Here is a 53,934-nt window from a genome sequence, read left to right on the forward strand (position 1 = left end):
AATTATTGGCAGATCCTTTTGGTGGTAACATAGAGATACCAGGTTCGGAGGCTGTAAAAGCAGAGAAAGAGCAAGTACGGCTTGTTGATGTTCTTCCTGAGGAAAACAAGGAAAAAGCAATTCAGCTTGCTGGACAGATTGATCATAAAAATATGCAAAGTATTGTCTTATACGGTTCACAAGCTCAATCTAAACTGCTGAACTTTTCTCATGATATGATTAATCATGTTCAAAAGAAGGATGTCGGGGAGATTGGCGAAATACTTGGAGAGCTGATGAAAAAGCTGGAGCAAGTAAATCCTGATGATCTCCAATCTAAGAAAAAGGGTTTTTTGGCACGCATGTTTGGAAGAGTATCAAGTTCTCTTCAAGAGGTGCTGTCTAAATACCAAAAGACCAGTGTGCAGATAGACAGAATCAGCTTGAAGCTGGAGCACTCTAAAAATGCTTTAATCAGTGACAACAAGCTGTTAGAGCAGTTATATGAAAAAAATAAAGAATATTTTGCCGCGCTGAATGTTTATATTGCTGCAGGAGAACTGAAGCTGGAGGAATTAAAAACAAAAACGATTCCTGAACTGAAGCAACAGGCTGAATCGAGTGATCATAACCAAATGGCCGTTCAAGAGGTGAATGATTTAATTCAATTTGCTGACCGGTTAGATAAAAGGGTGCATGATTTGCTGCTGAGCAGGCAAATTACAATCCAAAGTGCACCGCAAATCAGGCTGATTCAAAATACAAACCAAGCGTTAGCTGAAAAGATTCAGTCATCCATTGTGACAGCGATTCCTCTATGGAAAAATCAAGTTGCCATTGCACTGACGCTTTTAAGGCAGCGCAATGCAGTGGATGCACAACAGAAAGTATCTGATACAACCAATGAGCTTTTGTTGAAAAATGCGGAGCTTTTAAAAACCAATACAATTGAAACTGCACGGGCAAATGAACGGGGCCTGGTTGATATAGATACCTTGAAGAAGGTTCAGGAAAGCTTAATAAGCACGCTTGAAGAAACACTGACTATACAAGAAGAAGGACGAATCAAACGCCGTCAGGCAGAAGAAGAGCTTATGATGATGGAAGGCGACCTGAAGCAAAAGCTGCTTACAATAAAGGAAAGATAGTTACCAGTAAGTCTGGCTTTAAGTTCTCTCAGAGGCACGATATAATAAGGTGTAAGAAGACACATTCAAAGGATTGTTTTCATGAACACACCTTTATATAAAGCATTAATTCAACATGCGAGAAGAAATTCTCATTCATTTCATGTTCCGGGACATCACAATGGAGATGTCTTTTTTGATGACGCTAAGTCAATATTCGATCCGCTTCTCACCATTGATGTAACTGAACTGGCAGGATTGGATGATCTCCATCATCCTTCTGGGGTGATTAAGGAAGCTCAGGAGCTTGCCAGTCAATTATATGGATCGGCGGAAAGTTTTTTTCTGGTAAATGGTACGACTGTCGGAAACTTAGCGATGATTTTATCTGTTTGTGAACCTGGTGATACAATTCTGGTTCAAAGAAACTGTCATAAATCTGTATTTCATGCTGTTGATTTGGCCGGTGCTGAGCCGGTTTATCTTGCACCTGACGTTGATTCAGCGATGCATGTGCCTACGCATGTTCCGCTTGGAACAATTAAAGAGGCCCTGGCAGCACATCCAGATGCGAAAGGCTTGGTACTGACCAATCCGACATATTACGGACATAGTGCTGATTTGACTGAGATCATTACTGAAGCCCATCATTACGGGATTCCTGTTTTGGTCGATGAAGCGCATGGCGCACATTTTATTTTAGGTGAGCCTTTTCCGGTCTCAGCTTTAAAAATGGGGGCAGATATTGTTGTTCAGTCGGCCCACAAAACGTTGCCTGCCATGACGATGGGTTCTTATTTGCATCTCAACAGCAGCTGCAGGATTAACAGGGATCGGGTTGCAGAGTATTTAAACCGATTACAAAGCAGCAGCCCGTCTTATCCGATTATGGCTTCGTTAGATATTGCCCGCGCTTATGTACAGCATATTATAGAAGAACAAAAGCTTTCTGACATTCTGCAGCGGATACAAACACTTAAACAAACGTTTGATTCACTTACAAATGCAGAAGCTGTTAACCCTGCTAATCCACTGATCATCACGGATCCGCTAAAGCTCACAATTCGTTCAAAACGCGGGCATTCTGGCTATACGCTGCAAAGCATTTTAGAGCGTGCCAACATATTCACTGAGCTTGCTGATGAAAATCAAGTTCTGCTCGTTCTCCCATTGGGAGGAAAACGGAGAATAAACGCTGAAACCATTAGAAGCATCGATGAAGAGATTGAGAAAACGCCTCCGGATCAGACGTTTGTTTCTGCAGAATGGGGTGTGCAGCCTGTTACTGTCTTGCCTTATCCAAAAAAGGTCTTACATTCGTTTAAGAAAGAATATGTGGACTTTGAGGAAGCAGCTGGCCGGCTGAATGCAGAAGATATCATCCCTTATCCTCCGGGTATCCCGATGATTATGGCGGGAGAAAGAATAACAAAAGAAAGTGTGCAAAAGCTCAGCCGCTTGATCAGCATGAAAACGCATGTTCAAGGGAATATGAAAATCAAAGAGAAACAACTACTTGTTTATATAGAAGAGGAGAAATCATGAGCGGTTTATTTATTACATTCGAAGGTCCTGAAGGTGCAGGGAAAACGACTGTTCTGCAGGAGATCAAAAACATACTGACAGCAGAAGGCCTTCAGGTTATGGCAACTCGAGAGCCAGGCGGAATAGATATTGCAGAACAAATTCGAGAGGTTATTCTGAATGAGAACAATACATTAATGGACCCAAAAACAGAAGCTCTCTTATATGCGGCTGCAAGACGCCAGCATTTAGTTGAAAAAGTAAAACCTGCTTTAGAACAGGGGTTTATCGTTCTTTGCGACAGATTCATAGACAGTTCTCTTGCGTATCAAGGATATGCAAGAGGGCTTGGAATTGATGAGGTTCTGTCCATTAATGAATTTGCCATTGGAGATATGATGCCCCATGTAACGGTTTATTTTTCAATTGATCCGGAAGAAGGCCTGAAGCGTATTTACGCAAACGGCTCACGGGAGAAAAACAGGCTCGATTTAGAAAAACTGGACTTTCATACAAAAGTACAAGAAGGTTATCAAGAGCTGATGAAGCGATTTCCGGAAAGATTTCATTCAGTTGATGCCGGGCAATCCAAAGACCTCGTCGTTCAGGATGTTCTAAAGGTAATCGATGAAGCGTTGAAAAAAATTCAATTGTGACCTGTTTCCCAATAGTTGATATAATAATGTAAACGAGATCACGTTGTTTCCAATCTAAAGGAGGCCTTCACAGATGAAATTGATAGTGGCAGTTGTACAAGATCAGGACAGCAACAGACTTTTGAAAACCTTAACGGATCACAACTTCAGAGTCACAAAGCTTGCGACGACAGGAGGATTTCTTAAATCAGGCAATACAACGTTTATGATCGGTGTCGAGGATATACGCGTCAATAAAGCGTTGAGTCTCATTAAAGAAAACGGGCAGAAACGTGATCAGATGATTGCCCCTGTATCTCCAATGGGCGGAAATGCTGATTCTTATGTCCCTTATCCAGTCGAAGTTGAAGTTGGCGGAGCGACAGTATTTGTCCTTCCAGTCGATGAATTTCATCAATTTTAAGGATCTGAAACTGTGAAAATTAATAAAGATATACGTACATTTATAGATAATAAGCAGATTCCCTCTGTGAAAACATCAGAGATCACAGCATCGTTTAAAACATCAATGGAAAACCAAAGCAGCAAAATGAAGCTTGATCAGCTTACCAGGCTGTTATCTGATATAGAGGCATTCGGAAAAAGGCTAACGAAATCTCGGAATTTTAAAGACTTAGCGAGATTTAAAGGACTTGTGAAACGTTTTGTCAAAGAAGCTGTGGACAGCGGTCTTTCACATGAAACATCGAAAAGCTTTGACCTTTACGGGAACAGCAGAACGCTGGGACTTGTGAAAGAAATAGATGACAAATTGATACAGCTTACGGAAGAGATGATGGATCAGGAAAAACCGGCAATTGATTTGCTGGAGCGTATTGGCGAAATAAAAGGTTTATTAATTAACCTTTACACATAGAGAGTGATACAATGGCAATATCCTGGAAGGAAATGAACGAGCTTCAGCCCAGAGTGATGAAGCTTTTATATAATAGTATTGAGAAGGACAGACTATCACACGCTTATTTGTTTGAGGGGAAAAAAGGAACAGGCAAGCTTGATGCCGCGCTGCTTCTTGCAAAAAGCTTCTTTTGTCTGGAGGATGGCGCGGAGCCTTGTGAGAGCTGCCGAAACTGTAAACGGATAGAGTCAGGGAACCATCCTGATCTCCATCTTGTTCAGCCTGATGGCTTATCAATCAAAAAGGCGCAAATTCAAGCGCTCCAAGAAGAGTTTTCTAAGACAGGACTTGAATCGCATAAAAAGCTGTATATTATTTCGCACGCAGATCAAATGACAGCAAATGCGGCGAACAGCCTGCTGAAATTTTTAGAAGAACCGAACAAAGACACAATGGCCGTCCTCATCACTGAGCAGCCCCAAAGGTTATTGGATACCATCATTTCAAGATGCCAAACCCTTCCTTTTCAGCCTTTGCAGCCGAAAGCAATTGAAGACAGACTGATCGAACAGGACGTCTCGCCTCATATGGCAAGGCTTCTGGCCAACATGACTAATAATGTAGCAGAAGCAGTCGAATTAAGTCGAAATGATGAGTTTGCAGAGTCTAGAGCGAAAGTGATAAAATTGTATGAAGTCCTACACCAGCGGAAAGGACATGCTTTTTTCTTTATTCAAGATCAATGGATGCCCTTTTTCAAAGAAAAAACCCATCAAGAAATGGGTCTTGATATGCTCTTATTGATATATCGTGATGTGTTGTCCATCCAAATAGGAAATGAAGATAAATTGATTTATCAAGACTTATTCCAATCAATAAAACAGCATGCGCTACAATCAACACAACAAAGCGTTACGAATCAGATACTTGCTGTTTTAGAAGCAAAGAAACGGCTTCATTCCAATGTGAATGTACAAGGATTAATGGAGCACTTGGTGTTAATGTTGCAGGAGGGATAAGCTTGTACAATGTAATTGGTGTCCGCTTTAAGAAAGCGGGTAAAATATATTATTTTGATCCGAATGGATTTCATATAGAACATGACAGCTGCGTAATTGTAGAAACTGTCAGAGGAGTTGAGTACGGCCAGGTCGTAATTGCAAATAAACAGGTGGATGAGCATGATGTGGTGCTTCCCCTTCGAAAAGTGATACGTGTGGCTGACGAGCGCGATCTTCTCATTGTAGAAGAAAATAAACAGGAAGCACTATCAGCATTTGATATCTGCCAAAAGAAAGTGATTGAGCATGGCTTGGATATGAAGCTGGTCGATGTTGAATTCACGTTTGATCGCAATAAAGTCATTTTTTACTTCACTGCTGACGGCCGAGTCGACTTTAGAGAGCTTGTAAAGGATTTGGCTTCTATCTTTAAGACAAGAATTGAGCTGCGCCAAATCGGAGTAAGGGATGAGGCAAAAATGCTCGGAGGAATCGGTCCTTGCGGAAGAATGCTTTGCTGTTCAACGTTCCTTGGAGATTTTGAACCCGTTTCCATTAAAATGGCCAAGGATCAGAACTTGTCTTTAAATCCTACGAAGATTTCGGGTCTTTGCGGACGATTGATGTGCTGTCTAAAATATGAGAACGATGAGTATGAGACGGCAAAAGAACAGCTTCCGGATATAGGAGAAATGATTACGACAGCAAACGGTCCCGCGAAGGTCGTCGGACTAAATATTCTGGAACGGGTGCTTCAGGTGGAACTGATAAACCGTGAAAAAGTGATAGAATATACTTGGGAAGAGCTCTTGGAAGAGGGCGTCGTATCCGCACAAACCACAGATTAACGAGGTGTGGAACCTTGGATAAAAAAGAGTTATTTGATACAGTCATTAACTTAGAAGAACAAATTGGCTCACTGTACCGGCAGCTGGGGGATTTGAAGCAGCATATCGGTGAGATGATTGAGGAAAATCATCATTTACAGCTTGAAAACAAGCATTTGCGCAAACGGCTGGACGATACGACGCAGCAGATTGAAAAGTTCAAAGCTGATAAAAAAGAATCAAAAACACAGAAGACAGAGCAAACTGATATAGGGGAAGGATATGATAATCTGGCACGTCTGTATCAAGAAGGATTTCATATCTGCAATGTCCACTATGGAAGTGTTCGAAAAGAGGATTGTCTTTTCTGTCTGTCATTCTTAAATAAAAAATAGGGAAAAGGCTTCCGCATAAGACGGGAGCCTTTTTCAAAGGTACTGAAAGGATAAGAAGATGGTTTCATTACATGATGATGAAAGATTAGATTATTTGCTGGCAGAGGACATGAAAATCATACAAAGCCCAACAGTGTTTGCTTTTTCGTTGGACGCTGTGCTTCTGTCCAAATTTGCGTACGTTCCGATTCAAAAAGGGAAAATCGTTGATTTATGCACCGGCAATGGTATTGTGCCGCTGCTGCTCAGTACAAGATCAAAAGCAGACATTCTGGGAGTCGAAATTCAAGAAAGGCTGCATGATATGGCTGTTCGCAGCGTGGAGTATAATAAGCTGGACGATCAGATCCAGATCATACATGATGACCTGAAAAACATGCCGGAGAAACTTGGACATAATCGATATGATGTTGTCACCTGCAATCCGCCGTATTTTAAAACGCCGAAACAAACTGAACAAAACATGAACGAGCATCTCCGAATCGCAAGACATGAAATCCACTGCACGCTGGAGGATGTCATTTCAGTCAGCAGCAAACTGCTCAAGCAAGGGGGAAAAGCAGCTCTTGTTCACCGGCCGGGAAGGCTTCTGGAGATTTTTGAACTGATGAAGGCTTATCAAATCGAGCCGAAACGTGTACAATTTGTCTATCCGAAGCAAGGGAAAGAAGCCAATACCATTCTGGTTGAAGGTATCAAAGGCGGGCGTCCAGATTTGAAAATTCTTCCTCCCTTATTCGTTTATGATGAACAAAATGAATATACAAAAGAAATCAGGACCATTTTATATGGAGACAAATAACCATTTCTTCTACGTCGTGAAATGTAAGGACAATAGCTGGTATGCCGGATATACCAACGATCTGCATAAACGAGTGAAAACGCACAATGATGGAAAGGGCGCAAAGTACACAAAAGTAAGACGTCCGGTTGAATTAATTTTTGCCGAGAGCTTTTCAACAAAGCGGGAAGCTATGCAGGCGGAATATTATTTCAAAAAACTAACTCGGAAGAAAAAAGAGCTTTATATAGAAGAAAAGCGGAACAGCAAGGAGGCTGTATATGTTAAGGCGCCAAATGAGCTTTAATGGAAAGTCGGACATGGGGATTCTTTACTTGGTCCCAACCCCAATCGGAAATCTAGAGGATATGACATTCCGGGCGATCGACACGCTGAAATCAGTGGATGCGATTGCTGCGGAAGATACGAGGCAAACGAAAAAGCTTTGTCATGTATATGAAATTGAAACACCGCTCGTCAGCTATCACGAACACAATAAAGAAAGCAGTGGGCACAAAATTATTGAATGGCTGAAGTCGGGAAAAAACATTGCTCTTGTCAGTGATGCCGGTCTGCCGACGATTTCTGATCCCGGAGCGGAAATTGTAAAGGATTTTACGGATATAGGCGGTTATGTTGTTCCGTTGCCGGGAGCAAATGCCGCATTAACAGCTCTTATTGCTTCAGGTATTGTACCGCAGCCTTTTTTCTTTTACGGTTTTCTCAACAGACAGAAAAAAGAAAAGAAGAAGGAGCTTGAAGCCCTTAAAAAACGGCGGGAAACGATCATTTTTTATGAAGCGCCTCACAGATTGAAGGAAACCTTGTCAGCGATGGCAGAGATATTAGGAGATCGGGAAATTGCTGTAACGCGTGAACTCACTAAGAAATATGAAGAGTTTATCCGAGGAACCATATCTGAGGTCATTGGATGGGCAAACGAAGATCAGATACGCGGCGAGTTTTGTCTTGTCGTAGAAGGAAGTAATAATGAAGAGGTAGATGAGGAAGAACAATGGTGGGAAACCCTCACTGCGAAAGAACATGTCGAGCATTACATCTCGAAAGGCGCTACGTCTAAAGAAGCCATTAAAAAAGCAGCAGTCGATCGCAATGTACCAAAGCGTGAAGTGTACGATGCTTACCATATTAAGCAATAAAAAAAACGTTCTTGTGTCATAACAAGAACGTTTTTTGTACAAGAAATGATTATTTAAGGTTTTGAAGCTGGTTTTGGATTTCGCTGATGATTTGCTCAGCGCCTTCTTTACTAAGAACCAATTTACCGCCTGCAAGTTTAAGGTTATCATCAGAAACTTCACCAGTTACTTGGCAAGTCATGTTTGGTTTATATTTTTTAAGGATGATTTTTTCATCATCAACATAGATTTCAAGAGCATCTTTTTCTGCGATTCCAAGAGTACGACGCAGTTCGATAGGAATAACTACACGTCCTAATTCATCAACTTTACGTACAATACCAGTAGATTTCATAAACATTCTCCTCCCAAGAGATACTTATTTGTTTAAATTATATTTTTCTTCGTCATTATTCGACAAAATCCTTACCTTCATAGCATAACAAGGTTTCCAATAATCGTCAATCATTTTGTTTACTATTGATTGTAAGAATTAGTTCTTATAGTCAGTAATGTCTTAGAAACTACCGAAATAACAGCATTTTATAAATATTTAATAAAGCTATTATCCTACTAAAAATCCTTTTAAATCAAGACTTTCGAACCAAAGTTTTTTATTTCATTTGATTATATACGACAAAATTCGACACGAACAGACTTTTTTTATTTTCATTAAAGATTTTTAATTTTAATTATTCTTTTTCAGGGTGTATGTATATATTCTTGATCTTAAAGGCTAAGATGGTATCATAGATAAAGGATAAATATAAATAATATTCATATATGATTTGCACTTATCGCCGCTCTCGTCCTTTGGGCGGGAGCTTTTTGACATTCTGATTAGGAGGTTTCAAGATGCCGCAAGAAAACAATACATTTTACATTACAACACCGATTTATTATCCGAGCGGAAAATTACATATCGGCCATGCATATACGACAGTCGCAGGAGATGCAATGGCACGTTACAAAAGATTAAAAGGGTTCGATGTTCGCTATTTAACGGGAACGGACGAGCATGGACAAAAGATCCAGCAAAAAGCTGAACAGGAAAACATTACACCTCAGGAGTATGTGGATCGCGCAGCGGCAGATATTCAAAAACTGTGGAAGCAGCTTGAAATCTCAAACGACGACTTTATCCGCACGACAGAAAAACGGCATAAAGTTGTCATTGAAAAGGTGTTTCAAAAGCTTCTTGATAACGGGGACATCTATCTTGATGAGTATGAAGGCTGGTACAGCATCCCTGATGAAACGTTCTACACGGAAACTCAGCTCGTTGATATTGAGCGGAATGAAAAGGGAGAGGTCATCGGCGGAAAAAGCCCTGACAGCGGTCACCCAGTTGAATTGATCAAAGAGGAATCTTATTTCTTCCGCATGGGGAAATACGCGGATCGTCTTCTGAAATACTATGAAGAAAACCCGACATTCATTCAGCCAGAATCACGCAAAAACGAAATGATTAATAACTTTATCAAACCTGGACTTGAGGATTTGGCAGTATCACGTACCACTTTTGATTGGGGCGTGAAGGTGCCGGAAAATCCAAAGCATGTTGTATATGTTTGGATTGACGCACTATTTAACTATTTAACAGCACTCGGTTATGATACAGAAAATGATGAGCTTTATCAAAAATATTGGCCTGCCGATGTTCATTTAGTCGGTAAGGAGATTGTACGATTCCATACTATTTATTGGCCAATTATGCTGATGGCTCTGGATCTTCCGCTGCCAAAGCAAGTATTCGCGCATGGCTGGCTTTTGATGAAAGACGGAAAAATGTCGAAATCAAAAGGAAACGTTGTAGATCCGGTTACATTAATTGAACGCTATGGTTTAGACGAGCTTCGCTATTACCTGCTTCGTGAAGTGCCGTTCGGGTCTGACGGTGTTTTCACGCCGGAAGGATTTGTTGAGCGAATCAACTATGATTTAGCGAATGATTTAGGAAATCTATTGAATCGTACTGTTGCGATGATCAATAAGTATTTTGACGGACAAATTGGTTCTTACAAAGGTGCTGTTACGGAATTTGACCAAACGCTCACTTCGGTTGCTGAAGAAACAGTGAAAGCTTATGAGAAAGCAATGGAAAATATGGAGTTCTCGGTAGCACTTTCGACTTTATGGCAGCTCATCAGCCGCACAAACAAATACATTGATGAGACAGCTCCATGGGTGCTTGCGAAAGATCCGGCAAAAGAAGAAGAATTGCGATCAGTTATGTATCATCTCGCTGAATCATTGCGTATTTCAGCGGTACTGCTTCAGCCATTCTTAACAAAAACACCGGAAAAAATGTTCGAGCAGCTGGGCATTACCGATGAATCTCTAAAAGCTTGGGACAGCATTACAACTTTCGGCCAGCTGAAAGATACAAAAGTACAAAAAGGCGAGCCATTGTTCCCTCGTTTAGAGGCAGAAGAAGAAATTGCTTACATCAAAGGGAAAATGCAAGGTTCGGCACCAGCGAAAGAAGAAACAAAAGAAGAAGAGCCGCAAGAGGTCGATCGTTTACCTGAAATTACGATTGATCAATTTATGGATGTAGAGCTTCGCGTAGCTGAGGTCATTGAGGCAGAGCCAGTGAAAAAAGCAGACCGTTTATTGAAGCTGCAGCTCGATCTTGGTTTTGAAAAGCGCCAAGTGGTATCCGGCATTGCGAAGCATTATACGCCTGAAGAGCTTGTTGGAAAAAAACTCGTTTGTGTAACAAATCTAAAACCGGTTAAACTCAGAGGAGAGCTTTCTCAAGGTATGATCCTTGCAGGAGAAGCAGACGGCGTTTTAAAGGTCGTGTCTATCGATCAGTCGTTACCAAAAGGCACAAGAATTAAATAATGATAAAACAAAAGGTGTTTCACGTGTAACAATTCGTCGAACACCTTTTGTGTTTCGACAAGAAAGGAGTTTTTCACTTATGTTGTTTGACACACACGCGCATTTAAATGCAGAACAATATGATACTGATCTTGAAGAGGTTATTGAACGGGCAAAAGCTGAAAAAGTTGAACGAATTGTCGTAGTTGGTTTTGACCGTCCGACGATTACCCGTGCGATGGAAATGATTGAGGAATATGATTTTATTTATGCAGCCATTGGCTGGCACCCTGTTGACGCTATTGACATGACAGAGGAAGACTTAGCGTGGATTAAAGAGCTTTCTGCTCATGAGAAAGTGGTAGCGATAGGGGAAATGGGACTGGATTATCATTGGGATAAATCACCTAAAGATATTCAAAAAGAGGTGTTTAGAAAACAAATCGCCTTAGCGAAAGAGTTCAATTTGCCTATTATCATTCATAACCGTGATGCAACGGAGGATGTCGTGACCATTTTGAAAGAGGAAGGCGCAGAAGCTGTGGGCGGAATCATGCACTGCTTTACAGGAAGTGCGGAAGTGGCAAGAGAATGCATGAAAATGAATTTTTATTTATCATTTGGGGGACCGGTGACATTTAAAAATGCGAAGAAACCGAAGGAAGTAGTGAAGGAAATTCCCAATGACCGGCTGCTGATTGAAACGGACTGCCCGTTTCTCACACCGCACCCTTTCCGCGGGAAAAGAAATGAGCCAAGCTATGTGAAATATGTGGCAGAACAAATCGCCGAATTAAAAGAAATGACCTTTGAAGAGATTGCGTCAATCACGACTGAAAATGCGAAAAGACTTTTCCGTATAAACTGACAAAAAACGCTAGCGGGTTTTGTAAGAGCTTGTCCCTTACAGCGTTTTTCTATAAAAGTTCTACATGCTTTCTTCTCCTCATAGGATAGGTTTGTCGACAAGTCTTTCTTCCGTTTCTCAGTGTATTTCAGGATAATGAAGAAGACACTGAGCTTTTGGGAGAAAGAGAAGGGAGGGTTGACAGCCTTTTAGATACTCTATATAATCTCTCCGAGGAGAAGGAGGCGTTTTTCATCACACAAAAAATGAAAAAGCTGTTTTCCGTAAAGCTTAGCAAAAGCAAAGTCATTCTGGTTGCTGCTTGTTTGCTTTTGGCAGGAAGCGGGACTGCGTACGCGGCTCATGAGCTGACGAAACAATCAGTCTCAGTTTCTATCAATGGCAAAAAGAAACATATACGCACACATGCAAATACAGTCGGTGATCTTTTGGAGACGCTTGATATAAAGACAAGAGACGAAGACAAGATCACACCTGCTAAACAGACAAAGATAACAGCAGACATGGACGTTGTGTATGAGGCTGCAAAACCTGTGAAGCTTACAATAAACGGGGAAGAAAAGACATTATGGTCAACAGCAAAAACGGTCGGTGCATTACTGGACGAACAAGATGTTGATGTGAAAGAACAAGATCAAATTGATCCCGCAATAGATACAGATATTTCGAAAGACATGAAGATTAACATAGAGCCCGCATTTCAGGTTACTGTGAATGATGCAGGGAAACAAAAGAAGATCTGGACGACTTCGACTACGGTCGCTGACTTTTTAAAACAGCAAAAGATGAACATAAAAGACGAAGATAAAATCAAGCCTGCGTTAGATGCAAAGCTGACGAAAGGAAAGGCTGATATTACAATTACTCGTATCGAAAAGGTCACCGATGTAGTTGAAGAGAAGATTGCGTTCGATGTGAAAAAGCAAGAAGACGCTTCTCTTGAAAAAGGGAAAGAAAAGGTCGTCCAAAAAGGAAAAGAAGGCAAGCTAAAAAAACATTTCGAAGTCGTTAAAGAAAACGGTAAAGAAGTGTCCAGAGAGCTTGTAAAAGAAGAAACAGCTGAACAAAGCAAAGATAAAGTGATTGCTGTCGGCACAAAGCAAAGCAGTCCAAAAGTTGAAACGGTCAGTGCTTCAGGTGATTCAAAAACAGTTGTGTCCCGCAGCAATGAATCAACAGGCAAAGTCATGACTGTATCATCTACGGCTTATACGGCAAGCTGCAGCGGTTGTTCAGGACATACAGCGACAGGCGTCAATTTAAAAAATAATCCGAATGCCAAAGTCATCGCTGTGGATCCAAATGTCATTCCGCTAGGCTCCAAAGTCCACGTGGAAGGCTATGGATATGCTATTGCTGCAGATACCGGTTCAGCGATTAAAGGGAACAAGATAGACGTCTTTTTCCCAGAGAAATCATCGGCGTACCGATGGGGAAATAAAACAGTCAAAATTAAAATCTTAAATTAGTATATACTTATGTATTCAGAGGGTTTTGCGCCCTCTGTTTTTTTCGTTATAATAGACAAAGTGCATTTTCTGCTTATTAGACGCTCGACATAAGAAAAAGTTTCATGAATATACAAAAGTTTTTATTTTGTCTTGGAGGAAATAATGAAAATTAAAGAGATCATTGTGGTCGAGGGGCGTGATGATACGGCCCGCATCAAATTGGCTGTTGATGCAGACACAATTGAAACAAATGGTTCAGCCATCGATGATCATGTGATTGACCAAATCCGTTTGGCCCAGAAGACCAGAGGCGTCATTGTTTTAACGGATCCGGACTTTCCGGGAGAGAAGATTCGCAAAACCATCTCAGAGGCTGTGCCCGGCTGTAAGCATGCATTTTTGCCAAAACATCTTGCCAAACCTAAAAACAAGCGGGGAATTGGTGTGGAGCATGCATCGGTTGAAAGCATTAGGGCATGTTTAGAAAATGTGCATGAGGAGATGGAAGCGCAGCCGAGTGACATTTCAGCTGAGGATTTGATTCATGCCGGACTAATAGGCGGACCTGCGGCCAAACGCCGCCGGGAACGACTGGGTGATCTGTTGAAAATCGGCTATACAAATGGCAAACAGCTTCAAAAACGGCTGCAAATGTTTCAAATTAAAAAAAGTGATTTTATGAGTGCGCTCGATACCGTTATGCGGGAGGAACAGAATGAATAAAGATATTGCGACACCGATTAGAACGAAAGAGATACTGAAGAAATACGGTTTTTCTTTTAAAAAGAGCTTAGGACAGAATTTCTTAATTGATACGAACATTTTAAACAGAATTGTTGATCACGCGGAAGTGACTGAGAAAACAGGTGTCATTGAAATCGGCCCGGGAATCGGGGCTTTAACCGAACAGCTTGCCAAGCGGGCGAAAAAGGTCGTGGCATTTGAGATTGATCAGCGATTATTGCCGATTCTGAAGGATACACTGTCACCTTACGACAATGTCACTGTTATTCATCATGATGTGTTAAAGGCTGATGTCAAATCGGTCATTGAAGAACAATTTCAAGATTGTGATGAGGTCATGGTAGTTGCCAACCTTCCTTATTACGTAACAACACCGATTATCATGAAACTGCTTGAAGAACATCTTCCGCTGAAAGGGATTGTGGTTATGCTGCAAAAAGAAGTGGCTGAGCGCATGGCGGCTGATCCTTCATCTAAGGAATACGGCTCGCTTTCAATCGCGGTGCAGTTTTATACAGAAGCCAAAACGGTGATGATCGTTCCGAAAACCGTATTTGTTCCTCAGCCTAATGTCGATTCCGCAGTCATCCGTCTGATTCTCCGAGACGGCCCGGCAGTGGACGTGGAAAACGAATCTTTTTTCTTTCAGCTCATCAAGGCAAGCTTTGCACAGCGCCGTAAAACGCTGCTCAATAACTTAGTTAACAATCTGCCTGAAGGAAAGGCGCAAAAATCAACGATTGAGCAAGTGCTCAAAGAAACAAATATTGACGGTAAGCGCCGAGGTGAATCCCTGTCTATTGAGGAGTTCGCAGCGCTGTCTAACGGATTGTATAAAGCCCTTTTCTAAAAGGGCTTTTTGTTTTGCGCACCACATGGACTGCCGCTACATAGGCTAGAGAAGGACCTTTCATTCAATGATAAGAAAAACTTGGACTCAGCGAAAAAAGGCGCTTTCTCAAGGCTCTTTCTTTCATGATGAGGCTTAGTCTATGTGTGGAGTGAGGAACGTGCAATTTCAAATAGGGGATATGGTAGCCAGAAAATCCTATCAGATGGATGTTTTGTTTCGAATTATAGGAATAGAGCAAACAAGCAAAGGAAATTCAATTGCCATTTTGCATGGAGATGAAGTCAGGCTGATTGCTGATTCGGATTTTTCTGATCTGGTGGCAGTGAAAAAGGATGAGCAGATGATGCGGAAAAAGAAAGATGAGAGCAGAATGAATGAGTCGCTCGAATTACTCCGCCAAGATTATAAGCTGCTCAGAGAAAAGCAGGAGTACTATGCGACAAGCCAATATCAGCATCAGGAGCATTATTTCCATATGCCGGGCAAAGTGCTTCATCTGGATGGTGACGAAGCATATCTGAAAAAATGCCTGAATGTCTATAAAAAAATTGGAGTGCCGGTCTATGGCATCCATTGCCATGAAAAGAAAATGTCTGCTTCTATTGAAGAATTGCTCGACAAATATCGACCTGATATCCTGGTGATCACAGGGCATGATGCGTATTCGAAGCAAAAGGGCGGCATTGATGATTTGAATGCGTACAGACATTCTAAGCACTTTGTTGAAACTGTTCAAACAGCCCGAAAAAAGATCCCTCACTTAGATCAGCTTGTTATTTTTGCGGGGGCCTGCCAATCCCATTTTGAATCACTCATCAGAGCGGGTGCGAATTTTGCAAGTTCACCGTCAAGAGTCAATATTCATGCGCTTGATCCGGTATATATCGTCGCGAAGATCAGCTTTACGCCGTTTATGGAACGGATTAATGTATGGGAAGTGCTCCGTAATACGCTGACAAGAGAGAAAGGGCTTGGAGGTATTGAAACAAGAGGAGTTCTGAGAATTGGTATGCCTTATAAGTCCAATTAACAGTTGAAAACCTGCATAGGAGAGCTATGCGGGTTTTTTATTTTACATAATGATACATAATTTACCGAAACTTGCGGAACATAATTGAGGAATCATAGAATTTTGTCAAAATAATTTTATTGACAACGTCTTATTAACGTTGATATAATTTAAATTTTATTTGACAAAAATGGGCTCGTGTTGTACAATAAATGTAGTGAGGTGGATGCAATGGCGAAGACGTTGTCCGATATTAAAAGATCGCTTGATGGGAATTTAGGTAAAAGGCTGACGTTAAAAGCAAACGGTGGCCGCCGAAAAACGATTGAGCGTTCGGGCATTTTAGCTGAGACGTACCCTTCTGTTTTTGTGATACAACTAGATCAAGACGAGAACTCGTTTGAAAGAGTTTCATACAGTTATGCTGATATTTTGACTGAGACTGTTGAGCTGACATTTAATGATGACGCCGCAAGCTCAGTGGCATTTTAACGGGCAGTGAACCTTTTGTTTACTGCTTTTTGTTTTGCCCTTTTTTGGTTTCCAATAATTTTAACGAAAGTTCCATCTGATTTAACAAAAGATAAAACAGTCACATATTATCGTGACGTGCACGAATGGCTATCACTTCTAAAAAAGGGGTTGTTTCGTTTGGGCAGACGTCGTGGAGTTATGTCAGATGAGTTTAAATATGAGCTTGCTAAAGACCTTGGTTTTTATGACACAGTAAAAAATGGCGGCTGGGGCGAAATTCGGGCTCGCGATGCCGGTAACATGGTAAAGCGCGCTATAGAAATCGCCGAACAGCAAATGGCTCAGAATCAGAATAACCGATAAGGATGTGACCCGGGGGACGTGCTGTTCCCTGGTTTTTTTATTTTGGATATAAATACATAATGGGCTGAATATGGATATGTTCATCCTGTACTTCAAATGTGATACAATGTTCATACTTATGTTTAGATGGAGAAGTAGGTGAAAGCTATGCGTATTTTAGAAAAAGCGCCAGCTAAGATCAATCTGTCACTTGACGTCACCCGAAAACGCCCGGATGGCTATCATGAAGTCGAAATGATCATGACGACAATTGATTTAGCTGATCGAATTGAATTGACGGAGCTTGCAGAGGATGAGGTGAGGGTTTCCTCCCACAACCGATTTGTGCCTGATGACCAAAGAAACTTAGCTTATCAGGCTGCCAAGCTGATCAAGGACAGATACAACGTGAAAAAGGGAGTTTCCATCATGATTACGAAGGTAATTCCGGTGGCTGCCGGTCTTGCCGGCGGAAGCAGTGATGCGGCGGCGACACTCAGAGGGCTGAACAGACTGTGGAATTTAAATCTGTCCGCGGAAACGCTTGCTGAGCTTGGAGCGGAAATTGGCTCTGACGTTTCATTTTGTGTCTATGGCGGAACTGCATTAGCAACAGGGCGCGGCGAGAAAATTAAACATATCAGCACGCCTCCGCACTGCTGGGTCATTTTAGCGAAGCCGACAATCGGTGTTTCAACTGCTGAAGTGTACAGAGCGCTGAAACTGGATGGTATAGAGCATCCCGATGTACAAGGCATGATCGAGGCGATAGAAGAGAAGAGTTTTCAGAAGATGTGCAGCCGTTTAGGCAATGTGCTTGAATCTGTTACACTCGACATGCATCCTGAAGTTGCGATGATTAAAAACCAGATGAAACGCTTTGGTGCAGATGCCGTGTTAATGAGCGGGAGCGGCCCGACAGTATTTGGACTGGTTCAGTATGAGTCGAAGGTGCAGAGAATTTATAACGGGTTAAGAGGCTTCTGCGATCAAGTTTATGCGGTGAGAATGATCGGCGAACAGAACGCTCTTGATTAAATCCGTATGTTAAGTTATATTGATCTTAAAATATTCGGATTTTGGGGGTAAGTTCATGAAGTTTCGTCGCAGCGGCAGATTGGTGGACTTAACAAATTATTTGTTAACCCATCCGCACGAGTTAATACCGCTAACCTTTTTCTCTGAGCGGTATGAATCTGCAAAATCATCGATCAGTGAAGATTTAACAATTATTAAACAAACCTTTGAACAGCAGGGGATTGGTACTTTGCTTACTGTTCCCGGAGCTGCCGGAGGCGTTAAATATATTCCGAAAATGAAGCAGGCTGAAGCTGAAGAGTTTGTGCAGACACTTGGACAGTCGCTGGCAAATCCTGAGCGTATCCTTCCGGGCGGTTATGTATATTTAACGGATATCTTAGGAAAGCCATCTGTACTCTCCAAGGTAGGGAAGCTGTTTGCTTCCGTGTTTGCAGAACGCGAAATTGATGTTGTCATGACCGTTGCCACGAAAGGCATCCCTCTTGCGTATGCAGCTGCAAGCTATTTGAATGTGCCTGTTGTGATCGTTCGTAAAGACAATAAGGTAACAGAGGGCTCCACAGTCAGCATTAATTACGTTTCAGGCTCCTCAAACCGCATTCAAACAATGTCACTTGCGAAAAGAAGCATGAAAACGGGTTCAAACGTACTCATTATTGATGACTTTATGAAAGCAGGCGGCACCATTAATGGTATGATTAACCTGTTGGATGAGTTTAACGCAAATGTGGCGGGAATCGGCGTCTTAGTTGAAGCCGAAGGAGTAGATGAACGTCTTGTTGACGAATATATGTCACTTCTTACTCTTTCAACCATCAACATGAAAGAGAAGTCCATTGAAATTCAGAATGGCAATTTTCTGCGTTTTTTTAAAGACAATCTTTTAAAGAATGGAGAGACAGAATCATGACAAAAGCAGTCCACACAAAACATGCCCCAGCGGCAATCGGGCCTTATTCACAAGGGATTATCGTCAACAATATGTTTTACAGCTCAGGTCAAATCCCTTTGACTCCTTCAGGCGAAATGGTGAACGGCGATATTAAGGAGCAGACTCATCAAGTATTCAGCAATTTAAAGGCGGTTCTGGAAGAAGCGGGTGCTTCTTTTGAAACAGTTGTAAAAGCAACTGTATTTATCGCGGATATGGAACAGTTTGCGGAAGTAAACGAAGTGTACGGACAATACTTTGACACTCACAAACCGGCGAGATCTTGTGTTGAAGTCGCGAGACTCCCGAAGGATGCGTTAGTCGAGATTGAAGTTATTGCACTGGTGAAATAATAAGAAAAGTGATTCTGGGAGAGCCCGGGATCACTTTTTTATTTACCTTATGCCCGAAATGAAAGCTTTATGACCTAATTGTGTAACTATATCCTATTTTTTCAAAAAATATTTTAAAAACGAGCAGGATTTCAGAAAAAATCGTGGAATTGATACACTAATGCTTTTATATAGGGAAAAGGTGGTGAACTACTGTGGAAGTTACTGACGTAAGATTACGCCGCGTGAATACCGATGGTCGCATGAGAGCGATTGCATCCATCACGCTGGATCACGAATTTGTTGTACATGATATTCGTGTGATTGATGGAAACAATGGTCTTTTCGTTGCGATGCCGAGTAAACGCACCCCTGATGGAGAGTTCCGCGATATTGCTCATCCTATTAATTCAAGCACGCGAGGAAAGATTCAAGATGCCGTGTTAAATGAGTATCATCGTCTGGGTGACACTGAAGCATTAGAATTCGAAGAAGCTGGAGCTTCTTAAAAAATAACCAAAAAGCAAGGACTGCTGAAAGGGCTGACATAAGCCTTTTGCCGGCGGTCCTTTTTTAATTCTGATTTTTCAAACTTAGTTGCACTCAATAGAAAATTCTTGCACTTCATGAAGTCTCCTTGAAATCAGAAGATATTTAGGATATATTTTTCTATGGATAAAAGGGATATTGGAGGCCAATAAATGGATAAGCGGTTTGCAGTTGTTTTAGCGGCTGGACAAGGAACGAGAATGAAATCGAAGCTTTATAAAGTCCTTCATCCAGTTTGCGGTAAGCCTATGGTAGAGCACGTCGTGGACGAAGCCTTAAAATTATCTTTATCAAAGCTTGTCACGATTGTCGGACATGGTGCGGAAGAAGTGAAAAAGCAGCTTGGTGATAAAAGCGAGTACGCGCTTCAAGCAGAACAGCTTGGCACTGCTCATGCTGTAAAACAGGCACAGCCATTTCTTGCTGACGAAAAAGGCGTCACAATTGTCATTTGCGGAGATACGCCGCTTTTGACAGCAGAGACGATGGAACAGATGCTGAAAGAACATATACAAAGAGAAGCGAAAGCTACGATTTTAACTGCGGTTGCAGAAGATCCAACTGGATACGGCCGCATTATTCGCAGCGAAAACGGAGCGGTTCAAAAAATCGTTGAGCATAAGGACGCCTCTGAAGAAGAACGTCTTGTAACTGAGATCAACACCGGTACGTATTGTTTTGACAATGAAGCGCTATTTCGGGCTATTGATCAGGTGTCTAATGATAATGCCCAAGGCGAGTATTATTTGCCGGATGTCATAGAGATTCTTAAAAATGAAGGCGAAACTGTTGCCGCTTACCAGACTGGTAATTTCCAAGAAACGCTCGGAGTTAATGATAGAGTTGCTCTTTCTCAGGCAGAACAATTTATGAAAGAGCGCATTAATAAACGGCATATGCAAAATGGCGTGACGTTGATCGACCCGATGAATACGTATATTTCTCCTGACGCTGTTATCGGAAGCGACACTGTGATTTACCCTGGAACTGTGATTAAAGGTGAGGTGCAAATCGGAGAAGATACGATTATTGGCCCTCATACGGAGATTATGAATAGTGCCATTGGCAGCCGTACGGTTATTAAACAATCGGTAGTCAATCACAGTAAAGTGGGGAATGATGTAAACATAGGACCTTTTGCTCACATCAGACCTGATTCTGTCATCGGGAATGAAGTGAAGATCGGGAATTTTGTAGAAATTAAAAAGACTCAATTCGGAGACCGAAGCAAGGCATCTCATCTAAGCTATGTCGGCGATGCTGAGGTAGGCACTGATGTAAACCTGGGCTGCGGTTCAATTACTGTCAATTATGATGGAAAGAATAAGTATTTGACAAAAATTGAAGATGGCGCTTTTATCGGCTGCAATTCCAACTTGGTTGCCCCTGTCACAGTCGGAGAAGGCGCTTATGTGGCGGCAGGTTCAACTGTTACGGAAGATGTACCTGGAAAAGCACTTGCTATTGCCAGAGCGAGACAAGTAAATAAAGACGATTATGTGAAAAATATTCATAAAAAATAATCCTAAATTCGGAGGTTTATCCATGTCTAATCAATACGGAGATAAGAATTTAAAGATTTTTTCTTTGAATTCGAATCCAGAGCTTGCAAAAGAAATCGCAGATATAGTTGGAGTTCAATTAGGGAAATGTTCTGTCACAAGATTTAGTGACGGGGAAGTCCAAATTAATATCGAAGAAAGTATTCGCGGATGTGATTGTTACATCATCCAGTCTACAAGTGACCCCGTTAACGAGCATATTATGGAACTGCTGATTATGGTAGATGCGTTAAAACGCGCTTCTGCAAAAACGATTAACATTGTTATTCCTTATTACGGTTATGCGCGTCAAGACAGAAAAGCAAGATCCCGTGAGCCAATCACAGCTAAACTTTTCGCTAACCTGCTTGAAACAGCCGGTGCGACTCGTGTGATTGCACTTGACCTGCATGCGCCGCAAATTCAAGGATTCTTTGATATACCGATTGACCACTTAATGGGTGTTCCGATTTTAGGAGAATATTTTGAAGGCAAAAATCTTGAAGATATCGTCATTGTTTCACCAGACCATGGCGGTGTGACACGTGCCCGCAAACTGGCTGACCGACTAAAAGCGCCAATTGCGATTATCGATAAACGCCGTCCGCGTCCAAACGTGGCGGAAGTCATGAATATTGTAGGTAACATCGAAGGGAAGACTGCTATCCTCATCGATGACATTATTGATACTGCAGGTACGATTACACTTGCTGCTAATGCGCTCGTTGAAAACGGAGCGAAAGAAGTATATGCATGCTGTACACACCCTGTACTATCAGGCCCTGCGGTAGAACGGATTAATAATTCAACAATTAAAGAGCTTGTTGTGACAAACAGCATCAAGCTTCCTGAAGAAAAGAAAATTGAACGCTTTAAGCAGCTTTCAGTCGGACCGCTTCTGGCCGAAGCGATTATTCGCGTTCATGAGCAGCAATCAGTCAGCTATCTGTTCAGCTAAACCATTTTTCGAGGTTTAAATCCTTATCGTTATGGGTATTGTTTGTAATAGGACAACTAAAACGACAATAGGATGGTGCTGAATATGGCAACTTTAACGGCAAAAGAAAGAACGGACTTTACTCGTTCGTCTCTTCGGAATATCCGTACTTCAGGACATGTTCCAGGTATCATATATGGGAAGGATACGGGTAACAAACCTGTGTCATTAGACAGTGTGGAGCTCATCAAAACGCTGAGGGACGAAGGCAAAAATGCAGTCATTACGCTTGAGGTCAGCGGAGAAAAACACTCAGTCATGGTAACAGACCTGCAGACGGACCCGTTGAAAAATGAAATCACTCATGCTGATTTTCAAGTAGTTAATATGAGTGAGGACATTGAAGTGGAAGTTCCGATTCATCTGACCGGAGAAGCCATTGGAGTGAAAAACGGAGGCGTACTGCAGCAGCCGTTATATGCACTTACTGTAAAGGCCAAGCCAAAAGCCATTCCGCAAACGATTGAGGCTGATATTTCAAGCCTCGATGTAAATGAAGTACTGACGATTGCGGATTTGCCTGCTGGCGGTGACTACTCCTTTAATCATGAATCAGATGAGGTTGTGGCTTCAATCCTTCCTCCGCAGCAGCAGGAAGCAGCTGAGGTCGATGAAGAGGAATCTGCCGATGCTCAGCCAGAAGGTGAAAACGAACAATAATAGCTTAAGGCGTAACCCTCCCGCGGTTACGTCTTTTGTGCTAGAATGAGAAGAATTATAGCCCGATTATGAAGACGGGAGTTATGTGACTAAGGGAGGATTCGCCATGCTTGTGATTGCCGGTCTCGGAAACCCGGGGAAGAACTATGAAAATACACGGCATAATGTCGGATTTATGGTGATAGATCAGCTTGCAAAGGAATGGAATATAGAGCTGAATCAAAATAAATTTAACGGATTATACGGAACCGGATTTGTTTCCGGCAAAAAGGTTCTACTTGTTAAACCGCTTACATATATGAATTTATCAGGAGAATGTTTGCGGCCTTTAATGGACTACTATGATGTCGATAACGAAGATTTGACAGTCATTTACGACGACCTTGACCTTCCGACTGGCAAGATCCGTTTAAGAACGAAAGGAAGCGCCGGAGGGCACAATGGCATCAAATCACTGATCCAGCATCTTGGAACATCCGAGTTTGACCGTATCCGCATCGGAATCGGCCGGCCTGTAAACGGCATGAAGGTCGTTGATTATGTGTTAGGCTCCTTTACCAAGGAGGAGGCACCTGAGATCGAAGAAGCGGTTGATAAATCTGTGAAGGCTTGTGAGGCTTCTTTGAGTAAACCGTTTTTAGAAGTCATGAACGAATTTAACGCAAAGGTATAAAATGTAACAACAAAGTCCATACTACACCAAAATGACTTTTTCATCAGGAGGTCCCTTGTATGGCTTTGCATTATTATTGTCGTCATTGCGGAGTGAAAGTAGGCAGTCTCGAATCTTCAATGGTATCGACAGACTCACTTGGATTTCAGCACTTAACAAATGAGGAAAGAAACGATATGATTTCTTATAAAGAAAATGGAGATGTCCATGTTTTGACGATATGTGAAGATTGCCAAGAGGCGCTTGACCGAAATCCGCATTACCACGAATATCACACATTTATTCAATAAAAAGCTTTGGTGTAGACACTAGACCAAAGCGTTTTTCTGTTCTCGCAGGAAACAGAGAGGAGGGGCCATATGGACAACATTCAAACCTTTATAAAAGAAAGCGATGACTTTAAATCCATCATCAACGGTTTACACGAGGGCCTGAAGGAACAGCTGCTCGCGGGTCTGTCGGGTTCCGCGCGTTCTGTTTTTACTTCTGCTCTGGCTAATGAAACGAATAAGCCTATCTTTCTCATCACCCATAACTTATATCAAGCCCAGAAAGTAACAGATGATCTGACTTCACTTCTAGAGGATCGGTCTGTCCTTTTGTACCCCGTCAATGAACTCATTTCATCAGAAATCGCAGTTGCAAGCCCTGAATTGCGGGCGCAGCGATTAGATGTCATTAATAGACTAACGAATGGAGAAGCGCCAATTGTCGTTGCTCCGGTAGCGGCAATCAGAAGAATGCTGCCGCCTGTTGAGGTGTGGAAAAGCAGCCAGATGCTCATTCAAGTAGGCCATGATATCGAACCTGACCAGCTTGCCTCACGGCTGATAGAGGTAGGGTATGAGCGGTCTGATATGGTTTCTGCGCCCGGGGAATTCAGTATTCGCGGGGGAATCATTGACATTTATCCGTTGACTTCAGAGAATCCGGTGAGAATTGAACTTTTTGACACCGAGGTGGATTCAATCCGCAGCTTTAATTCAGATGATCAGCGGTCAATTGAGACCCTTACCTCGATCAATATCGGTCCCGCGAAGGAATTAATTATCAGACCGGAAGAAAAAGCGCGGGCGATGGAGAAAATCGATAGTGGTCTTGCCGCGAGCTTGAAAAAATTAAAGGCTGACAAACAAAAAGAAATACTTCATGCGAATATTTCTCACGATAAAGAACGCTTGTCTGAAGGCCAGACAGATCAGGAGCTCGTGAAGTATCTCTCATATTTCTATGAAAAGCCTGCTAGTTTACTAGATTATACACCTGATAATACACTTCTGATTTTGGATGAAGTCAGTCGGATTCATGAGATGGAAGAGCAGCTTCAAAAAGAAGAAGCGGAGTTTATAACAAATCTTCTTGAGGAAGGGAAGATTTTGCATGACATTCGTTTGTCATTCAGCTTCCAAAAAATAGTGGCTGAGCAAAAACGGCCTCTGCTGTACTACTCTTTATTTTTGCGGCATGTACACCATACGAGCCCGCAGAATATCGTCAATGTGTCAGGCCGGCAAATGCAGAGTTTCCATGGCCAAATGAACGTGCTTGCGGGCGAAATGGAGCGTTTTAAAAAATCAAATTTCACTGTTGTGTTCTTAGGAGCAAACAAGGAACGTACACAGAAATTGTCATCTGTTTTGGCTGATTATGATATCGAGGCCGCCGTGACAGACAGCAAAAAAGCGCTTGTTCAGGGACAGGTCTATATCATGGAAGGCGAGCTCCAATCGGGATTTGAGCTGCCGTTAATGAAGCTTGCCGTTATCACGGAAGAAGAACTGTTCAAAAACCGTGTAAAGAAGAAGCCGCGAAAACAGAAGCTTACCAATGCAGAGCGCATCAAAAGCTATTCTGAGCTTCAAATTGGAGATTATGTCGTTCATATTAATCACGGGATCGGAAAGTACCTGGGGATTGAAACTCTTGAAATCAACGGCATTCATAAAGACTATTTAAATATACATTATCAGGGCAGTGACAAGCTTTACGTCCCTGTAGAACAAATTGATCAGGTCCAAAAATATGTCGGCTCCGAAGGAAAAGAGCCAAAGCTGTATAAATTAGGCGGAAGTGAATGGAAGCGGGTCAAGAAAAAAGTAGAGACATCCGTTCAAGATATTGCTGACGACTTAATTAAGCTGTATGCCGAAAGAGAAGCGAGCAAGGGCTATGCGTTTTCTCCTGACCATGAGATGCAGCGTGAATTCGAATCGGCTTTCCCTTATCAAGAGACTGATGATCAGCTCCGTTCGATTCACGAAATCAAAAAAGACATGGAAAGAGAACGTCCGATGGACCGCTTGCTATGCGGAGATGTTGGCTACGGTAAAACAGAGGTTGCCATACGTGCAGCGTTTAAGGCGATCGGTGACGGAAAGCAGGTAGCTCTGCTCGTTCCGACAACAATTTTGGCGCAGCAGCACTATGAAACCATAAAAGAGCGCTTCCAGGACTATCCGATTAATATCGGACTTCTCAGCAGGTTCAGAACGAGAAAAGAAGCAAACGAAACAATTAAAGGGCTGAAAAACGGAACAGTTGATATAGTCATCGGGACGCATCGGCTGCTATCAAAGGATGTCGTGTATAAAGATTTAGGGCTCCTCATCATTGATGAAGAGCAGCGTTTCGGTGTAACCCATAAAGAAAAGATCAAGCAAATAAAAGCCAATGTTGATGTATTAACGTTAACAGCAACGCCGATTCCGCGTACGCTGCATATGTCTATGCTTGGCGTAAGGGACCTTTCAGTCATCGAGACTCCGCCGGAAAATCGCTTCCCTGTACAGACGTATGTTGTGGAATATAACGGCGCTCTTGTCAGAGAGGCGATTGAACGAGAGCTTGCACGCGGAGGCCAGGTCTATTTCTTGTACAACCGGGTAGAGGACATTGAGCGGAAAGCGGATGAAATTTCAATGCTAGTCCCTGACGCGAAGGTAGCATATGCGCATGGGAAAATGACAGAAAATGAATTAGAAACCGTTATGCTAAGTTTCCTTGAAGGAGAATCAGACGTTCTGGTCAGCACAACCATTATCGAAACTGGCGTGGACATCCCGAACGTCAATACGCTGATCGTATTTGACGCTGACAAGATGGGGCTTTCTCAGCTTTACCAGCTGCGGGGGCGTGTCGGCCGGTCTAACCGTGTGGCGTATGCGTACTTCACGTATCGCCGGGATAAAGTGCTGACAGAAGTGGCTGAAAAAAGGCTGCAGGCTATTAAAGAATTCACAGAGCTAGGTTCCGGTTTTAAAATCGCAATGCGTGACTTAACGATTCGCGGAGCTGGGAATCTTCTTGGTGCCCAGCAGCATGGCTTCATCGATTCGGTCGGATTTGACCTCTATTCACAAATGCTGAAGGAGGCCATTGAGGAGCGTAAAGGAGACACAGCGAAGACAGAGCAGTTTGAAACAGAAATTGATGTCGAGCTTGATGCGTATATTCCGGAAACTTATATTCAAGACGGCAAACAGAAAATTGATATGTATAAACGCTTCAGGTCTGTGGCGACAATCGAAGAGAAGAATGAGCTTCAAGATGAAATGATCGACCGCTTTGGAAACTATCCAAAAGAAGTCGAATACTTGTTTACTGTTGCAGAAATGAAAGTCTACGCGAGACAGGAACGTGTCGAGCTGATTAAGCAGGATAAAGATGCTGTCAGATTGACGATTTCTGAAGAAGCAAGTGCTGAAATTGACGGGCAGAAGCTGTTTGAGCTTGGCAATCAATATGGCAGACAAATCGGACTGGGAATGGAAGGGAAAAAACTCAAAATCTCCATACAGACGAAAGGCCGTAGTGCTGATGAATGGCTCGACACCGTGCTGGGCATGCTGAAGGGCTTAAAAGATGTGAAAAAGCAAACCATTTCATCAACGTAAATTTTGTTACTCTCTGGTGTATATTACATTTGATGTGACGGATACTAATTTCAAGCGAGGCGGAAGGTACATAAAGTAACTGCTTTAGGTCTTTCCCACATGTATATACCATCAAATGAAAGAGAGGCACCAGAGATGAAAGCAACCGGTATCGTACGTCGTATTGATGACTTAGGTCGGGTCGTGATTCCTAAAGAAATTCGAAGAACTCTGAGAATCAGGGAAGGCGATCCGCTTGAGATTTTTGTAGATCGTGACGGAGAAGTGATTTTGAAAAAGTATTCTCCGATCAGTGAGCTTGGAGACTTTGCAAAGGAGTATGCAGACGCGCTTTACGACAGCCTCGGCCATTCAGTGCTGATTTGTGATCGTGATGTATATATTGCCGTGTCCGGCAGCTCCAAAAAAGATTACTTAAACAAGTCAATCAGCGAAATGCTGGAAAGAACAATGGATCAGCGCAGCTCCGTGCTTGAGAGTGATGCGAAATCGGTACAGCTTGTGAATGGAATTGATGAGGACATGAATTCTTATACTGTCGGCCCAATTGTGGCGAACGGTGATCCGATAGGTGCTGTGGTGATTTTTTCAAAAGATCAGACAATGGGCGAAGTAGAGCATAAAGCCGTTGAAACAGCAGCTGGATTTTTGGCTCGTCAAATGGAACAGTAGGTCTTATTCCTTTCTTCGAAAATAGGTATGTAAAGAACAGCTCTCCTTGGGACGCTGTTCTTTTTCATGCGTGCCGAAAAAGGAATCCAAGGGTTGGGATGTGGTATAATAACCTCGTTTTTATTTGTGCCGCGGTAATACGTGAACCGTATTGCCCCTGACGTTGGGAAGGAGCTTTTGGATGGACGATTCAATAGGCGTTAAACGGCATTGGATTTGGCAGGGGGCTTTTGTTTTAATTCTGGCAGGCGTCATCACAAAAATTTTAAGCGCCGTTTACAGAGTCCCGTTTCAAAACATTGTCGGCGATGTTGGATTTTATATATATCAGCAGGTATACCCCTTTCTTGGTATTGCGGTCATGCTGTCCACATCAGGATTTCCAGTCATTATTTCAAAGCTGATGAATGATTATAGTGAAAAAAATCATCACACTATATTAAAAATATCAGTGTTATTTTTATCTTTAATCGGTATTTTATTATTTCTTTGTTTATATCTGGGTGCTGTTCCTATTGCGCTCTTTATGGGGGATTCGCATTTAGCCGTGTTAATTCAAGTGACCGCGTACGCGTTTCTGCTGTTCCCGTTTGTTGCGTTGCTTAGAGGCAGTTTTCAAGGGCGTCACGAAATGCTCCCTTCAGCCTTATCACAGATGACAGAGCAGTTTCTGCGTGTTGCGGTGCTATTGGGTTTATCATTTTGGCTCGTGAAAAAGGGAGCCTCGCTTTATACTGCGGGAGCGGCAGCCGCTTCAGGCTCTCTTGCCGGAAGTTTGGTTGCGTTGATGATACTGGGGTTTTTTTGGTTCAAAACGAAAAGAGACAACCAAACGGATAGGCAAAACGAAAATGTCATCACAACAAAAGAATTGACGAAAAAACTGCTTTTATATTCGATTACAATTTGTGTAAGCAGTTTGCTGCTTTTGTTTATCCAGCTTGTTGATGCTTTGAATTTATATGCTTTGCTTTCGGGTGGTGAGGCAAGCGAAGAAGCGAAACGCCTAAAGGGGATCTATGATCGGGGACAACCGTTGCTGCAGCTCGGTTCAATTTTCGCGGTGAGCATTGCGACGTCACTCGTTCCGTATATTTCTATGGCCGTAAAAAACAATGAGCTGAAGATCATGAAAGAAAAAATCACGTCATCTTTGAAACTATGCCTTGTGCTCGGTACAGGCGCATCGGCTGGGTTGATTTGCATTCTTAAGCCGGTTAATATCATGCTGTTTCAAAATGGAGAAGGGACAGGTGCGTTACAAGTATTTAGCTGCTCCATTTTGTTTGCATCCTTGGGGGTAACGGCAGCGGCAGTCTTACAGGGAGCGGGGTACACAGTTTTTCCTGCGATAGCGGTGGGAGCGGGTGTTGCAGTGAAATGGGTGCTAAACACACTTTTGGTTCCGCGCTATGGGATTGAAGGCGCATCGCTTGCGACAGCGGCTTCCTTTGCGGCTGTCGCAGGCCTCAACTTGTATCAGCTTCGGCAAAAGGAATGGCTCGATAAGCTTAGAGGCGTTTTGATTCCCATTATTGGATCTGCTCTTTTGATGTCAGCTGTCTTGCTTGCGTATATGCGTTTCTGGACTTTTTTGTTTCCTGCTACAGGAAGAGGAGCGGCTGTGATTGAGAGTCTTTCTGCTGTTGCTATTGGTGGCGCGGTGTTTATTTATTGTATGATGAGATTGGGAATATTTACAGATGAAGAGCTGAACAGTGTGCCATTCGGCAGCAAGTTAAGCAAATTCATGAGAAGGAGAGAACAAAATGGCGGGTAAAATTACAGTCGTGGGACTTGGTGCCGGAGACATGGACCAGTTGACAATTGGTATACACAAGCTGCTGACGAAGGCAGATACGCTGTATGTCAGAACCAAGGATCATCCTTTAATTGAGGAGCTTGAAAAAGAAACGAAGAACATCCGTTTCTTTGATGATATATATGAGAAACATGATCAGTTCGAGGCGGTATATGAAGAAATTGCTGATATCCTCTTTGAAGCGGCGCGGCGTGAGGACGTGGTTTATGCTGTGCCGGGGCACCCTTTTGTCGCAGAAAAAACAGTTCAGCTGCTGACGGAGCGGCAGGAAAAGGAAAACGTTCAAGTGAAAGCCGCGGGTGGACAAAGTTTCCTTGATGCCACATTCAATGCCTTGCAAATTGACCCGATTGAAGGTTTTCAATTTGTGGATGCCGGCACATTGTCTGCGGATGAGCTTGAGCTCAGACATCATCTGATCATATGTCAGGTTTACGACCAAATGACGGCTTCTGAAGTCAAGCTGACATTGATGGAGAAGCTGCCTGATGATTATGAGGTCGTCATTGTGACTGCAGCAGGCAGCCGTGGCGAGGAGATCAAGACAGTGCCATTATTTGAGCTGGACCGCAATGTCGCCTTGAACAACTTAACAAGTGTGTATATTCCGCCGATTAAAGAAGAGAAGCTGCTTTATCACGAATTCTCCACGTTCCGAAGCATCATCAGAGAGCTTCGCGGACCTAATGGATGTCCGTGGGATAAAAAGCAGACGCATCAGTCATTAAAACAGTACATGATTGAAGAATGTTATGAGCTTCTCGAAGCTATTGACGAAGAAGACACAGACCATATGATCGAAGAGCTTGGCGACGTTTTGCTTCAGGTCTTGCTTCACGCGCAAATTGGTGAAGATGAAGGTTATTTCACAATTGATGATGTCATAAAAGGAATCAGTGAAAAAATGGTCCGAAGACATCCCCATGTGTTTAAAGATGTTAAGGTTCAGGATGAAAACGATGTTTTGGCCAATTGGGAAGATATAAAAAAGGCCGAAAAAAATACATCTGAATCATCGTTACTAGACAGCGTACCGAAAACCCTTCCAGCTCTTTCGAAAGCTGCTAAATTGCAGAAAAAAGCAGCGAAGGTCGGTTTTGACTGGGAAGACGTCAGCGATATTTGGGAAAAGGTAAGTGAGGAAATGAAGGAATTTTCTTCTGAGGTTTCTGAAGCTCCTCACGACCACAATCTTAAAGCTGAGTTTGGCGACATTTTGTTCGCGCTGGTGAATGTAGCCCGCTTCTACAAAATAGAGCCAGAGGAAGCGCTGACCATGACTAATGACAAATTCCGGAGACGCTTCTCGTACATTGAGGAAACAGCGAAGGAAAAGGGAGTCGAGTTGGCTGATATGTCCCTTGAGGACATGGACAAACTGTGGAATGAAGCAAAAGAAACTGAGAGGAGATCATAGATATGAGATTAGATAAATTTTTGAAAGTATCACGGCTGATCAAACGGCGTACACTAGCGAAGGAAGTAGCTGACCAAGGACGAATCTCTATTAACGGAAACCAAGCTAAAGCAAGCTCTGACGTAAAACCGGGAGATGAACTAACGGTCCGCTTCGGCCAAAAGCTTGTAACGGTTCAAGTTAATGAATTGAAAGACACGACGAAAAAAGAAGAAGCTGCAAACATGTACACGATTCTAAAAGAAGAAAAACTCGGCGAATAGGCTTGTTCTAAAAAAATCCCCTACCTCATACAATGCAGTAATAATGCTAAAAGTATCGAGGATATGGGGGCTGAATAGATGAATTCATATTATGATCAAAAAGGTTCTTCGTCTGTTCCGGAACAACATGATGTGACAATGAAAGGCCGGAAGCATTTAGATATTTCTGGGGTTAAGCATGTGGAGAGTTTTGATAACGAAGAATTCCTGCTGGAAACGGTGATGGGAATGCTCTCCGTCAGAGGCCAAAACCTGCAGATGAAAAATCTTGATGTGGAAAAAGGGATTGTTTCGATTAAAGGCAGGGTATTTGATTTAGTGTACTTAGACGAACAACAAGGGGATAAAGCTAAAGGGTTTTTTAGCAAGTTGTTTAAATGACGCTGACGACACAATTCTATACAATGCTGGCGATGTCCGGTATGGGTCTCTGGCTTGGTGCTTCGCTTGATACATACCGGCTCTTTGTCATTCGTGCCAAAACAGCCAGATGGCTATTATTTATTCATGATATTCTTTTCTGGATTGTGCAAGGGCTGCTTTTCTTTTATGTCTTGCTTCATGTAAATGAGGGAGAATTCAGGATTTACATCTTTTTAGCGGTTCTGCTGGGCGTTGCGACGTATCAGAGCCTTTGCAAACGAATCTATATAAAAATACTGAAATTCTTCATTTACCTTGTTGTTTCTGTTTATCAATTCTTCAAAAAACTCATTCAGCACGTGTTATTTCGTCCTATTGTGTGGACATGCGGAGCGATCATCTGGCTGGCGGCATTTTTATTCAAGAAAACATACAGCCTGATAGGTTTTCTCCTGCTGTGTCTATATAAAATAGTCATGGTTCTGTGTTTTCCGATCCGTTTTATCGCGAAACAATGTTTGAAACTTCTTCCTGTGAAAATGCGTCTAACTTTTAGACGTTATTTTGAAAAAGGTGCAGGATTTCTCAAAAAGAAGAAGAAACTATTGATAACCATAAGAACGACCATTACACGGTTTTTGAAGAAATGAAAGGAGGACCGTCTGGTTTGAATTTTTCCAGGGAACGAACGATAACTGAAATACAAAACGACTATAAAGAACAAGTAGAACGGCAAAATCAGCTGAAGAAACGAAGACGCAAAGGGCTGTACAGACGGTTAACTGTATTCGGCGCCCTAGTATTCCTGACGGCAATTGTGCTGGCAAGCTCTGTATGGTCCCAAACATCTTCCCTTAGTGCAAAAGAAGAAAAGAAAGAACAGCTTGAAAAAGAACTCAAAAGTTTAAAGACAAAACAAACGGATTTAAAAGAAGAAATATCCAAATTGAAGGATGAGGATTACGTCACAGAGCTTGCCAGAAGGGACTTATTCATGTCTGGAGACGGAGAAATTATCTTCAATGTGGAGAAGAAGAGCAAGTAGCCTTGTTGACACTTAAATTTTTATTTAGGTATAATTAAGCAAACGATCTTTTTATAAGCCTAAGGAGGAGCACTTTTTTTATGTCGATTGAAGTTGGCAGCAAGTTGCAAGGGAAAATTACAGGTATTACAAATTTTGGAGCATTTGTTGAATTGCCTGGAGGCTCAACCGGTCTCGTTCACATTAGTGAGGTAGCTGATAATTATGTCAAAGACATTAACGACCACTTAAAAGTCGGCGACCAAGTTGAAGTGAAAGTCATCAACGTTGAAAAAGACGGGAAAATTGGTTTATCTATTAAAAAAGCTAAAGACCGTCCGCAAGCCAGACCTAGAAATGATTTCCGTCCGAAAGAATCTTTTGAACAGAAAATGAATAAGTTTTTAAAAGACAGCGAAGATCGCTTGTCATCTTTAAAACGCAATACGGAATCAAAACGTGGAGGGCGCGGAGCAAGAAGAGGATAACTTGCTGCTTTCTATAAAATAAATGAAGCATCCGTTCATCCCGACGGATGCTTTTTTATTATCCTCATCCTCTTTAAGAGTCAGAAAATTACAACATTAAAGTTTCTGTTGACGAAAGAGACAAACCTTTGTATTATATAACTTGTGCTTAGAAGCACAAAACAATATGGCGGTGTAGCTCAGCTGGCTAGAGCGTACGGTTCATACCCGTGAGGTCGGGGGTTCGATCCCCTCCGCCGCTACCATATTTGTTTGGCCCGTTGGTCAAGCGGTTAAGACACCGCCCTTTCACGGCGGTAACACGGGTTCGAATCCCGTACGGGTCATCCTAAAAAATCGGTTTCTCTTGCAGAAGCCGATTTTTTTCATTTTTAGACAACATTCCGGAAATTCTTTTCATAAACGAATATCAAGGCAGAAACCGTCGAAGATTTCTTTGGTATTGTTACCTTCTTTTGACAAAATCCTATCTGTGCTTTCGCTATAATGACAGGCAACGAATATAACAGGTGGGAGATGAGAGGAATGGAAAAAGCAGAAAGAAGAGTGAACGGGCCAATGGCGGGACAAGCTCTGGAAAAACTCCAATCGTTTTTTAACAGGGGCACGAAGCTGGTGACTCATCATTTGCATTCACTGTTTTTCTATAAAGGATTCATTTATGTTGTCATCGGATTTTTGCTTGGACGGGCTTTCATATTATCCGAGGTGCTTCCTTTCGCACTTCCTTTCTTTGGAGCGATGCTTCTTATCAGAAGAGACAAAGCGTTTTATGCGGTTTTGGCTGTGCTTGCAGGTGCGCTGACCATATCTCCAAAGCACTCATTGCTCATACTGGCGGCATTGCTGGCATTCTTCGTATTTTCTAAAGTGGCTGCCTTCATTACCGACGATCGTGTTAAAGCGCTCCCGATTGTCGTGTTCTTCTCGATGGCTGCAGCAAGAGCCGGGTTTGTTTATGCCCAAAATGGCGTATTTACAACCTATGATTATGTAATGGCTATCGTTGAGGCTGGACTATCGTTTATCTTAACACTGATTTTCCTTCAGAGCCTTCCGATTTTTACTGTGAAAAAAGTGAAACAATCATTAAAAATAGAGGAAATCATTTGCTTTATGATTCTTATTGCCTCTGTTTTAACGGGGCTGGCCGGCTTGTCCTACCAAGGGATGCAGGCAGAACATATATTGGCTCGTTATGTTGTATTGAGTTTTTCCTTTATTGGCGGAGCAAGCATCGGCTGTACGGTTGGTGTTGTGACCGGCCTGATTCTTGGCTTGGCGAATATCGGAAACCTATATCAAATGAGTCTGCTTGCTTTTTCCGGTTTATTGGGCGGTTTGCTGAAGGAAGGGAAAAAAGCGGGTGCAGCAATTGGTTTGATCGTTGGATCACTTCTTATATCTTTATATGGTGAAGGCTCTGCCGGTCTGATGACAACGCTCTATGAGTCATTAATCGCAGTCGGCTTGTTTTTGCTCACACCTCAATCTATTACAAGGAAAGTGGCGAGATATATTCCGGGAACTGTCGAGCATCTTCAAGAGCAACAGCAATACGCTAGAAAAATCCGTGATGTCACTGCTCAGAAGGTAGACCAGTTCTCCAATGTATTTCACGCGCTGTCTGAAAGCTTTGCAACCTTTTATCAAGCATCAGACGAACAGACAGATGACAGCGAAGTTGATCTGTTCTTAAGCAAAATCACGGAGCATTCCTGCCAGACGTGCTACAAGAAAAACAGGTGCTGGGTACAGAACTTTGATAAAACATATGACTTAATGAAACAAGTTATGCTTGAAACAGAGGAAAAAGAATATGCATCAAACCGAAGGCTGAAAAAAGAGTTTCAACAGTATTGTTCTAAATCCAAGCAGGTTGAAGATCTGATTGAGGATGAGCTCGCACATCATCATGCCCATTTGACACTCAAGAAAAAAGTCCAAGACAGCAGGCGCCTTGTTGCTGAACAGCTTTTAGGCGTTTCTGAAGTCATGGCCGACTTTTCTCGGGAAATAAAAAGAGAGCGAGAACAGCACTTTCTGCAGGAAGAGCAAATCATAGAGGCGCTTCAACATTTCGGAATTGAGATTCAGCATGTCGAGATCTATAGTCTTGAACAAGGAAATATCGATATTGAAATGACCATTCCGTTCAGCGGACATGGAGAAAGTGAAAAAATCATTGCCCCTATGCTGTCTGACATTCTGGAAGAACAAATTCTTGTGAAAGCCGAACAGCACTCTCCGCATCCGAATGGATACAGCCATGTCGCCTTTGGATCAACAAAATCATACAGGGTGTCTACGGGAGCTGCTCACGCTGCGAAGGGCGGCGGCCTTGTCTCCGGCGACAGCTACAGCATGATGGAGCTTGGAGCCAGAAAATATGCTGCAGCAATCAGTGACGGAATGGGCAATGGCGCAAGAGCACACTTTGAAAGCAATGAAACGATCAAGCTTCTTGAAAAAATCCTTGAATCGGGAATTGATGAAAAAATAGCAATTAAAACGATCAACAGCATACTGTCTCTAAGGACAACTGACGAAATATATTCCACGCTTGACCTATCTATTATCGATCTTCAAGATGCCAGCTGTAAATTTTTGAAGGTTGGATCGACGCCCAGCTTTATCAAACGGGGTGACCAGGTCATGAAAGTTCAAGCGAGCAATCTGCCAATCGGTATTATTAATGAATTCGATGTGGAGGTTGTGAGTGAACAGCTGAAAGCGGGTGACCTCTTAATTATGATGAGTGATGGCATTTTTGAGGGGCCTAAGCATGTGGAAAATCACGACTTATGGATGAAGCGTAAAATGAAAGGGTTGAAAACAAATGACCCGCAGGAGATTGCCGATTTGCTTATGGAAGAAGTCATCCGCACAAGATCCGGCCAAATTGAGGACGATATGACTGTTGTTGTCGTCCGGATTGATCACAATACACCGAAGTGGGCATCCATTCCTGTTCCGGCAATCTTTCAAAACAAACAAGAAATTTCATAACGCTTCCGTATAAATCAAATTTCTTCTGGCGAAGATGGGAATATATGAATCTGAGAATCCTCGTATTCTCCAGGAGGAATGAATGTGAACAACGGACATTTAAATCAAATTTTGCTGATAACGGATGGCTGCTCAAACCATGGGGAAGACCCGCTTGCAATGGCTGCTTTTGCTAAAGAGCAGGGGATTACGGTAAATGTCATTGGTATAATGGAAGAAAATCAAATTGACCCTGAGGCAATGAAGGAAGTCGAAGGGATTGCACTTGCCGGAGGAGGCGTGCACCAAGTCGTTTATGCATCTCAGCTTTCACAAACTGTTCAAATGGTAACAAAAAAAGCGATGACGCAAACCTTACAAGGTGTAGTCAATCAAGAACTGAAACAGATTCTCGGAAAGAATGTGGAAATGGAAGAGCTTTCTCCGGAAAAACGCGGCGAAGTCATGGAAGTGGTAGACGAGCTTGGAGAAACGGTGCATCTTCAGGTTTTGGTTCTTGTTGATACAAGTGCAAGTATGGCGCCAAAGCTTCCAACAGTAAAAGAGGCGCTGATTGATTTGTCTGTAAGCCTCAATTCCCGAATCGGGAATAACGAATTTGCGATGTGTATATTTCCCGGGAAAAAACAAGAGGTCGAGCTTGTGCTGAACTGGACACCGAAGCTGCAATCTCTTTCCACACTCTTTGCAAAGCTTTCGACAGGCGGCATCACGCCGACAGGTCCGGCGATTCGTGAAGCGACACTGCAGTTTGAAAAAATACGCTCAAGAAGGGGCATGCTGGCAGATGATGAACGACGCTTTGACGAGTTTGGCATGTAGCCTCAAGCCGGGTACGACAATCAAAGGCAAGTGGAATGGAAACACGTATACATTGCGTAAACAGCTTGGTAAAGGGGCCAATGGAATTGTGTATTTGGCAGAAGCATCAGATGGACATGTTGCCTTAAAGGTGAGTGATGACAGCCTGTCTATTACTTCTGAAGTGAATGTCTTGAAATCTTTCTCAAAGGCCCAGTCCGTTACGATGGGGCCTTCTTTTTTTGATACGGATGATGCCTATATTCCCAGTGCCAATACGAAAGTTTCATTTTATGCAATGGAATACATAAAAGGGCCGCTGCTTTTGAAGTATGCCAGTGATAAAGGAGCAGAGTGGATACCGGTATTAATGATTCAGCTGTTATCCAGCTTATCGGTGCTTCACCAGCAAGGATGGATATTCGGCGATCTTAAACCTGATAATCTGATCGTAACTGGTCCGCCCGCAAGGATCCGCTGCATTGATGTGGGCGGCACGACAAAGGAAGGCCGGGCGATAAAAGAGTATACGGAGTTTTATGACAGAGGCTATTGGGGGTATGGAACAAGAAAGGCAGAGCCATCCTATGATCTGTTCGCAGTTGCCATGATTATGATCAACAGTGTGCATAAAAAAGAATTTAAGAAAACGAACCAGCCCAAAGAACAGCTTAGGTCTCTCATCGAAGGAAACCCGCTGCTTCAAAAGTATAAAAAAGTGCTTTTTTCAGCCTTGAACGGAGAATATCAATCCGCAGATGAAATGAAGAAGGATATGCTAGACGCGGGGCAAAAAGCAGCACAAAGAAAACAGCCTATAAAAGCATCACCGCAGCCTGCCACACGACAAAGACAGCAAAAACCGCGCCAAGGAAAAATAACGAAGACGCGATATACCCCAAAACAGAAACCGGCTAAGTCGGGGGGGTTATTTGAAACAACGCTTATCGTGATCAGTGTTTTAGCGCTTTATTTCGCCTATATTATCTTTTTCTTAATCTGAATGGCGCAAACTGCAGAGCCTATGCTTCTTCTTTGCTTGGAGGGGTTGAAAGTGTTAGGATATGAATATCTTTAAAATACCTGCTCATTGTGAGGAGGACATTGTGAAAAGTGTCAAAGATTTTTTAAACAAACACAATCTTACGTTAAAAGGGGCGACAATCATTGTAGGCGTTTCCGGCGGTCCGGACTCAATGGCTCTTCTTCACGCGTTGCATACGTTATGCGGCCGTTCAGCGAATGTTATTGCAGCTCACGTTGACCATCGGTTCAGAGGTGCGGAATCCGAGGAGGACATGCGTTTTGTCCAAGCTTATTGTAAAGCTGAACAGCTCGTGTGCGAAACGGCTCAAATCAATGTAACCGCATATGCACAGGAAAAAGGACTCAATAAGCAGGCTGCAGCACGCGATTGCCGCTACCAGTTTTTTGAGGAAATCATGTCGAAGCACCAAGCGGACTATCTGGCTCTTGCGCATCATGGTGATGACCAGGTTGAAACAATGCTTATGAAACTGGCTAAGGGTACGCTTGGAACGGGACTTGCGGGAATGCAGCCGGTTAGACGTTTTGGGACGGGGCGGATCATCAGGCCGTTCTTAACCATTACAAAGGAAGAGATCCTTCACTATTGCCGTGAAAACGGCTTGAGCTACCGGACGGATGAAAGCAACGCCAAAGATGACTACACAAGAAACAGATTCAGAAAAACAGTGCTCCCGTTTTTGAAGCAGGAATCTCCGGATGTGCATAAAAGGTTTCAGAAAGTGAGTGAAGCACTGACGGAAGATGAGCAATTCTTACAGTCATTAACGAAAGATGAAATGAATAAAGTAATCACAAGCCAGTCTAATACATCAGTTGAAATCAATTCCTCTCAATTGCTTGCCCTCCCGATGCCTTTACAAAGAAGAGGAGTTCAACTAATATTAAACTATCTTTATGAAAACGTTCCATCATCCTTTTCGGCCCATCACATTCAGCAATTTCTCGATTGGGCGGAAAATGGCGGTCCTTCAGGAGTACTCGACTTTCCGAAAGGGCTGAAGGTGGTCAAATCATATCAGACATGTTTGTTTACATTTGAACAATGGCAGTGCAAAAATGTTCCCTTTGAATACCAAATTAGCGGAGCTTCTGATGAAACGGCAGTGCTCCCTAATGGATATCTGATAGAGGCAAAGCATTATGCGGACTCGCCTGAAGAACATGGGAATGCTGTTTTTATCACAAGTGAAAAAAAGGTGCGATTTCCCTTAACAATCCGGACGAGAAAAGCTGGAGACCGGATCAAACTAAAAGGGATGAACGGCTCAAAAAAGGTAAAGGATATATTTATTGATAAGAAACTGCCTCTCCAAGAAAGAGACAACTGGCCGATTGTGACGGACGCAAGCGGTGAAATTATCTGGATACCTGGCTTGAAAAAATCAATTTTTGAAGATCTTGTGATTCCAAACAGCGACCGCATTGTATTACAATATAGACAGCATGAAAAGTGTAGGGGGCAAGCAAAATCATGATGAAACATGATATCGAGAAAGTACTGATCTCAGAGGAAGAGATACAAAAGAAAGTAAAAGAGTTAGGTGCAGAATTAACGAGCGAGTATCAAGATACATTTCCGTTGGCAATCGGTGTGTTAAAAGGAGCACTTCCTTTTATGGCGGATCTTATCAAGCATATTGATACATATTTGGAAATGGATTTCATGGATGTATCAAGCTACGGAAATTCTACGGTTTCTTCTGGAGAAGTAAAAATCATTAAAGATTTGGATACATCTGTAGAGGGCCGGGACATCTTAATTATTGAAGATATCATCGACAGTGGGTTAACCTTAAGTTATCTCGTAGAGCTCTTCCGATACCGTAAAGCAAAATCAATTAAGATTGTTACCCTTTTGGATAAACCGAGCGGAAGAAAAGCGGACATCAAAGCAGACTTTGTCGGTTTTGAAGTTCCTGACGCGTTTGTAGTGGGTTACGGACTTGATTATGCTGAGCGCTATCGCAATCTGCCTTATATCGGAGTGTTAAAACCGGCAGTTTATGAAAGCTGATCGGCAGCCTGCTTCCGAGATGGTTATTGTTTGTATTGGAATGATTTTCTATGGTACTATTGAACATAGTTGTGCTTACTGTGGGAGGAGGTAAGGAATGAATCGGGTCTTCCGTAATACCATTTTTTATTTACTTATTTTATTAGTAGTAATCGGGGTTGTGAGCTACTTCCAGACCTCAAATCCGAAAACAGAAAATATGTCGTACAGTACGTTCATCAAAAACCTGGATGACGGGAAAGTTGATAGCGTATCGGTTCAGCCTGTCAGAGGTGTTTATGAGGTAAAAGGGCAGCTGAAAAACTACGACAAAGATCAATACTTTTTGACTCATGTTCCTGAAGGAAAGGGAGCAGACCAGATATTTAACGCTTTGAAAAAGACAGACGTAAAGGTTGAGCCCGCTCAAGAAACAAGCGGATGGGTGACGTTCCTGACGACCATCATCCCATTTGTCATTATCTTTATTCTGTTTTTCTTCCTGCTCAATCAGGCTCAAGGCGGCGGCAGCCGTGTCATGAACTTTGGCAAGAGTAAAGCGAAGCTGTATACAGAGGAAAAGAAACGCGTCAAATTTAAAGACGTTGCAGGGGCTGACGAAGAAAAGCAAGAACTTGTTGAAGTTGTTGAGTTTCTGAAAGATCCCCGCAAGTTTGCCGAGCTTGGCGCCAGAATACCGAAAGGCGTGCTTTTAGTCGGGCCTCCGGGTACCGGTAAAACATTGCTTGCCAAGGCTTGTGCAGGAGAAGCCGGCGTACCTTTCTTCAGCATCAGCGGATCTGATTTCGTTGAAATGTTTGTAGGGGTCGGTGCTTCCCGTGTGCGTGACTTGTTTGAAAATGCGAAAAAGAATGCGCCTTGTTTGATCTTCATTGATGAAATTGACGCAGTCGGACGTCAGCGTGGCGCTGGTCTCGGCGGTGGACACGATGAACGTGAACAGACGCTAAACCAATTGCTTGTTGAAATGGACGGATTCAGCGCTAATGAAGGAATTATCATCATTGCTGCGACGAACCGTGCGGACATCTTGGACCCAGCCTTACTTCGTCCGGGACGTTTTGACCGTCAAATCACAGTGGACCGCCCAGATGTCATTGGCCGTGAAGCTGTATTGAAAGTCCATGCGAGAAACAAACCGCTGGATGAAACGGTTAACCTAAAATCAATTGCCATGAGAACACCAGGCTTCTCGGGCGCTGACTTAGAAAACCTCTTGAATGAAGCTGCGCTTGTAGCAGCTCGTCAAAACAAGAAAAAAATCGATGCGCGTGATATTGACGAAGCGACGGACCGTGTAATTGCCGGACCCGCTAAGAAGAGCCGCGTTATCTCCAAGAAAGAACGCAATATCGTGGCTTATCACGAAGGCGGACACACCGTTATCGGTCTCGTTTTAGATGAGGCAGATATGGTTCATAAAGTAACGATTGTTCCTCGGGGCCAGGCTGGCGGTTATGCTGTTATGCTGCCAAGAGAAGACCGTTATTTCCAAACAAAGCCGGAGCTGCTTGATAAAATTGTCGGCCTCTTGGGCGGACGTGTTGCTGAAGAGATTATCTTCGGTGAAGTCAGCACAGGGGCGCACAATGACTTCCAGCGTGCGACGAATATTGCAAGACGAATGGTTACGGAATTCGGTATGTCAGAAAAACTGGGACCGTTGCAATTTGGACAGTCTCAGGGCGGTCAGGTATTCTTAGGCCGTGATTTCAACAACGAACAGAACTACAGTGATCAAATTGCTTACGAAATTGATCAGGAAATTCAGCGCATCATCAAAGAATGTTATGAGCGTGCGAAACAAATCCTGACTGAAAATCGTGACAAGCTTGAATTGATTGCCCAAACGCTTCTGAAAGTTGAAACGCTTGACGCTGAACAGATCAAACACCTTATCGATCATGGAACATTACCTGAGCGTAATTTCTCAGATGATGAAAAGAACGATGATGTGAAAGTAAACATTCTGACAAAAACAGAAGAAAAGAAAGACGATACGAAAGAGTAATTCGCTTTCTTTCTAAAAAAACTGCCGGCTGACGCTGGCAGTTTTTTTATGTAAATTATGGGCTCAGCTGCGGCTTTTACAATCATCCAATTCTGGTATCGATTTGTTTACAAATGAGCCGCTGATCGTGTATGGTATTGTAGAATGTTTGTAAAAAGTAAAGTAGAGAAACTATTCAAAAGTGGTGATAGAGGTTGTTACTGGTTATCGATGTGGGGAACACCAATACTGTACTTGGTGTATATCATGATGGAAAATTAGAATATCACTGGCGTATAGAAACAAGCAGGCATAAAACAGAAGATGAGTTTGGGATGATTTTGCGCTCCTTATTTGATCACTCCGGGCTTATGTTTGAACAGATAGATGGCATTATTATTTCGTCAGTAGTGCCGCCAATCATGTTTGCGTTAGAAAGAATGTGCACAAAATACTTTCATATCGAGCCTCAAATTGTTGGTCCAGGTATGAAAACCGGTTTAAATATAAAATATGACAATCCGAAAGAAGTGGGGGCAGACAGAATCGTAAATGCTGTCGCTGCGATACACTTATACGGCAATCCATTAATTGTTGTCGATTTCGGAACCGCCACAACGTACTGCTATATTGATGAAAACAAACAATACATGGGCGGGGCGATTGCCCCTGGGATTACAATTTCGACAGAGGCGCTTTACTCGCGTGCAGCAAAGCTTCCGCGTATCGAAATCACCCGGCCCGACAATATTATCGGAAAAAACACTGTTAGCGCGATGCAATCTGGGATTTTATTTGGCTATGTTGGCCAAGTGGAAGGAATCGTTAAGCGAATGAAATGGCAGGCAAAACAGGAACCAAAGGTCATTGCGACAGGAGGCCTGGCGCCGCTCATTGCAAACGAATCAGATTGTATAGACATCGTTGATCCATTCTTAACCCTTAAAGGGCTGGAATTGATTTATGAAAGAAACCGCGTAGGAAGTGTATAGGAGGTTTAGTAATGGATTATTTAGTAAAAGCACTTGCGTATGACGGAAAAGTTCGGGCTTATGCAGCGAGAACGACTGATATGGTAAATGAGGGGCAGAGACGCCATGGTACGTGGCCGACAGCATCCGCTGCATTGGGCCGCACAATGACAGCTTCACTTATGCTCGGCGCTATGCTGAAGGGCGATGATAAGCTGACCGTGAAAATCGAGGGCGGAGGTCCGATCGGAGCTATTGTAGCTGATGCCAATGCCAAAGGAGAAGTCAGAGCCTATGTCTCTAACCCGCAAGTTCATTTTGATTTAAATGAACAAGGCAAGCTTGATGTCAGACGTGCGGTTGGAACAAACGGAACGTTAAGTGTCGTAAAAGATTTAGGTTTGCGCGAGTTCTTCACAGGACAAGTAGAAATCGTTTCAGGAGAATTAGGCGATGATTTCACTTACTATCTTGTGTCATCTGAGCAGGTTCCTTCATCAGTGGGCGTAGGTGTGCTCGTAAATCCTGACAATACCATTCTTGCGGCAGGGGGCTTTATTATTCAGCTGATGCCGGGAACAGATGATGAAACAATCACAAAAATTGAACAGCGTCTATCTCAAGTAGAGCCGATTTCTAAGCTCATCCAAAAAGGGCTGACACCAGAAGAAATTTTAGAAGAAGTCCTAGGCGAGAAACCTGAGATTTTGGAAACGATGCCTGTCAGATTCCATTGCCCTTGTTCAAAAGAACGGTTCGAAACAGCCATTTTAGGACTAGGCAAAAAAGAAATTCAAGATATGATAGAAGAAGATGGACAAGCCGAAGCAGTATGCCATTTTTGTAATGAAAAGTACTTATTTACAAAAGAAGAGCTGGAAGGGCTTCGTGACCAAACTACCCGCTAAGCTCTTTAGCGGGTTTTTAATTTGAGAAAAGGGGCTGAAAGCAGGTTTGAAATCAAGAACAATCTGGACCATTATTTTAGGGGCGCTGTTGGTTTGCTGTATTGCTGTTGCATATACGCTGACGAAATCCCAAACCGGCGCATCGTCATCCGGTGAGTCTATTGCGACTATCGGAGGCAAGAGTGTGACAAGAGAAGAATGGCTGAAAGAAATGGAAGATCAGTATGGTAAGTCAACGCTTGAAGATATGATCAATGTCCGAGTTGTTGAGCAGCTGGCTAAAAAGAACAACCTTAAAATATCCAAAAGCGAAGTTGATCGTGAGTTTTTGCTGATTAAAGCGGTCAATAATTCCTTTTACGAAGATGAACATACGACGGAGAAAGAGTGGAAAGACCAAATTCGTTATAATATCCTCCTTGAGGAATTGTTAACAAGGGATATCGATATCTCAAACAAAGAACTGGAATCATTCTATAATAAAAATAAGGAACTATATCAGTTTGATGATTCGTATCGAATTCGGCACATTGTTGTAAAAGATGAAGAAGAAGCAAGAGAAGTCCTGAAAGAACTGAAAGGCGGATCAAGCTTTGAAGCTGTCGCTGCCGAAAGATCTACAGACAGATATACATCACCATACGGCGGAGATTTAGGTTTTGTCACAGAGGCATCAGACAACATTCCATCAGCATACATTGAAGAGGCGAAAACACTCAAAGAGGATGAATGGTCTCAGGAACCAATAAAGGTCAGCAATGGATATGCCATTATCCAGCTGAAAGAAAAACTAAAGGCAAGAACGTTCTCATTTGATGAAGTAAAGGACCAGATCAGACGGCAAATCGCAATGGATCAGTTAGGCGATAAAGCGACAGTTAAGACCCTTTGGAAAGAAGCCGATGTATCTTGGTTTTATGGGGAAAAAAGTACTAAGTGATTGACAAAAAATTTTGAAATTGATAGATTATATACATAATACCAATACAAATAGTCGGAAATTGAGGTGTCGAGAATGGTACGTGTAGCAAACTCCATTACTGAATTAATTGGGAATACGCCAATCGTTAAATTAAATCGCCTTGCAGATGAAAACAGTGCGGATGTATATCTAAAACTTGAATACATGAACCCTGGAAGCAGTGTAAAAGACCGTATCGGTTTAGCCATGATTGAAGCGGCTGAAAAAGAAGGAAAATTAAAAGCCGGTGATACAATCATTGAACCGACAAGCGGAAATACTGGAATCGGGCTTGCAATGGTTGCTGCTGCTAAAGGATTAAAAGCCATTTTGGTTATGCCTGATACAATGAGCATGGAGCGCCGCAACCTTCTTCGCGCATACGGTGCTGAGCTTGTGCTGACTCCTGGTGCGGAAGGCATGAAAGGTGCCATTAAGAAAGCTGAAGAGCTTGCTGAAAAGCACGGATACTTTGTGCCGCAGCAGTTTAACAACCCTTCTAACCCAGAAATTCACCGCCAAACAACGGGTAAAGAAATCGTTGAGCAATTCGGTGATGACCAGCTTGACGCATTTGTAGCCGGAATCGGAACGGGCGGAACGATTACGGGAGCGGGCGAAGTGCTGAAGGAAGCGTACCCTTCCATTAAGATTTATGCTGTTGAACCGTCAGATTCCCCAGTGCTTTCAGGAGGAAAACCAGGCCCCCACAAAATTCAGGGAATCGGAGCTGGATTCGTGCCGGACATCTTAAACACTGAAGTATATGATGAAATCTTCCCTGTGAAGAATGAAGAAGCATTCGAATATGCCCGCAGAGCTGCACGTGAAGAAGGAATTCTCGGAGGCATCTCATCAGGTGCGGCAATTTATGCTGCTCTTCAAGTAGCAAAAAAACTCGGAAAAGGCAAAAAAGTATTGGCCATCATTCCAAGTAACGGCGAACGTTATCTAAGCACGCCGCTGTATCAATTCGATTAAAAAAAGCCAAAACTCCCGGTCCGCCGGGAGTTTTTTTATATTTCGTGCATCAAATATGCCATGTCTGCGACGAATGTTATTCTTGGAAGAGAAATTCACTTTTTTCACTAACAACATTGCTTTACAATTAAAAACAAGTAAAAAAGAAAATAGAGGAATGATACAAATGGCACAACGCAGACCGGCAGGCAAAAAAATACCTTTTCAAAAAGACTCATTCTTACAACAATTTGAGAAACTTGCGCAATCCCGGAAACATCATGTACTTCTCGAAAGTGCAAGAGGCGGCAGATATAGTATAGCCGGTCTTGATCCAATTGCGACTGTGAAAGGAAAAGACGGAATAACTACAATTAAGCATGGTGATGAGATGCTGTTTAAAGAAGGTGATCCATTACGGGCCTTCCACAGCTGGTTTAAAACACTGGAAACAGAAACGAATCATGAGTTCCCTGACTTTCAAGGCGGGGCAATCGGGTTTCTCAGCTATGATTACGCACGGTACATTGAAAATTTTAAAATGCTCTCATTAGATGATCTAGAAACACCAGATATTTATTTTCTTGTTTTTGATGATATAGCAGTTTATGACCATCAAGAAGAGTCTCTATGGCTGATTACTCATGTTAATGGTTCTGATCAGGAAACAGCGGATGTGAAGCTATCTGAGTTAGAGCAGATGTGGCTGACTGAGCTTCCCGCTGTCTCTTCGCGAGAGATGAACCCTGAAACAGATGGTTCTTTCGCGGCGCCATTTACCGAGGATGGGTTCTCACAAGCTGTAGAGAAAATCAAACAATACATTGCCAGCGGAGATGTGTTTCAAGTCAATCTATCAATAAGGCAGTCACAGTCACTGTCTGCCCACCCATATCAAATTTACAAAACCTTGAGAGAAGTAAATCCTTCTCCTTATATGGCGTATTTAGAAACACCTGATTTCCAAATCATTTGCGGATCGCCTGAACTGCTTGTCAGCAAAAAGGGCAAGCTATTAGAGACAAGACCGATTGCGGGCACCCGTTCCAGAGGGAAAACAAATGAAGAAGACGAGGCGCTTGCAAACGAATTGATACACAATGAAAAAGAACGCGCGGAACATGTCATGCTGGTTGATCTTGAGCGAAATGATCTGGGAAGAGTATCACGTTACGGGTCTGTGCGCGTAAATGAATTCATGGCAATTGAAAAATACTCGCATGTGATGCACATTGTGTCTAATGTCCAAGGTGAACTGCAGGATGGGTATGATGCTGTAGATATTATTCATGCTGTGTTTCCCGGAGGAACCATTACTGGTGCACCGAAAGTAAGAACGATGGAAATTATAGAAGAACTTGAGCCGACACGCCGAGGGCTTTATACTGGATCTATAGGATGGTTTGGATATAATCACGATCTGCAGTTTAATATCGTCATTCGAACCATTTATGCAACCGGAGGGCAGGCATTTATGCAGTCCGGCGCAGGAGTTGTGATTGATTCTGTTCCGAAGCACGAATACAAGGAATCATTCAAAAAAGCTTTTGCGATGCAAAGAGCATTAGAGCTGAGCAAAGAAGAGACAAAAATTAGATGAGGTGAGCGGAGAAATGATTTTAATGATTGATAACTACGATTCATTCACGTACAACTTGGTACAGTATTTGGGCGAGCTTGGGGAAGAGCTGGTTGTGAAACGCAATGACAGCATCACAATCGAAGAAATTGAAGAACTGTCTCCGGACTTTCTGATGATATCTCCCGGACCGTGCAGCCCTGATGAGGCGGGAATCAGCCTCGAAGCAATTAAACATTTCGCAGGGAAAATTCCTATTTTCGGTGTATGTCTCGGACATCAGTCCATCGCACAAGTGTTCGGTGGTGATGTTGTTAGGGCAGAACGGCTTATGCACGGGAAAACCTCGGATATCGAGCATGACGGCAAAACCATTTTTGAAGGGTTGAAAAACCCCCTTGTTGCGACGCGATACCACTCGCTGATCGTAAAACCTGAGACGCTGCCAAACTGTTTTACAGTAACAGCACAAACGAAAGAAGGAGAAATCATGGCTATTCGCCACAATGACCTCCCGATAGAGGGCGTGCAATTTCACCCAGAGTCTATTATGACCTCCTTTGGGAAAGAAATGCTCAGAAATTTTATTGAGACATATCGCAAGGAAGTTATTGCGTGATGATATATGTGAACGGCCGGTATATGGAGGAGAAAGATGCAGTTCTTTCTCCTTTTGACCATGGGTTTTTATATGGGATCGGTGTTTTCGAAACCTTCAGGCTCTACGAAGGCTGCCCGTTTTTGCTTGATTGGCATATAGAAAGGCTTGAACGCGCGCTTAAGGATCTGCAAATCGAATATACTGTTTCAAAGCATGAGATCCTTGAGATACTGGACAAGCTGCTTAAGCTAAATGATATCAAGGATGGCAATGCCCGCGTCAGACTGAACATATCAGCGGGGATCAGCGATAAAGGCTTTGTCGCCCAGACGTACGATAAGCCGACCGTTTTATGCTTTGTGAATCAGCTGAAACCAGAAAGCCTTCCTTTGCAAAAAGAAGGAAAGGTTTTATCGATACGGAGAAACACTCCAGAGGGATCGTTCCGGTTAAAATCTCATCATTATCTAAATAATATGTATGCGAAACGGGAAATTGGAAATGATCCGCGTGTCGAGGGAATTTTCTTAACGGAGGATGGAGCTGTTGCAGAGGGTATCATATCTAATGTCTTTTGGAGAAAAGGTCGTTGTATCTATACGCCATCGCTTGATACTGGTATTCTGGACGGCGTCACGAGACGTTTTATCATAGAAAATGCAAAGGATATCGGCCTGGAGCTCAAAACGGGCCGATATGAGCTAGAAGCTCTCTTGACAGCTGACGAAGCGTGGATGACGAACTCGGTTCTTGAAATCATCCCGTTTACTAAAATAGAAGAAGTAAACTATGGAAGCCAAAGCGGAGAAGCAACCTCCGCTCTTCAATTGTTATACAAAAAAGAAATAAAGAACATGATGTATGAAAAGGGAGGAAGAGCATGGCGCAGCACACAATAGATCAAACACAAGTAATCCACACTAAGCCCAGCGCTTTATCATATAAAGAGAAGACGCTGGTGATGGGAATTTTAAACGTAACGCCTGACTCTTTCTCGGACGGTGGAAAATATGACAGCTTGGACAAGGCGCTGCTGCACGCGAAAGAGATGATCGATGATGGTGCCCATATCATTGATATCGGAGGGGAATCGACAAGGCCTGGCGCTGAGTGCGTATCTGAGGATGAGGAGATGTCCAGAGTCATTCCGGTGATTGAGCGGATTACGAAAGAGCTTGGTGTTCCTATTTCTGTAGATACGTACAAGGCTTCTGTCGCAGATGAAGCAGTGAAAGCCGGCGCATCCATTATCAATGATATTTGGGGAGCCAAACATGATCCGAAGATGGCTTCCGTTGCAGCTGAACATAATGTTCCAATTGTTCTCATGCATAACCGCCCTGAAAGAAACTACAATGACTTATTGCCGGATATGCTGACGGACTTAATGGAGAGTGTAAAAATTGCTGTTGAGGCCGGAGTAGACGAGAAGAACATTATTCTTGATCCCGGTATCGGTTTCGCGAAAACCTATCACGATAACTTGGCAGTGATGAACAAACTAGAGATTTTCAGCGGGCTGGGATATCCGGTTCTTCTGGCAACCTCCCGAAAAAGATTCATCGGACGTGTTCTGGATCTTCCGCCTGAGGAGCGGGCTGAGGGCACAGGCGCGACTGTGTGTCTCGGCATTCAAAAAGGCTGTGACATTGTCAGGGTCCATGATGTAAAACAAATTGCCAGAATGGCGAAAATGATGGACGCGATGCTGAATAAGGGAGGGGTGCACCATGGATAAAGTTTATGTAGAAGGTATGGAGTTTTACGGATATCACGGTGTGTTCAAAGAAGAAAACAAACTTGGCCAGCGGTTTAAAGTCGATTTAACCGCTGAGCTGGATTTAAGCAAAGCTGGACAAACAGACGACCTTGAGCAAACGATCAACTATGCTGAACTCTATCACGTATGTAAAGATATCGTGGAAGGGGAGCCTGTAAAATTGGTGGAAACGCTGGCAGAACGTATTGCTGGCACTGTTCTCGAAAAATTTCAGCCTGTTCAGCAATGTACGGTAAAAGTGATTAAGCCAGACCCGCCAATTCCCGGACACTATAAATCAGTAGCAATTGAAATTACGAGAAAAAAGTCATGAACAACATAGCTTATATTGCACTTGGATCTAATATTGGAGATAGAGAAACGTATTTAAGGCAAGCAGTGGCTTCACTGCATCAGCATGCTGCGGTGACAGTCACTAAAGTGTCGTCTATTTACGAAACTGACCCGGTCGGATACGAAGATCAAGCTCAATTTTTGAATATGGCTGTTGAAATCAAGACATCATTGAACCCTTTTGAACTCCTTGAACTGACGCAGCAGATAGAAAATGAATTAGGCAGAACAAGGGAAGTAAGATGGGGGCCGCGGACGGCAGACCTTGACATTTTGTTATTTAATCGTGAAAATATTGAAACAGAGCAACTAATTGTTCCGCATCCGAGAATGTATGAGCGTTTGTTTGTCCTTGCGCCGCTTGCGGAAATTTGCCAGCAGGTTGAAAAAGAGGCTACAAGCGCCGAAACAGACCAAGAAGGTGTAAGAGTATGGAAGCAGAAATCTGGGGTAGACGAATTCGTGCATTCAGAAAGCTGAAAGGTTATACTCAAGAAGGATTTGCAAAAGCATTAGGTATATCAGTTTCTATTCTCGGCGAAATTGAACGCGGAAACCGATTGCCGTCAGCTGCCATCATTCAAGATGCAGCAGATGTTTTAAATATAAGTGCGGACGAATTGGCGCCGCCAGAAAAATAGAACAAATGAAAGGAGGAGAAAAATTGTTCAAAATCGGAGATATTCAATTGAAAAACCGGGTTGTGCTCGCACCTATGGCTGGTGTCTGCAACTCTGCGTTCAGATTGACTGTAAAGGAATTCGGAGCCGGATTGGTATGCGCTGAAATGGTCAGTGACAAAGCGATCCTTTACAACAATGCAAGAACAATGGGTATGCTTTATATCGATGAACGTGAGAAACCACTCAGCCTTCAAATTTTCGGAGGAAAAAAGGAAACCCTTGTGGAAGCGGCGAAGTTTGTAGACCAAAACACAACTGCTGATATCATTGACATTAACATGGGATGTCCCGTGCCGAAGATTACAAAATGCGATGCGGGAGCCAAATGGCTTCTCGATCCTGATAAGATTTACGAAATGGTTTCTGCAGTAGTGGATGCTGTTAATAAGCCAGTTACAGTGAAAATGAGAATGGGTTGGGATGAAGACCACATTTTCGCAGTGAAAAATGCACAGGCTGTAGAACGTGCGGGCGGTAAAGCAGTTGCGCTTCACGGCCGTACGAGAGTGCAGATGTACGAAGGAACGGCAAACTGGGATATCATCAAAGAAGTAAAACAATCAGTATCGATTCCGGTTATCGGAAACGGCGATGTTAAGACACCGCAGGATGCTAAGCGTATGCTCGATGAGACAGGAGTAGACGGGGTCATGATCGGACGCGCTGCATTGGGCAATCCGTGGATGATTTACCGTACGGTTCAGTATCTTGAAACAGGTGAATTAAAAGAAGAGCCGCAAGTACGCGAAAAAATGGCCGTATGCAAACTGCATCTTGACCGCCTGATTGACTTAAAAGGTGAAAACGTAGCGGTAAGAGAAATGAGAAAGCATGCTGCATGGTATCTGAAAGGCGTGAAAGGCAATGCGAACGTTCGTAATGAAATCAATCATTGCGAGACGAGAGAAGAGTTTGTACAGCTTTTAGATGCGTTTACGGTTGAAGTTGAGGCAAAAGAGCTTCAAAATGCAAAAGTAGGATAATACTCACCTCTATTTGCTGCTCACTGCTAGTTTTACGCTGGCAGTTTTTCTGCTTTTTTCATGAAACAATATCTGTAATGGAGTGATAACAATGAGTCAAGAAGAGCATAACCATGAAGAATTGAATGATCAGCTGCAAGTCAGACGCGATAAAATGAATCAGCTGAGAGATAACGGCATCGATCCATTCGGCGCACGTTTTGAAAGAACTCATCAGTCTCAAGAAGTTATTTCGGCATATCAAGATCTAACCAAAGAAGAGTTAGAAGAAAAAGCGATTGAAGTTACAATCGCAGGCCGCATGATGACAAAACGCGGCAAAGGAAAAGCCGGCTTTGCCCATCTTCAGGATTTAGAAGGCCAAATCCAAATCTACGTAAGAAAAGACAGTGTCGGTGACGACCAATATGAAATCTTCAAGTCTTCTGACCTCGGTGATCTTATCGGCGTAACCGGAAAAGTCTTCAAAACAAATGTAGGCGAATTGTCTGTTAAAGCAACTTCCTTTGAATTGCTGACAAAAGCGCTTCGTCCGCTTCCTGACAAATACCATGGTTTAAAAGACGTTGAGCAGCGCTACCGTCAGCGCTACCTGGATCTTATCGTAAACCCAGACAGCAAACATACGTTCATTACACGAAGCAAGATCATTCAAGCTATGAGAAGATACCTTGATGATCATGGATACTTAGAAGTAGAAACACCTACAATGCACAGCATTCCTGGGGGAGCTTCTGCACGTCCGTTTATCACTCACCACAACGCGTTAGACATTCCACTCTATATGCGTATTGCTATCGAACTGCACCTAAAACGTCTAATTGTCGGCGGTTTAGAAAAAGTATATGAAATCGGCCGTGTTTTCCGTAACGAAGGAGTCTCTACACGCCATAACCCTGAATTTACAATGATTGAGTTATATGAAGCATATGCGGACTATAAAGATATCATGAGCTTAACTGAAAACCTTGTCGCTCATATCGCCCAAGAAGTGCTTGGCACAACTACGATTCAATACGGGGAAGAGCAAATCGACCTTAAACCGGAGTGGAAAAGAATCCATATGGTTGACGCAGTCAAAGAAGCGACTGGCGTTGATTTCTGGGAAGAGGTTACTGTTGAGCAGGCGCGTGAATATGCAAAAGAACATGAAGTAGAAATTAAAGACTCTATGACAGTAGGCCATATCATCAACGAATTCTTCGAACAAAAAATTGAAGAAACGCTTATTCAGCCAACGTTTATTTACGGGCATCCTGTAGAAATTTCTCCTCTTGCTAAGAAAAACCCTGAGGACCCGCGTTTTACAGACCGTTTTGAGCTGTTTATCGTTGGCCGTGAACATGCCAACGCGTTTACAGAGCTGAATGATCCTATTGATCAAAGAGAACGCTTTGAAGCGCAATTAAAAGAGCGTGAAGCCGGTAATGATGAAGCTCATCTAATGGATGAAGACTTTGTTGAAGCTCTGGAATACGGTATGCCGCCAACAGGAGGTTTAGGCATCGGTATCGACCGTCTGGTTATGCTGCTGACGAATGCCCCTTCTATTCGCGATGTGCTGTTATTCCCGCAAATGAGACAACGCTAATAAAGAAGAGCGGTATTCTCCATATAGAAAGGATGCCGCTCTTTTTAAATTCCTTAGTATTTCTTCAAAAAAACTATTGCACTATTATTTACTAGGTGGTATATTATTATTCGTTGCCGCTAAACAAGGCGATAACGAAAAAATAACTTAAAAAAAGTTATTGACTTCACTGGGTCAACGAGTTATAATAATAAAGTCGCTTGAACGAAGTGAACAA

Annotated in this window: 57 protein-coding genes and 2 tRNA genes (1 of these 59 cut by a window edge); 58 read left to right on the plus strand and 1 reads right to left on the minus strand. The window is 42.8% G+C overall.

What is annotated here, in order from left to right; genetic code table 11:
• The 11 genes from NX903_RS20610 to rsmI form a co-directional block, all read left to right on the plus strand.
• Positions 1-1,127 carry the 3' portion of a toxic anion resistance protein gene (locus NX903_RS20610; protein ID WP_015715091.1) on the plus strand. 34 nt of this gene lie to the left of the window's left edge, so 1,127 of the gene's 1,161 nt are visible here — the last part of the coding sequence; its start codon lies off the left edge, out of view; it ends in the stop codon at positions 1,125-1,127.
• 81 nt (positions 1,128-1,208) lie between these two features.
• A complete protein-coding gene (locus NX903_RS20615) occupies positions 1,209-2,651 on the plus strand; it encodes an aminotransferase class I/II-fold pyridoxal phosphate-dependent enzyme (RefSeq protein ID WP_086343357.1) in 1,443 nt (480 codons plus the stop codon).
• Positions 2,648-3,286, plus strand: coding sequence for a dTMP kinase (gene tmk, locus NX903_RS20620; RefSeq protein WP_015253015.1), 639 nt, complete (start codon positions 2,648-2,650; stop codon positions 3,284-3,286). The genes NX903_RS20615 and tmk overlap by 4 nt, the downstream gene beginning before the upstream one ends.
• 73 nt (positions 3,287-3,359) lie before the next feature.
• A complete protein-coding gene (darA, locus tag NX903_RS20625; protein WP_003242755.1) occupies positions 3,360-3,689 on the plus strand; it encodes a cyclic di-AMP receptor DarA in 330 nt (109 codons plus the stop codon).
• 12 nt (positions 3,690-3,701) lie between these two features.
• Positions 3,702-4,142, plus strand: coding sequence for a YaaR family protein (locus tag NX903_RS20630; RefSeq protein WP_009966249.1), 441 nt, complete (start codon positions 3,702-3,704; stop codon positions 4,140-4,142).
• An 11-nt stretch (positions 4,143-4,153) separates the two neighbouring features.
• The gene (gene holB / locus NX903_RS20635) at positions 4,154-5,143 is read left to right on the plus strand and encodes a DNA polymerase III subunit delta' (protein ID WP_003226770.1); all 990 of its coding nucleotides are present in this window, start codon (positions 4,154-4,156) and stop codon (positions 5,141-5,143) included.
• A 2-nt stretch (positions 5,144-5,145) separates the two neighbouring features.
• Positions 5,146-5,973 carry a competence/sporulation regulator complex protein RicT gene (ricT, locus tag NX903_RS20640; protein WP_003226767.1) on the plus strand — a complete coding sequence of 276 codons (828 nt, stop codon included), beginning with the start codon at positions 5,146-5,148 and terminating at the stop codon, positions 5,971-5,973.
• Positions 5,974-5,987: 14 nt separating this feature from the next.
• Positions 5,988-6,347, plus strand: a complete 360-nt coding sequence (gene yabA / locus NX903_RS20645; protein WP_003218308.1) for a replication initiation-control protein YabA — start codon at positions 5,988-5,990, stop codon at positions 6,345-6,347.
• A 58-nt stretch (positions 6,348-6,405) separates the two neighbouring features.
• Positions 6,406-7,149 (plus strand): tRNA1(Val) (adenine(37)-N6)-methyltransferase, encoded by a 744-nt coding sequence (locus NX903_RS20650; protein WP_003244526.1) that lies wholly within the window; start codon positions 6,406-6,408, stop codon positions 7,147-7,149.
• Entirely contained in the window at positions 7,136-7,435 is a 300-nt protein-coding gene (locus NX903_RS20655) for a GIY-YIG nuclease family protein (protein WP_003242983.1), read from the plus strand. Before NX903_RS20650 ends, NX903_RS20655 begins: the two co-directional genes overlap by 14 nt.
• Entirely contained in the window at positions 7,410-8,288 is an 879-nt protein-coding gene (gene rsmI / locus NX903_RS20660) for a 16S rRNA (cytidine(1402)-2'-O)-methyltransferase (RefSeq protein WP_019712967.1), read from the plus strand. Before NX903_RS20655 ends, rsmI begins: the two co-directional genes overlap by 26 nt.
• 49 nt (positions 8,289-8,337) lie before the next feature.
• Here the strand turns inward: rsmI and abrB are convergent, their stop codons facing one another.
• Complete coding sequence (abrB, locus tag NX903_RS20665) at positions 8,338-8,628, minus strand: transition state genes transcriptional regulator AbrB (RefSeq protein WP_003226760.1); 291 nt, start codon at positions 8,626-8,628, stop codon at positions 8,338-8,340.
• Between the two features lie 494 nt (positions 8,629-9,122).
• Here abrB and metG point away from each other — a divergent pair, with 494 nt between their 5' ends.
• The 47 genes from metG (at position 9,123) to lysS (ending at position 53,717) form a co-directional block, all read left to right on the plus strand.
• Positions 9,123-11,117, plus strand: a complete 1,995-nt coding sequence (metG, locus tag NX903_RS20670; RefSeq protein WP_015382561.1) for a methionine--tRNA ligase — start codon at positions 9,123-9,125, stop codon at positions 11,115-11,117.
• Between the two features lie 79 nt (positions 11,118-11,196).
• Complete coding sequence (locus NX903_RS20675) at positions 11,197-11,964, plus strand: TatD family hydrolase (protein ID WP_077671691.1); 768 nt, start codon at positions 11,197-11,199, stop codon at positions 11,962-11,964.
• 155 nt (positions 11,965-12,119) lie between these two features.
• Positions 12,120-13,433 carry a ubiquitin-like domain-containing protein gene (locus NX903_RS20680; protein WP_015715099.1) on the plus strand — a complete coding sequence of 438 codons (1,314 nt, stop codon included), beginning with the start codon at positions 12,120-12,122 and terminating at the stop codon, positions 13,431-13,433.
• Between the two features lie 144 nt (positions 13,434-13,577).
• Positions 13,578-14,138, plus strand: coding sequence for a ribonuclease M5 (gene rnmV, locus NX903_RS20685; RefSeq protein WP_032725229.1), 561 nt, complete (start codon positions 13,578-13,580; stop codon positions 14,136-14,138).
• Positions 14,131-15,009 carry a 16S rRNA (adenine(1518)-N(6)/adenine(1519)-N(6))-dimethyltransferase RsmA gene (gene rsmA / locus NX903_RS20690; RefSeq protein WP_077671690.1) on the plus strand — a complete coding sequence of 293 codons (879 nt, stop codon included), beginning with the start codon at positions 14,131-14,133 and terminating at the stop codon, positions 15,007-15,009. The genes rnmV and rsmA overlap by 8 nt, the downstream gene beginning before the upstream one ends.
• A 160-nt stretch (positions 15,010-15,169) precedes the next feature.
• The gene (prtG, locus tag NX903_RS20695; protein WP_014475574.1) at positions 15,170-16,042 is read left to right on the plus strand and encodes a sporulation-specific protease PrtG; all 873 of its coding nucleotides are present in this window, start codon (positions 15,170-15,172) and stop codon (positions 16,040-16,042) included.
• 210 nt (positions 16,043-16,252) lie between these two features.
• Positions 16,253-16,513, plus strand: coding sequence for a biofilm formation stimulator Veg (gene veg / locus NX903_RS20700; protein WP_003218330.1), 261 nt, complete (start codon positions 16,253-16,255; stop codon positions 16,511-16,513).
• Positions 16,514-16,672: 159 nt separating this feature from the next.
• Entirely contained in the window at positions 16,673-16,858 is a 186-nt protein-coding gene (locus NX903_RS20705) for a small, acid-soluble spore protein, alpha/beta type (protein WP_003218333.1), read from the plus strand.
• Between the two features lie 147 nt (positions 16,859-17,005).
• Complete coding sequence (gene ispE / locus NX903_RS20710; RefSeq protein WP_003226742.1) at positions 17,006-17,875, plus strand: 4-(cytidine 5'-diphospho)-2-C-methyl-D-erythritol kinase; 870 nt, start codon at positions 17,006-17,008, stop codon at positions 17,873-17,875.
• A 55-nt stretch (positions 17,876-17,930) separates the two neighbouring features.
• Positions 17,931-18,788: a pur operon repressor gene (gene purR, locus NX903_RS20715; RefSeq protein ID WP_003218342.1), complete on the plus strand. Its 858-nt coding sequence runs from the start codon at positions 17,931-17,933 to the stop codon at positions 18,786-18,788.
• Positions 18,785-19,162 (plus strand): 2-iminobutanoate/2-iminopropanoate deaminase, encoded by a 378-nt coding sequence (gene ridA, locus NX903_RS20720; protein ID WP_003226738.1) that lies wholly within the window; start codon positions 18,785-18,787, stop codon positions 19,160-19,162. Before purR ends, ridA begins: the two co-directional genes overlap by 4 nt.
• Positions 19,163-19,356: 194 nt before the next feature.
• Positions 19,357-19,650, plus strand: coding sequence for a septation regulator SpoVG (gene spoVG / locus NX903_RS20725; RefSeq protein WP_003218346.1), 294 nt, complete (start codon positions 19,357-19,359; stop codon positions 19,648-19,650).
• Between the two features lie 192 nt (positions 19,651-19,842).
• Entirely contained in the window at positions 19,843-21,213 is a 1,371-nt protein-coding gene (gene glmU, locus NX903_RS20730; protein ID WP_077671689.1) for a bifunctional UDP-N-acetylglucosamine diphosphorylase/glucosamine-1-phosphate N-acetyltransferase GlmU, read from the plus strand.
• A 22-nt stretch (positions 21,214-21,235) separates the two neighbouring features.
• Complete coding sequence (locus NX903_RS20735) at positions 21,236-22,189, plus strand: ribose-phosphate diphosphokinase (protein ID WP_003218353.1); 954 nt, start codon at positions 21,236-21,238, stop codon at positions 22,187-22,189.
• A gap of 84 nt (positions 22,190-22,273) precedes the next feature.
• Positions 22,274-22,888, plus strand: a complete 615-nt coding sequence (locus NX903_RS20740; RefSeq protein WP_003243443.1) for a 50S ribosomal protein L25/general stress protein Ctc — start codon at positions 22,274-22,276, stop codon at positions 22,886-22,888.
• A 106-nt stretch (positions 22,889-22,994) separates the two neighbouring features.
• Positions 22,995-23,561, plus strand: coding sequence for an aminoacyl-tRNA hydrolase (gene pth, locus NX903_RS20745; protein ID WP_003226727.1), 567 nt, complete (start codon positions 22,995-22,997; stop codon positions 23,559-23,561).
• A gap of 59 nt (positions 23,562-23,620) precedes the next feature.
• Positions 23,621-23,851 (plus strand): anti-sigma-F factor Fin, encoded by a 231-nt coding sequence (gene fin / locus NX903_RS20750; RefSeq protein ID WP_003243417.1) that lies wholly within the window; start codon positions 23,621-23,623, stop codon positions 23,849-23,851.
• 69 nt (positions 23,852-23,920) lie between these two features.
• Entirely contained in the window at positions 23,921-27,454 is a 3,534-nt protein-coding gene (mfd, locus tag NX903_RS20755; RefSeq protein WP_077671688.1) for a transcription-repair coupling factor, read from the plus strand.
• A gap of 135 nt (positions 27,455-27,589) precedes the next feature.
• Complete coding sequence (gene spoVT / locus NX903_RS20760; protein WP_003218365.1) at positions 27,590-28,126, plus strand: stage V sporulation protein T; 537 nt, start codon at positions 27,590-27,592, stop codon at positions 28,124-28,126.
• 181 nt (positions 28,127-28,307) lie between these two features.
• On the plus strand, positions 28,308-29,906 hold the full coding sequence (locus NX903_RS20765; RefSeq protein ID WP_077671687.1) for a putative polysaccharide biosynthesis protein: 1,599 nt from the start codon (positions 28,308-28,310) through the stop codon (positions 29,904-29,906).
• Positions 29,896-31,365: a nucleoside triphosphate pyrophosphohydrolase gene (mazG, locus tag NX903_RS20770; protein WP_076458809.1), complete on the plus strand. Its 1,470-nt coding sequence runs from the start codon at positions 29,896-29,898 to the stop codon at positions 31,363-31,365. Before NX903_RS20765 ends, mazG begins: the two co-directional genes overlap by 11 nt.
• A 2-nt stretch (positions 31,366-31,367) precedes the next feature.
• Positions 31,368-31,628: an RNA-binding S4 domain-containing protein gene (locus NX903_RS20775; RefSeq protein WP_003226716.1), complete on the plus strand. Its 261-nt coding sequence runs from the start codon at positions 31,368-31,370 to the stop codon at positions 31,626-31,628.
• Positions 31,629-31,706: 78 nt separating this feature from the next.
• Positions 31,707-32,009: a sporulation protein YabP gene (gene yabP, locus NX903_RS20780; RefSeq protein ID WP_003226714.1), complete on the plus strand. Its 303-nt coding sequence runs from the start codon at positions 31,707-31,709 to the stop codon at positions 32,007-32,009.
• Positions 32,006-32,641, plus strand: a complete 636-nt coding sequence (gene yabQ, locus NX903_RS20785; protein WP_021479720.1) for a spore cortex biosynthesis protein YabQ — start codon at positions 32,006-32,008, stop codon at positions 32,639-32,641. The genes yabP and yabQ overlap by 4 nt, the downstream gene beginning before the upstream one ends.
• Before the next feature lie 17 nt (positions 32,642-32,658).
• Positions 32,659-33,036, plus strand: coding sequence for a cell division protein DivIC (divIC, locus tag NX903_RS20790; RefSeq protein WP_003243211.1), 378 nt, complete (start codon positions 32,659-32,661; stop codon positions 33,034-33,036).
• Positions 33,037-33,116: 80 nt separating this feature from the next.
• A complete protein-coding gene (locus NX903_RS20795; RefSeq protein ID WP_003218379.1) occupies positions 33,117-33,503 on the plus strand; it encodes a S1 domain-containing RNA-binding protein in 387 nt (128 codons plus the stop codon).
• A 168-nt stretch (positions 33,504-33,671) separates the two neighbouring features.
• Positions 33,672-33,748 (plus strand) — tRNA-Met (locus NX903_RS20800).
• A 9-nt stretch (positions 33,749-33,757) separates the two neighbouring features.
• Positions 33,758-33,829, plus strand: a tRNA-Glu gene (locus tag NX903_RS20805).
• Positions 33,830-34,028: 199 nt separating this feature from the next.
• A complete protein-coding gene (gene spoIIE, locus NX903_RS20810) occupies positions 34,029-36,512 on the plus strand; it encodes a stage II sporulation protein E (RefSeq protein WP_076458806.1) in 2,484 nt (827 codons plus the stop codon).
• 84 nt (positions 36,513-36,596) lie between these two features.
• Complete coding sequence (locus tag NX903_RS20815; RefSeq protein ID WP_003243782.1) at positions 36,597-37,334, plus strand: VWA domain-containing protein; 738 nt, start codon at positions 36,597-36,599, stop codon at positions 37,332-37,334.
• Entirely contained in the window at positions 37,300-38,316 is a 1,017-nt protein-coding gene (prkT, locus tag NX903_RS20820) for a serine/threonine protein kinase PrkT (protein ID WP_077671686.1), read from the plus strand. Before NX903_RS20815 ends, prkT begins: the two co-directional genes overlap by 35 nt.
• 103 nt (positions 38,317-38,419) lie before the next feature.
• The gene (tilS, locus tag NX903_RS20825) at positions 38,420-39,838 is read left to right on the plus strand and encodes a tRNA lysidine(34) synthetase TilS (protein ID WP_086343358.1); all 1,419 of its coding nucleotides are present in this window, start codon (positions 38,420-38,422) and stop codon (positions 39,836-39,838) included.
• Positions 39,835-40,377 carry a hypoxanthine phosphoribosyltransferase gene (gene hpt / locus NX903_RS20830; RefSeq protein WP_003226700.1) on the plus strand — a complete coding sequence of 181 codons (543 nt, stop codon included), beginning with the start codon at positions 39,835-39,837 and terminating at the stop codon, positions 40,375-40,377. Before tilS ends, hpt begins: the two co-directional genes overlap by 4 nt.
• A gap of 97 nt (positions 40,378-40,474) precedes the next feature.
• Positions 40,475-42,388 (plus strand): ATP-dependent zinc metalloprotease FtsH, encoded by a 1,914-nt coding sequence (ftsH, locus tag NX903_RS20835; RefSeq protein ID WP_003243881.1) that lies wholly within the window; start codon positions 40,475-40,477, stop codon positions 42,386-42,388.
• A 194-nt stretch (positions 42,389-42,582) separates the two neighbouring features.
• On the plus strand, positions 42,583-43,359 hold the full coding sequence (locus tag NX903_RS20840) for a type III pantothenate kinase (RefSeq protein ID WP_010886388.1): 777 nt from the start codon (positions 42,583-42,585) through the stop codon (positions 43,357-43,359).
• 11 nt (positions 43,360-43,370) lie between these two features.
• Entirely contained in the window at positions 43,371-44,246 is an 876-nt protein-coding gene (gene hslO, locus NX903_RS20845; RefSeq protein ID WP_003226695.1) for a redox-regulated molecular chaperone HslO, read from the plus strand.
• 46 nt (positions 44,247-44,292) lie between these two features.
• Entirely contained in the window at positions 44,293-45,186 is an 894-nt protein-coding gene (locus NX903_RS20850) for a peptidyl-prolyl cis-trans isomerase (protein WP_069322317.1), read from the plus strand.
• A gap of 75 nt (positions 45,187-45,261) precedes the next feature.
• Positions 45,262-46,188 (plus strand): cysteine synthase A, encoded by a 927-nt coding sequence (gene cysK / locus NX903_RS20855; protein ID WP_003218399.1) that lies wholly within the window; start codon positions 45,262-45,264, stop codon positions 46,186-46,188.
• A gap of 166 nt (positions 46,189-46,354) precedes the next feature.
• The gene (locus NX903_RS20860; protein WP_044052656.1) at positions 46,355-47,767 is read left to right on the plus strand and encodes an anthranilate synthase component I family protein; all 1,413 of its coding nucleotides are present in this window, start codon (positions 46,355-46,357) and stop codon (positions 47,765-47,767) included.
• 13 nt (positions 47,768-47,780) lie between these two features.
• Positions 47,781-48,365 (plus strand): aminodeoxychorismate/anthranilate synthase component II, encoded by a 585-nt coding sequence (gene pabA / locus NX903_RS20865; RefSeq protein WP_015715111.1) that lies wholly within the window; start codon positions 47,781-47,783, stop codon positions 48,363-48,365.
• Positions 48,365-49,246 (plus strand): aminodeoxychorismate lyase, encoded by an 882-nt coding sequence (pabC, locus tag NX903_RS20870; RefSeq protein ID WP_042975667.1) that lies wholly within the window; start codon positions 48,365-48,367, stop codon positions 49,244-49,246. The genes pabA and pabC overlap by 1 nt, the downstream gene beginning before the upstream one ends.
• Positions 49,228-50,085: a dihydropteroate synthase gene (gene folP, locus NX903_RS20875; RefSeq protein ID WP_024571695.1), complete on the plus strand. Its 858-nt coding sequence runs from the start codon at positions 49,228-49,230 to the stop codon at positions 50,083-50,085. Before pabC ends, folP begins: the two co-directional genes overlap by 19 nt.
• Positions 50,078-50,440, plus strand: coding sequence for a dihydroneopterin aldolase (gene folB / locus NX903_RS20880; RefSeq protein WP_014478613.1), 363 nt, complete (start codon positions 50,078-50,080; stop codon positions 50,438-50,440). Before folP ends, folB begins: the two co-directional genes overlap by 8 nt.
• The gene (folK, locus tag NX903_RS20885; protein WP_003226679.1) at positions 50,437-50,940 is read left to right on the plus strand and encodes a 2-amino-4-hydroxy-6-hydroxymethyldihydropteridine diphosphokinase; all 504 of its coding nucleotides are present in this window, start codon (positions 50,437-50,439) and stop codon (positions 50,938-50,940) included. The genes folB and folK overlap by 4 nt, the downstream gene beginning before the upstream one ends.
• The gene (locus NX903_RS20890; RefSeq protein ID WP_003226678.1) at positions 50,892-51,101 is read left to right on the plus strand and encodes a helix-turn-helix domain-containing protein; all 210 of its coding nucleotides are present in this window, start codon (positions 50,892-50,894) and stop codon (positions 51,099-51,101) included. Before folK ends, NX903_RS20890 begins: the two co-directional genes overlap by 49 nt.
• Before the next feature lie 23 nt (positions 51,102-51,124).
• Positions 51,125-52,126: a tRNA dihydrouridine synthase DusB gene (gene dusB / locus NX903_RS20895; RefSeq protein ID WP_014475588.1), complete on the plus strand. Its 1,002-nt coding sequence runs from the start codon at positions 51,125-51,127 to the stop codon at positions 52,124-52,126.
• A 91-nt stretch (positions 52,127-52,217) separates the two neighbouring features.
• On the plus strand, positions 52,218-53,717 hold the full coding sequence (gene lysS / locus NX903_RS20900) for a lysine--tRNA ligase (RefSeq protein WP_003242743.1): 1,500 nt from the start codon (positions 52,218-52,220) through the stop codon (positions 53,715-53,717).
• The last annotated feature ends 217 nt before the right edge of the window (positions 53,718-53,934 follow it).

The organism is Bacillus sp. FSL R5-0576, from assembly GCF_038004765.1.
Classification (GTDB): domain Bacteria; phylum Bacillota; class Bacilli; order Bacillales; family Bacillaceae; genus Bacillus; species Bacillus subtilis.

Excerpts from the sequence above, each read along its gene's own strand:
- NX903_RS20615 (WP_086343357.1), top strand. The coding sequence starts at position 1,209 with ATGAACACACCTTTATATAAAGCATTAATTCAACATGCGAGAAGAAAT.
- tmk (WP_015253015.1), top strand. The coding sequence starts at position 2,648 with ATGAGCGGTTTATTTATTACATTCGAAGGTCCTGAAGGTGCAGGGAAA.
- darA (WP_003242755.1), top strand. The coding sequence starts at position 3,360 with ATGAAATTGATAGTGGCAGTTGTACAAGATCAGGACAGCAACAGACTT.
- holB (WP_003226770.1), top strand. The coding sequence starts at position 4,154 with ATGGCAATATCCTGGAAGGAAATGAACGAGCTTCAGCCCAGAGTGATG.
- NX903_RS20650 (WP_003244526.1), top strand. The coding sequence starts at position 6,406 with ATGGTTTCATTACATGATGATGAAAGATTAGATTATTTGCTGGCAGAG.
- NX903_RS20655 (WP_003242983.1), top strand. The coding sequence starts at position 7,136 with ATGGAGACAAATAACCATTTCTTCTACGTCGTGAAATGTAAGGACAAT.
- rsmI (WP_019712967.1), top strand. The coding sequence starts at position 7,410 with ATGTTAAGGCGCCAAATGAGCTTTAATGGAAAGTCGGACATGGGGATT.
- abrB (WP_003226760.1), bottom strand. The coding sequence starts at position 8,628 with ATGTTTATGAAATCTACTGGTATTGTACGTAAAGTTGATGAATTAGGA.
- metG (WP_015382561.1), top strand. The coding sequence starts at position 9,123 with ATGCCGCAAGAAAACAATACATTTTACATTACAACACCGATTTATTAT.
- NX903_RS20675 (WP_077671691.1), top strand. The coding sequence starts at position 11,197 with ATGTTGTTTGACACACACGCGCATTTAAATGCAGAACAATATGATACT.
- rnmV (WP_032725229.1), top strand. The coding sequence starts at position 13,578 with ATGAAAATTAAAGAGATCATTGTGGTCGAGGGGCGTGATGATACGGCC.
- rsmA (WP_077671690.1), top strand. The coding sequence starts at position 14,131 with ATGAATAAAGATATTGCGACACCGATTAGAACGAAAGAGATACTGAAG.
- veg (WP_003218330.1), top strand. The coding sequence starts at position 16,253 with ATGGCGAAGACGTTGTCCGATATTAAAAGATCGCTTGATGGGAATTTA.
- ispE (WP_003226742.1), top strand. The coding sequence starts at position 17,006 with ATGCGTATTTTAGAAAAAGCGCCAGCTAAGATCAATCTGTCACTTGAC.
- purR (WP_003218342.1), top strand. The coding sequence starts at position 17,931 with ATGAAGTTTCGTCGCAGCGGCAGATTGGTGGACTTAACAAATTATTTG.
- ridA (WP_003226738.1), top strand. The coding sequence starts at position 18,785 with ATGACAAAAGCAGTCCACACAAAACATGCCCCAGCGGCAATCGGGCCT.
- glmU (WP_077671689.1), top strand. The coding sequence starts at position 19,843 with ATGGATAAGCGGTTTGCAGTTGTTTTAGCGGCTGGACAAGGAACGAGA.
- NX903_RS20735 (WP_003218353.1), top strand. The coding sequence starts at position 21,236 with ATGTCTAATCAATACGGAGATAAGAATTTAAAGATTTTTTCTTTGAAT.
- NX903_RS20740 (WP_003243443.1), top strand. The coding sequence starts at position 22,274 with ATGGCAACTTTAACGGCAAAAGAAAGAACGGACTTTACTCGTTCGTCT.
- pth (WP_003226727.1), top strand. The coding sequence starts at position 22,995 with ATGCTTGTGATTGCCGGTCTCGGAAACCCGGGGAAGAACTATGAAAAT.
- fin (WP_003243417.1), top strand. The coding sequence starts at position 23,621 with ATGGCTTTGCATTATTATTGTCGTCATTGCGGAGTGAAAGTAGGCAGT.
- mfd (WP_077671688.1), top strand. The coding sequence starts at position 23,921 with ATGGACAACATTCAAACCTTTATAAAAGAAAGCGATGACTTTAAATCC.
- spoVT (WP_003218365.1), top strand. The coding sequence starts at position 27,590 with ATGAAAGCAACCGGTATCGTACGTCGTATTGATGACTTAGGTCGGGTC.
- NX903_RS20765 (WP_077671687.1), top strand. The coding sequence starts at position 28,308 with ATGGACGATTCAATAGGCGTTAAACGGCATTGGATTTGGCAGGGGGCT.
- mazG (WP_076458809.1), top strand. The coding sequence starts at position 29,896 with ATGGCGGGTAAAATTACAGTCGTGGGACTTGGTGCCGGAGACATGGAC.
- NX903_RS20775 (WP_003226716.1), top strand. The coding sequence starts at position 31,368 with ATGAGATTAGATAAATTTTTGAAAGTATCACGGCTGATCAAACGGCGT.
- yabP (WP_003226714.1), top strand. The coding sequence starts at position 31,707 with ATGAATTCATATTATGATCAAAAAGGTTCTTCGTCTGTTCCGGAACAA.
- yabQ (WP_021479720.1), top strand. The coding sequence starts at position 32,006 with ATGACGCTGACGACACAATTCTATACAATGCTGGCGATGTCCGGTATG.
- NX903_RS20795 (WP_003218379.1), top strand. The coding sequence starts at position 33,117 with ATGTCGATTGAAGTTGGCAGCAAGTTGCAAGGGAAAATTACAGGTATT.
- spoIIE (WP_076458806.1), top strand. The coding sequence starts at position 34,029 with ATGGAAAAAGCAGAAAGAAGAGTGAACGGGCCAATGGCGGGACAAGCT.
- prkT (WP_077671686.1), top strand. The coding sequence starts at position 37,300 with ATGATGAACGACGCTTTGACGAGTTTGGCATGTAGCCTCAAGCCGGGT.
- hpt (WP_003226700.1), top strand. The coding sequence starts at position 39,835 with ATGATGAAACATGATATCGAGAAAGTACTGATCTCAGAGGAAGAGATA.
- ftsH (WP_003243881.1), top strand. The coding sequence starts at position 40,475 with ATGAATCGGGTCTTCCGTAATACCATTTTTTATTTACTTATTTTATTA.
- hslO (WP_003226695.1), top strand. The coding sequence starts at position 43,371 with ATGGATTATTTAGTAAAAGCACTTGCGTATGACGGAAAAGTTCGGGCT.
- cysK (WP_003218399.1), top strand. The coding sequence starts at position 45,262 with ATGGTACGTGTAGCAAACTCCATTACTGAATTAATTGGGAATACGCCA.
- NX903_RS20860 (WP_044052656.1), top strand. The coding sequence starts at position 46,355 with ATGGCACAACGCAGACCGGCAGGCAAAAAAATACCTTTTCAAAAAGAC.
- pabA (WP_015715111.1), top strand. The coding sequence starts at position 47,781 with ATGATTTTAATGATTGATAACTACGATTCATTCACGTACAACTTGGTA.
- pabC (WP_042975667.1), top strand. The coding sequence starts at position 48,365 with ATGATATATGTGAACGGCCGGTATATGGAGGAGAAAGATGCAGTTCTT.
- folP (WP_024571695.1), top strand. The coding sequence starts at position 49,228 with ATGGCGCAGCACACAATAGATCAAACACAAGTAATCCACACTAAGCCC.
- folB (WP_014478613.1), top strand. The coding sequence starts at position 50,078 with ATGGATAAAGTTTATGTAGAAGGTATGGAGTTTTACGGATATCACGGT.
- folK (WP_003226679.1), top strand. The coding sequence starts at position 50,437 with ATGAACAACATAGCTTATATTGCACTTGGATCTAATATTGGAGATAGA.
- NX903_RS20890 (WP_003226678.1), top strand. The coding sequence starts at position 50,892 with ATGGAAGCAGAAATCTGGGGTAGACGAATTCGTGCATTCAGAAAGCTG.
- lysS (WP_003242743.1), top strand. The coding sequence starts at position 52,218 with ATGAGTCAAGAAGAGCATAACCATGAAGAATTGAATGATCAGCTGCAA.